The following is a 42,261-nucleotide window of genomic DNA, read 5'->3' on the forward strand; positions in this document are numbered from 1 at the left end:
TCTTAAGTGAACGGCATTACACCCAATGGGTGCCTTTTTCTTTAGCGTTCGTTAACTCGAAAAGCGGATGCTTACCAGAAGGTAATGAACAAGCCCGCTGTCACTGCCATTCCAACATAGTTGTTGTTTAGAAAGGCTTGGAAACAAAGGTCTCGATCACGGTGGCGCATCAGGTGTTGTTGATACACAAATAAGCTTCCCGCTACCAACAGTGCCCAATAGAAGGTATCTCCTAGTTGGTAATGCATGCCTAACGCAATCAGCATCGCTAGGGTGACGAGTTGCAAAGAGCCAACAATCAGTTTATCGAAGCGACCAAATAAAATAGCCGTCGATTTAATACCAATCTTCAAGTCATCATCTCGGTCAACCATCGCATATTGCGTGTCGTAAGCAATCGTCCACAACGCGTTAATCACGAAGACAAACCACACAATGCTTGGCAGTTCATTGGTTTGTGCCGCCCAAGCCATTGGTATCGCCCAACTAAACGCTAAGCCAAGAAACAACTGTGGAAGATGCGTAAAACGCTTCATGAAAGGGTAAATGAACGCCAGACCCACACCAATAAATGAGAGCTTAATGGTCAGTGGATTCATGGTGAGTACCAGCAAGAATGAAACTACGGCTAGCACTAAAAAGAGCAGAATCGCTTCCTTACTGGAAACCAAACCAGACGGCAGTGGACGCTGCTTGGTACGTTTAACATGACCATCTACTTTACGGTCCGCAAAGTCATTGATCACACAGCCAGCTGAACGCATCAACACCACGCCGAGTACAAAAACAACCAAGACATCAAAATCAGGCATACCTTGTGCGGCGATAATCAGTGACCACAAGGTCGGCCAAAGGAGTAATAGGGTACCAATCGGGCGATTCATTCGCGTTAATTGCCAATACGCCTTCGCTTTGGTGGCAAGCATTTACACACTCTCCTTAGAGTAAATGGGTGATGTTGGTAAAAACAGTTCTGCCACAAGCATCGGTTTATGGTTCATCCATAATCGAGAACGACGCGCGAGTAATCGCTCATCGCCTGCGATAACCCAACCAACTTGCAGCGCATCTCGCTCCACGTTCTCAGCACTAAAAACGGTCAATCCAAGCGGAACATTACCTTGTTGAGAAAGGTCTGAGTGCTGATGATCTTCTAATGTGACTCGGGGAATCAAGGTTCGACCTAACACCCACGGTTCGTCATCACCCTTTAAAATCACTTTACGCAGTAAGCAATCAAACGATGATAAAAGATGTTCCTCGTCTTGTTGCAACATTGAGCGTTCTACAACTTGATTATGAAGCAACTCAACAGACAGGTGCTGACAGCACTTCCCCAACTTGCGGGAAAGAGAACCTTGCTCCATCAGCCACTCTTTGGTGGTTTCATTAGGAAAATCAAATGTTTCTGTACTTTGCCAATCTACATTCATTAACGAATTAAGATACAGCGATATTGGCTGATTCATACTAGTATTCAATAGGTGACTTTACACGTACAATAAAGCTTCAACTTTCGAACAAAATTAAAGCGTTCTTCGAATTGTAAACGTATTTAGATTTAGACCGCTCATTGTAACAAGACTAATGCGTTTCGAATATCGCGAATAAACTAAAGAAAAGTCACAAATATGCACAAACGTTATGTAGCCCAAATATTTCTTGCGATTACCCTACTCTTTTCAGCATCAAGTTTCGCGGAAGAGGAGTCGGCAGCTAAACTCGCCTACTTCACGCTAGAGCCAGACCTGACCACCAATTTTTACACTAAAGGTAAAAAACTGGGCTACATTCAGGTTCGCCTCGACATCATGGTGGCAAATAGTAGCGACTTGGCCGCTATTGAGCATCACCAACCACTGATTCGCGATGCGGTGATTGAATTGCTTGGCAAACAAAACGAAGAAACCATTAAATCTCTATCTGGCCGTGAAGACTTAAGAAAATCCTTAGTTGAACACCTCAACAAGATTTTGCTTCCAGAGACAGGTAAAACCCTGATTGCTGACTTACTGTTTACCAAATACCTTTATCAGTAATGATGTAAAACGAATCCCAATAAAAAAGCGGCTCATCTGGCCGCTTTTTTTGTCTCTATCGTTTGGCTACTCATTAGAAGATATGAATTAGCTTCTTGTCGAGCTTGGTGCTTTCATCGCATCGATAAAGCCAATAATCACACCAGCGGCTAGACCAGCTAAATGCGCCGTATTGGCGATAGCCATAAATGGCTGCATGTACCCAAGCACCAACCACACCAACATAAAGCCGACAATCTGTCTTGGGATACCTAAACCAAGTTGTGGCGCCTTCGCACCAACCACCCATAAGTAACCAACCAAGGCATACACAACACCAGACAAACCACCGAAGTTCGCCCCTTCAACCCAATACTGCCCAGCACCTGAAAGCGCAGAAGAGACAGCAAAGATCTGAAGTAGCTTGAGGCTGCCAAGTTTCTTCTCAATGTCTCCACCTAGCTGCCACCACCACAAAATATTAAATGCGATGTGCATAACAGAGAAATGTAGAACGGCATGACTCAACCAACGCCACAGCTGCCATTGCTGTCCATCCACCGCTGGGAAATGTAGGGCATTGAAAATAGCTTGGCCAAAACCGATCTGTTGCAGCGCAAAAATCACCACACACACCAACATCAGGCTTAGTGTCACTGGGCCTGATTTGGCTTTGATCATGCCCATGAAGCTTGGCGTGTGGTAATGGAAGTTGCTCTTTCTGGTCTCTGCCATGTCCCAAGATGCAGCTTGATAGCGCTTATGATTGGGCTCAGCCAGAAAACGATTCAGCTCAGCTTCGGTTTCAACCTGAAATTGGCCATCAAGAAGCCAAAGAGCAAAACGCCCTTCTCCCTCTGGAGACATCTGAATAGGGATCTGACGAGAGGCCATATAATCAATAAATGCTTGAGCAAGACGTGGATTGTCTAACACCATCAATCTAATCATTGTTACTTCCTATTCATTCTATGAGGGATGCTTGAGGCGGTTCAGGTGATGAAAGTCATTAACCTGCGATCACTGGAAGTTCAGCACGATGCCAAGCTTCGAAACCACCATCAACACTATATACCTCTTCAAAGCCTTGGTTCACTAAATATTGTGCCGCACCTTGGCTACTGATGCCGTGGTAGCACATCACTAAGATAGGTTGTTCGAACTCAACCTCATCCATGAATGACACCATCGTATCGTTAGTCAGGTGGTAGGCTGTTTTTGGGTGGGCAACCGCAAAAGACTGCGGGTCACGTATATCGACAAGTCGAGCTTCGCCTTGTTCGATGAGGGCTTGAGCGCCTTTAACATCGATATGTTTAAACTGGTCCATGACTTTCTCTTTTTATACTGATTTACTTTGCTGCCATTGTAACCTATCCCAAGGCTAACATTCACATCCACTTAATAAGGTTATCCACCAGCGATCACTTTTACACCATTTGTGGATAAATCTGTGAATTGCGTGAATAAAGTGTCTTTTCAAAAATAGATCCACAACATGTAGTAATGATCCTGATCTAACTGTGGGTTAACTGAAACATATCCCCACTCGAAAAACCCCGTCAAAGCCTTACTACACACTGCTTTTAGATAGCTGACGAATAAACTTCTCACAGAGTTATCCACAAAATCATTTTGCAAATTTCGATCGCAAAAGTTGAGAAATCGATCCAAAACAAAAAGGCCGAGATCTCTCGATCTCGGCCTTTTCAAAATTCAGCTATTTGTTAGCTCTACTAGAAAGTAGAAGCTAATAGAAACTAGATGCTATTAGAAATCACCAACGGCTTGTTTCAATTTCTTCATCGCATTCTTTTCTAACTGGCGAACACGCTCAGCTGATATACTGTAGGTATCCGCTAAGTCTTGCAGGGTTGCCTTGTTGTCGTCTAACCAACGTGAGCGAACAATGTGTTGGCTACGCTCGTCTAAGCTTGCTAGTGCTAGCCCTAGGCGATTATTGGTGTGTGACTCCCAGTTAGCCGCTTCAACCGTCTCAGCAACGTCTGACGCCTTGTCTTCTAGGTAGTAAACTGGAGCAGTGTAAGCAGAACCGCCATCGTCATCGTCCATAGGCGCTTCAAACGTCGCATCTTGTGCTGCTAAGCGAGATTCCATCTCACGAACTTCTGAAGGCTCAACACCCAGTTCACGAGCAACCGTCTCAACTTCACCGTTATTGAACCAACCCAAACGCTTTTTAGACTTACGAAGGTTAAAGAACAGTTTACGCTGTGCCTTAGTGGTCGCAATTTTAACGATACGCCAGTTACGTAGAACGTATTCATGGATTTCAGCTTTGATCCAGTGAACAGCAAACGAGACGAGACGAACACCAACTTCTGGATTGAAGCGCTTAACAGCCTTCATCAAGCCGATGTTACCTTCTTGGACGAGATCAGCCATTGGTAGCCCGTAGCCAGAGTAGCCTCTTGCAACGTGCACCACAAATCTTAGGTGGGAAAGGATCAAGCCTTTCGCAGCGTCGATCTCACCTTTGTAATGTAATCGCTCTGCAAGTCCACGTTCCTCTTCAGGAGTCAGCATAGGGTAGCTGTTCGCTGAGCGGATATAGCTATCTAAACTATCTTGTGTGACTAAAGCCATTTGATACGCTTGGTTTGCCATTCGGTTCCTCATCAATCTCTGATCTGGAGTAATACATCTATTAAAACCCTACAATCTTGAACCTAAAATGAACAGGTTTCAAGGAGGGGGAAGTAATTATGCATAATCAATTCGTCTATACAAGGCAAAAACTGGTTAAGAAGTGCCTATTTTTCGTCTAAATATGACTCTATTCACCTAAACTGGTTCAATTTCTTTTAGGTGACGCTGTGCAGAAAGCTTTGCAGCCACACTACCAAGCAGAGTTCCGACGATCAAAAGCAGTAAAGATTCATCCCAACTCAGGCCAATTAAACGGAAGTGGCTGTCGTATAGCTGAGCCAAGTCATCCACCGCGCTGTTCAGCAATACGGTAATCAATGCCGTCATTACCCAAGCACTAATCGAACCTAAAACGCCAAACCACATCCCAGCATAAAGGTATGGTCGAAGAATGTAGCTGTCGGTCGCACCAATCAGCTTCATGGTTTGAATCTCTTCTTTATGCGCCAACACATTAAATCGTAGTGTATTGCCGATAATCAGAAATACCGCGCCCAGCATCAATACCGTTAAGGTAATCACGATGACAGCCGCTAATGCTTTGATCGCATCTAATCGCGCTAACCAATCTTCGTCTAGGCGAACATCGGTCACTAATTCTTGTTGTTTAACTGTGCCTGCCAGCTCTTTAATTAAGGTATCGCTGTGCACGCTTGGCGTAATCACCAGCACACCTGGCAGTGAATAATCGTCGAGAATGGTTAGGGCGTCTTCAAAACCAGAATACTGGCTGAGGTCTGCAAGCCCTTGCTGCGGAGAAATGTACTCCACGAGCTCAACTTGATCCCAACTTTCGATTTCATCCTTAAGCACCATTACTCGTGGCTCAGGAATACCATCCTCTACATAAGCACTTATTTGTGACGGGCTAGTGACATCTTGCGCCACTTCCCCTACATTTTTACCTAATAGGTACAAACAAGCTGGCATCGCCAACGCCATAGAGATCACCGCAAGGGTCAGTAAGTTGCCTACCGGGCGCTGCCACATTTGCGAGAACGATGACTTGGCTTGTTTCCAGTGAACAACAAAGAAGCCGTCGCTTGAAGCGCGGTTTGCTGCTCGATTAGATTGAGGTTTTTTGATGCGCTTATTCGCGGCCATAGTCTTCAACCTCACTCAAAAATCCTTGGTTTAATTCAAGATGGCGGTACTGAGGGCGAGTGTTCACTAACCCGATATCATGCGTCGCTAGGATGATCGTCACACCTGCGCGGTTGAATTCTTCAAATAATCGCAACACACGGTTAGATAATTCAGGGTCTAGATTACCGGTAGGCTCATCGGCTAAAAGCAGAGTTGGACGGTTAACCACGGCGCGAGCAATACCTACTCGTTGCTGTTCACCACCAGATAACTGACTTGGTAGGCAACGCGCCTTATCAAGTAATCCGGTTTTATCCAACGCAGCACTAACTCGACGTTTTATTTCGTTTTCAGAAATAGATTCAATACGCATAGGCAGAGCGACGTTATCGAAAATCGAGCGATCCATCAGCAGGCGGTGATCTTGAAAAACAATCCCAATATTACGTCGTAAAAAAGGAATGTCTTTGACTGGAATCCGAGTGATATCGTGATCATTGAACCAAACACGGCCATCAGTCGGACGCTCAATAGCACAGATCAACTTCAGCAAGGTACTTTTACCAGCTCCAGAGTGACCACCCAAAAAAGCCATCTCTCCACGTTTAAGATGAAAATCCACTTTTTGGAGCGCTTGTCGCCCACCTCGGTAGGCTTTGCTCACTTGCTGAAATTTGATCACCGAAAATTCCTCTTACGATCACTCATATCAAATTTAAAACGGTAGCAGGTTAAGGATAAACCACTTTGCTACGCGCGTTACTCTTCGCGACTAAATAGTGCTTCAATAAAGTCTTTCGACTCAAACGGACGCAAGTCGTCAATACCTTCACCCACACCGATGTAGCGGATTGGAATCTGGAACTGATCCGCGATTGAGAAAATCACACCACCTTTTGCAGTGCCATCTAACTTCGTTAGCGTAATACCCGTTACTGGTGCAACTTCACTGAACAGCTTTGCTTGGCTGATAGCATTCTGACCAGTACCGGCATCTAGTGTTAGCATGATTTCGTGTGGTGCAGAGTCATCAATCTTCTTCATTACACGAACGATCTTGCGTAGCTCTTCCATCAGGTTGCTCTTGTTCTGCAAACGACCGGCTGTATCAGCAATCACAACATCAACACCACGAGCCTTCGCTGCTTCAATCGCATCGTAGATAACAGACGCACTGTCCGCACCAGTGTGTTGAGCGATAACTGGCACATCGTTACGCTGACCCCAAACCTGAAGCTGTTCAACGGCTGCAGCACGGAAGGTATCACCCGCTGCTAGCATCACTTTCTTGCCTTCATTTTGGAATTGTTTCGCCAGCTTACCGATCGTAGTTGTCTTACCTACACCGTTCACACCGACCATTAAGATAACGTAAGGTGTTTTAGTGGTATCAACAACCAGTGGCTGTTCCACTTGGCTTAAGATGTCTGCCATCTCTTCTTTGAGCAGACCATAAAGCGCTTCACCGTCTTTTAGGTCATTGCGAGATGCTTTTTCTGTCAGGTTTTCAATGATCTTAACCGTGGTATTCATACCCACGTCAGCAATCAGAAGTTGCTCTTCTAGCTCTTCAAACAGGTCTTCATCGATTTGCTTGCCTTTGAACAGACCAAAGAAACCAGCACCGATGTTTGCTTTAGTGCGGCTTAGGCTGCGCTTAAGACGAGCAAAGAAGCTTTCTGTCGGCTTCTCTTGTACTTCTTCAACCTTAGCTTGAGGAACTGCCACTTCTTCCTGTTCTACTTCTGCTTCTGCTTCTGCTTCTGCTGCGACAGGTTGCTGCTCTTGTTGAGCTTCTTCAAGCGCTTGCTCAGATTCAGTTGGCTTAACTTGTTCAGCTTCAGGCGCGACCTGTTCAGCCTCAACTTGTGATTCAACTTCAGTTTGATCTTCAACGCTTTCTACGTTCGCTTCATTCTGAGTTTTTGGGCTTTGTTCTTCTTCACCAAAACCAAGCCACGATAATAATCCGCGCTTCTTTTTTTCCGTCATCAGAGGAGTTTCCTAGATCTACTAATTAGCTGTATTGACTTAATACACGTCGACTCTTTGCTATTGTTATACAATACAAGCTTGTACAAACGAATAGTAAAGAAAAATGACAAAGCAGTGATAAGTTTGCTTTTAGCTTGATACACTTTGTCATTGCAAATTTATTTAATACACGAACCCACTTAAATTGGGCTCGGTATAGTATCACTTTATTAGCGGTCAAAAAATCTATGGTAAGACGTCGCCAGCAAAACACATCACAAAAAAAGCCATCCGGAGGCTTTGTTCGAATTATTAGTGGCTCATGGAGAGGTAGAAAGCTGCCTGTTCATGATTTAGAAGGATTACGCCCAACCATTGACCGAGTAAAAGAAACACTCTTTAACTGGGTGGCTCAAGATATCCCACATTCAACTTGCTTGGATGTATTTGCCGGTTCTGGCGGTCTAGGTTTTGAAGCAGCTTCTCGCCAAGCCAAAATGGTGACACTGCTCGAAATGAATCAAAAGGCGGCTAAACAGCTTTCTGATAACGCGAAAGAGCTCAAGGCAGACAACATTAATGTCGTGAATACTGATGCTATCTCTTTCCTTAAGAAACCAGGCACGCCTTACGATATGGTTTTCCTTGATCCACCATTTCGCAAAGGCTTACTGGCAGAAACAGTACAACTGCTTGAGAGTAACGGTTGGCTTGCAGACAATGCCATCATTTACGTCGAGACAGAGAAAGAACTGAAACTCGAAGCTATGCCAGAGAACTGGGAATTGCATCGCGACAAGACCACCGGACAGTCAAGCTACCGACTGTTCAATCGAATCACTGAAGAATAGGAGTTATTGAATGAAGTTCTTGCTTCCACTAGCAAAAGCAGCCATCGCCTTTGTTTGGTTTATCTTAATCGTAAATATTTTCTACCCGTTTCCGGGTAATGCTGCGATTGCGCTTTATATCATGACCGCATTCTTGTTCTTCATGCACGGCCTGCAGATGCTGATTTTCATCGGTGCATTCGGCGATAAGATCGAGATGTCACGTTGGGAGAAGTGGTCAATATTGATTTTCGGTGTCTTCGCCTTACTCGATATCCGACGCAAACACATGATGTAATCGAGCTTAAGCCCAGATATAAAACGCTTAGCTACAGAAAACATCATGACAGAAACAGTAGAGACAAAAACGCCGCTCATTTAAGCGGCGTTTTTTTATTCAGCAATGATATTGATGTTAGCCCATGTAGCCTTTCACACCATCGAGGAACATTTGCGTCGACAGCATAACCAACAACAAGCCCATCAAGCGTTCGATGGCTTTAAGACCTCTCTCTCCCAGCACTCGCAGGAAGAAGCCATTAAACATCAGAATGAAGAAGGTAGCGCCCCAAGCCAGCATCACAGCCGCTGAAAGCTCTAACATATTGTCAGGGTGCTGGGTCGACAACAGAATCAATGCCGCAATCACTGAAGGGCCAGCAATCATTGGGATCGCCATCGGCACAATAAACGGTTCTTCACCCGCCGCGAGGCCAGTAATACTACCCGCACTTGGGAAAATCATCTTAATCGCGATAATAAACAGAATAATACCGCCAGAGATACTCAAGGTTTCAGGCTGCACGTGCAGGAAGTTCATGATGCTTTGACCCGCAAATAAGAACAGCAGCAAGATAACCAGTGCGAACATCAGCTCACGAATCAGAACAATACGGCGACGCTTCGGGTCAATATGCTTAAGGATAGAGAGCACGATTGGCAAGTTGCCAAGCGGGTCCATGATAAGAAACAGCATGGTTGCTGCAGATAAGATTTCCATAAGTTTGTCTCGAAAAGCGTAAGTGCGCGGAGTATAGCAGCCTCAACATTGATTTTCGAACGCAGTGATAAGCAGGTTAACTGATGCTTTTAAAAGGGGATGTTATAAGAAGGCAAATTAGCGAAAGCAGATTGAAAGGTAATGAAAAGAGTGGAGCCGAAACATGCACCCACTCTTTATTCACGAATAAAACAAGCCACTAAGAATTAGTGATTACACACACGTTCGCGGTTAGTGCAAAGCTTATCATCGACAACGACAACCTTTTCCATCTTCAAGAAAAACTTCAACAGGCTATCTAAATCCAGACCATTGAGCTTACAAGTATGGAAGCGAGCTTCTTCGCCATAGGTTTGAGCAAGCGCTAATGTTAGCTCTTCGCGAGTCAGTGGCTTTTCACTAAGCAGGTTTAAAACGTTGTGTGCGTGAATTTCAGTCGTCATAACTCAATCTCATGTTTAATGAATTACACGTAGAGTACCGAGTTTTAGCAACGCCGTTTTGATGTAGCTCAGGCTTGAGAGAGCTCTACCCTAAATAGTAATCGATGCGACGATGAATGCGTGTGCGAGAAAGTAACTGCCCGTTACCCAAAAGTAAGCGCCCTTGATTGGGCTGCGGTAACTGTTTAGCGCATAAGCTAAGGCCGAAAGGAGCAGCACGCTACAGCCAGCAAAACCGACCGCGTGTGATAACTGAGGATCCAGCAGCCAAACCTCACCAGAAGCCCATGCTAACTGAATAAGCACAATGCCCATGATGACCACGGGAAAAACGAGTTTGTCTAAGCGTGGCAGCAGTAAAAAGAAAGCAACAACGCAAGCTGCCAATAACAGCGCGAACAACCACCAAACCATTTCACCTGATAGCTGTAACCAAAAAGCTTTGCTGTAACAGAGTTGAGCCAATAAGAAGCAGACAAAATGCAGAGGGCGTTTTTGAGTGAGAGTATGAAGCACATCTGCGATCGCAGAGATAGCCAACCCCGCAACTATCCAATAGGTAAAGTCAGCCACAACCGACTGAGTTAAAGCAATTGTCGCTAATAATACAAAGGTAAATACCTTATACGATAAGGCCTGACCGATATGTCCATGTTTCGTTCCTGCTATTGCTCCGATACCAGATAAGGAAACCGCTAACCAACTCCACATACCACTTGCCCTATTGCTTTAAATCGTCGCCAGTCTAGGCACACGAGTGTTGATGTAAAGCCTCAGCCCCTCAAAATTGGATCTTGATTACGCTTCCACTAAAAAGAGTCTCTTTAGATTGAAGTCGTAACAATTACCACCATGACAATGGCCATTCGTTTAAAACTAGAACGAATCATCATAAAACCCATTCAAACTGGCATTAGAGTCGCCATACTTGAGTTTTGGCCAATTCTAACCTATCGACTTCACCAAAATCGGCTTAATTCCGTCAAATACCACACTTGAAAAATTAAAATAACCACCTTTAAATCAAACAATAACAATAACTTAAACAAAGAAACTCAAGATTAATAAGGAAATAAAAACGCCAACCAAGCCTAGACTTGTAAAGTAGCCAGTTTTCTTTTTTTAAATCCCAGTTTTGTCAGGTTATTTCAAGCCCCCGGTAAAAACCGCCACAAAAACCAAGTCGAAAACTTAAAAAACCAACCAAAACAAACCTAGCCACCACCAGCCCCTATTAATACAGTTTAACAACCTTTAACAATATAAATTACACAAAACAACCATTACAAAACAACAAGTTAAATCAAATTAGAACAAACATAAATCACAACGAACAAAATAAGAACACACCATAAAACACAGTTAAACACTGCCAAACAAGCCAAAAACTCATAGTTTTCTACTACTTTTAAAGCTTTCGAAAGTAATTCTTGATCTAAAGCCATAAGTAGTGCTATTCTTCAAAACATAGCGAGAGACAACCAAATTTAGGAGTAGTGTTATGATTTCATCTTCGCAAAGACAAGGACTTGTAATGATCGCGGTAGTTGTAGGTCTAATGACACTACCGATGATGTACTAAGCAAGTTACAGATAAAAAAAGGGACGCCATGAGCGTCCCTTTTTTTGTTCAATTTTTTCACTTCGAAAACAGATGCAGTGTTAGCACATCCCAGTTCGCATAATAGAAACCTGCGGCAGCTAAAGTCATTGCCATCATCAGTAAGATCGCAACTCGCCAGATAAAACGACCACTACGTGGAGTCAGCTCCTTCTCACAGTCGTTACACATCATGATGAACTTATGTTGGTCTTCCAACTTAGCCTCATGTTCATTGACTACCTTATTACGACACGTTGCGATATAGCGCAGCTTGCTCACCATATCGTGCGGTAGCCTTTCTTCACAGCTTGTTACAAGCTCATGCAATCCTTCGCCTTCGGCATGATATTGAAGCCTCAATAATTTCTCTATATTGCGAGTTCTTGTCACCACTTTTTCAATATCGGTCATCTTAGCCCTCCCACTCCACACTATAATTCTAGTCGAGCATTTCCCTATTCTTATACAAAATCACTGTTATTTACGAGAGAAAGAGACAATAAATAACAATGCTTTATCCCAAACTGACCATTAAATGTGATGTCTGCCGAAAAATAATCAGCTTGGCTTACAACAGTTCACGAATAACAGCTTTAAACACATATCCCTATTGCCTGAAAGACTAGAATAACCATCACGACTACATGGAGGTTATATGCCTAATTCACTCTTTTTTGCCATCTTTGCTCTCGCTGCTCTAGCGGCTTGGGTATTTATTGGTTTCTATCGAAAACACTCGCAAGGTGAAAATGCGCCAGAGAAGAAAGTGAATGTCACGGTGTTAGACAAACAATCGATCGACCTTCCTGACGCAGAACCGGGCCAAGAAGATCAAGAGTACTGGATTTACGTTCAACGTGGTGTGGTTGGTCCGAAGCGAGAATTCCAAGTCGGCATCCACTATTTCCACGCCCTTAACCCTGGCGACAAAGGAACCTTAACCTACCAAGGCGATAAGTTCTTACACTTTGCGTTGAAGCGCTAAACGTCAGCCGCTTCAACTGTCGTCCCTAAGCAATCCATCAGAAAGCCTTAGCAATCACCGCTAAGGCAATAACCAACGCGTTTTCTCTGACTTAGACACCAACCAGCTCATCCATAATGCGCCAGCTCCGCTGATCACAATCCATAATGGAATAACCCATACCGGATGTCCTTGGTACCAACCAAACTCTTTCATCGGCCACAAGAAAATCGGGTGCAGCAGGTAAATACCTAAGCTGTGCTTACTGATAAAGCCAACCACTTGGTTACTCTTCTCAGACAGGCCTTCACCATAGTAACGGCATACCATGAACACCATGCTCGCGGCTAATACGGTATTCAACGTTTTGTAAGATAGCCAGCGCCCTACCGTGTACTCTTCTGCTACCAAGCTTGCATCAACCACCATGTAAACCGTGGTTAGTAACGCTAGCCCACCCAGTAACACACTCACGCCAACGGTCATCTTGTTAAGTGGCACAATCTTATACAGCAAGTAACCCAATGGTAAGTAACCGGTGTACAACCACAATTCGTGACTCCAAGGGCCATCGATTTTCAGTAAGAACAGCAATGTTGTGAACAACCATACCGCCGTAAAGGCATAGACCGATCTATCACCGTACTTTCTAACCATGATCTGCAAGAACGGAATCACAAAATAGAGTGGGATGAAGTAATAGAAGAAACCAAGGTGGTAATAGGTGTAATGATGGTAGCTATTAAGCAACACGTCCCAACTGACGTCGGCATCAAAGCCCATTGCTGACCAGCCCGACAGATAGGTATAGAAAAGCGACCAGACAATGAAAGGTATCAGTACCTTGCCCAAACGACGCTTGAGGTAGTATTTGGCGTCAAACGGGCGCTGATCACTGAGCATCAGTGCGCCAGTAATCAAAATGAACACAGGTACTGCCCAGCGGCTGAAACCGTTTACCGTAATGGCAGTAAGCCATTCACCGAAAGGAATAGTGCCCAACTCATTGCGATAAGGCGCCAAAACATGAATCGCGATAACCGCTACGGCCGCGACACATCGTGCTAAATCAAAAAAGAGAATTCGCTGCTTCATGTAAATGCCTGATTAATATTCAATCATTCTACTATAGCAATAAAAAAGCTGACCGGAATAAATACCAAGTCAGCTTAGTGTTAAAGGAGATACTTATCGCGAATTTAGCTCATACGACTCTAGCTTCTGCGACTTGAGCTCTCACAAATGAGGCTCATGTGGCTGAAGCTTATGCCGCTGAAATTTGCGGCACTTTCGGTAAACGCAGAGAGATCACCGTCGTTATCGCCAAGAATGCGAAGGAAACCCACAGACACGCAGACAAACCTGCCATTTGGAATACCAAGCCCGACAATATCGTGCCAATCAAACGGCCCATCGCGTTTGCCATGTAGTAGAAACCGACATCAAGAGAAACGCCATCGCCTTTCGCATAACTCACAATCAAATATGAGTGAAGTGATGAGTTCACCGCAAAGATGACACCAAACACCATCAAGCCACCGATAATAACTAACTCGGGTTGCCAGCCAATCTGTACCGCATAAGCGATAGCAGCGGTCACTATAGCCAGCGCACCAGCCCATAACAGCGCGGCATGGCCATCTGGCACCTTACCTTGAGCTTTACCAGTAATCTTGGGTGCAATGCCCTGCACAAAGCCGTATGCGATGGTCCAAGCCGCTAAGAAGCCACCCACCCATGAGTGATCCCACCCAAACACGCTGCCTAGGTAAATCGGCAAAGCAATCACAAACCACACATCACGAGCGCCAAACAGGAACATACGTGCTGCGGATAGGATGTTGATGGATTCAGACTTAGAGAAGATCTGTTTGAACTTAGGCTTGGTTTTCGCTTTGCCCATGTCCGCTTCTAAGCTCAACACACTGCCAACGAAGACCAATGCCAACACGGCTGCCATCGCGAGCACGGCGTATTGGAAGCCAATCGTTGAAAGCAGTAAACCACCAATAAAGAAGCCTGCCCCTTTAAGCGCATTCTTAGATCCGGTCAGAATCGCAATCCACTTATAAAGCGCGCCTTGTTGTTCATCAGGAACCAGAGTCTTAATTGAGCTCTTGGCACTCATCTTATTGAGGTCTTTAGCGATACCAGACAAGGCTTGCGCCGCCATGACCCAAGGAATGGTCAGCATTGCCGTTGGCACCGCGAGCATACCCAAGGCGACGACTTGCATGCCTAACCCAATGTTCATGGTCTTATTGAGGCCAAGACGCGCCCCTAACCAGCCACCGATTAGGTTAGTCACCACACCAAAGAATTCATAGAAAAGGAACAGTGAGGCGATTTCTAACGAACTGTAGCCAAGGTCGTAAAAATACAGAACCACCAACATGCGAAGTGCACCATCAGTAATGGTGAAGTTCCAGTAGTTAAAAGTCACCAACATGTATTGGCGAACGCTCTTACTTAGATTTGAAAACATAACGCTATCTCTGCAATCTAAACAAAAAGAGCTTTTGGATCATGATAAGTTCAACACTCCAGATACCAAAAGCTCCCTGTCTAACACTGATGACTATTAGCTATTCGCTACGCCATTAATGTATTCAACCTGGATAGGTTTAGTGAAGGCACCTGGACGCAGTGCCTGCACCTCTTGAACTACCTTGCTCAAATCCCAGCCTTTTTCTAACAGTAGGTGAGCTGCGAACAAACCAGTGCGACCAGAGCCGCCCATACAATGCATTGCAACCTTGCCGCCGTTATCGACGATGTTATGTAGCTCAGGGCTAGCTGCTTGCCACTTCGCAGCAAAACCAGCACCCGGTGCACAGTCGTCTTCAATTTCGATCTGGAACCATTGCATACCTAACGCACGTGTTTTTTCACCAAGTGCCGCCACGTCTTTGCTTGCAAGCTCATGGTCATCAAGTGCTGTCACGATAGCTTCAACGCCTTGCTCTTTTAGCTGAGCCAGTGATGCATCAAGCGTTGCTTCTTTTGTGCCTGGGCACGGAGTAAGCACTAGCGCACCTTGCTCTAGGTCTAGTTGCCATGTTGGATGTATCATTATATCTTCTCCAGATTCTTATTAAGCAAGGCCAACGGTACGAACAAGCTCAGCGGTACGTGTTGCGTAACCCATCTCATTGTCGTACCAAGCGTAGATCTTAACCATGCGCTTACCGACCAACATCGTTGATAGTGCATCCACGATTGTTGAGCGTTGGTCGCCTTTGTAATCGATAGAAACCAGTGGACGCTCTTCAAAGCCAAGAATACCTTTTAGTTCATTCTGAGACGCTTCTTTCAGCATCGCGTTAACTTCTTCTGCCGTGGTGTCTTGCTTCACTTCGAAGATGATGTCTGTCAGAGAAGCGTTCGCTAGCGGTACACGAACTGCGTGGCCGTTGATGCGGTTTTCTAGCTCAGGGAAGATCTCAACAATCGCTTTGGCGCTGCCCGTCGTTGTTGGGATAAGACTCATGCCACATGCACGTGCGCGGCGTAAGTCTTTGTGCGGCGCATCAAGAATAGTTTGCGTGTTAGTTAAATCGTGAATAGTGGTGAAGGCTGCGTTCTCGATACCAAGCTTCTCGTTGATCACCTTAACCACTGGCGCGATACAGTTCGTTGTACAAGACGCTGCCGTTACGATTTTGTGTACCGCAGGGTCGAAGATATTGTCATTCACACCAACAACGATGTTTGCGATGCCTTCTTCTTTCACTGGCGCCGATACCACAACACGTTTCACGCCCTGCTCTAGGTATTTGTTTAGGAAAGAGGTCTTACGGTGAACACCTGTCGCTTCGATAACCACATCACAACCAGACCAGTCGATCGCATCGATGTCGCGCTCTTGTGTGGTCTTGATGCGCTGGCCATTAATGATCATCTCATCGCCTTCTGCAGTTACTTCGTGGTGAAAGCGACCTTGAACTGAATCAAATTCTAGAAGGTGGGCCAGTGTTGTTGTGTCGCCAGCAACATCGTTAATTTGAACAAATTCTAGCTCATCCCAATCGAATGCTGCGCGAAGTGCTAGACGGCCGATACGACCAAAACCATTAATACCTACTTTGACTGTCATTTTCTGTTCTCTCAGTTAATTGCCTTCATATTTGAAGCCGCAGCGTTGTTGACTACGTTCACTTACCGGAGCGCCGGCCGCCCTAATTACATAGAGCCACTATGCTCATAGGGATAAGTTCACTTGTCGCCTAGCTGCAACTACAACTATTTCGGCATTAAGTTTTAATGTATTTAAACGCAACATACTGGGCGTGAGTTCATCGACTCTAAGCGCTCAATATCTTGCTGGTATTCAGTTTTCAAACAGTTCGATGCAATAAGGTCGTCAATTAACTTTAGCATCCAACCTGGTAAATCTTGTGACAGGCGGTAAAACACCCACTGCCCCTGGCGAACATCAATCAAAACACCGTTTGAACGCAGCTGCGCAAGATGGCGTGAAACCTTTGGCTGACTTTCTTGCAATGCCTGAGTCAACTCACCAACCGATAAGCACTCATTGCGAACTATCAACATTAAGCAACGCACTCGCGTTTCATCGGACAGTAATTTAAAAAATTGGTGAGGAAGCATAAAAACATACTCATATATGGATATGCACATATCTTAGATGTAAAAAAACGCACGTCAAGGCGTGCGTTTCAATTGTCATAAAAGTTTAACGAAGAAATATCAGAGCTTGTTGGTCACGGTATGGCTCCAACGGCGCGCTTCAGTAAGCTCCGTTTTAACCTGATCCACGCTTAATCCTAAATCGGCGCAGTGCTCATCAATCTGTTGCCAATCGGCATGCTCAAAGCTCTCTTCAAGTGCGAGCAAGGTACCATATGGCCCTTCTCTACGTAATAGAGCAACCTTGATACTTTTACACAGCGGCAACTGCTCGACTAAGTTATCTAACGACAAGTCCAACAGAGCATCCAACAAGGAGAATAAGCCAATCATAAAGGCCTGTTCTCTATACCCTTCAAATGCCTGATAGCGAGACATACGCTGACAAAACTGAGCACGCTGTAGAGACAATCCATACAGCTCTTTAGGCTTTTTATCGGACACATAAGAGGCGACGGCTAACGAGACAAACATTTTCAGTTTCTCTTGACCTAGATATACCAAAGCCTGACGAAAAGAAGAGATGGTAACTTCAAGGCGCGGCGACATAGTATTCACAAAACGCAGCAGCTTATATGAGAGCGCCACATCTTTCGCGACAATGCTCTCCACCCGTTGAAAGTCCACATCGGGCTTACACACTTCTTGAAACAGCTCCATAGCAATCACTTGCTCAGGGCTAATGTATTTACTCTTGATGATTTCCGGTTTATTGAAAAAGTAACCTTGGAAAAACTTAAAGCCAGCCTCTTTGGCTTGCTGGAATTCTTGTTCGGTCTCAACGCGCTCCGCCAAAAAGCTAAACTTTTTCCCTTGATGCGCCCTAACCAAATCACACGCTTCATCCAAACCCATCTGCATAATATCGAGCTTTACGATATGCGTGTATTTAAGGAAACGTTCCCATTCTGGGGTCGAAGTAAAATCATCTAGGGCAATCATGTAACCCGCTTGGTAAAGGTCTTTAACCGCTTCCAACAATTCATCTGTTGGTTTACAGGTTTCCAGAATCTCTACCACCACCTTATCTTTCGGCAAACTTAAGGGCAGTCGACGAATCAAACTTTGATAAGGGAAGTTGATAAAGCAGCGTGAAGATGGAATAGAAGGGTTAAGACCAACAGACAAGAAGTTCTCAACAATCAGACGATACGTTGCTCGATTAGACTCAATATGCGCTGGGTACGCATTCTTTTCTCCATCGCGAAATAACAACTCATAGCCGAGTGTATTCCTCTTGCGATTTAAGATAGGTTGTCGAGCAACGTATGTAGCGGTCATTTCTTGATAACTCTGATTGGTTTAACTATAACTCAGTCGCTTAATCTAAGCTTTCGCGGCAGCTAGCAAAGCACCGCAGCCCATGAACATACCACCAAATATTTTATTTATCTTACCCATTATGCGATCAGAGCGAATAAAACGTCCCATTTGTGACGCTAATGAGGTGTAACCCAACATAACAACGCTATCAATGAATACTGTCGTCACACCTAGCACTAATAACTGAGGTGCTTGAGGTTGTGTAGGGTCAATAAACTGAGGAAACAAAGCCACCAAAAACACGATTGATTTCGGGTTAGTTAGGTTGATAAGCACAGCGTTTCTCAGCAGTTTGCCACTCGACAGAGTAGAGCTTTCTTCAGATGCTACTAGGCTCGAGCTATCACGCCACTTTTGAATACCTAACCAAAGTAAGTACACCACGCCGACCCACTTAATGATGGTGAACGCCAACGCAGACTTAGCAACGAGTGCACCGATACCCGCGCCCACCAGCATAATGTGAAACGCAAGACCAAGCTGTAAGCCAACAATTGATGCGAGTGACTTTTTAGTGCCATAGCTAAGCCCATTACTGATTGAGTTAACGGTACCCGAGCCCGGAGCCAAGCTAAACAAAATCGCTGTGACAACATAAGCAAGCCAAACATGAGTATCCATTTGCATTTCCTTACTAGTTCTTTAATCTAACAACATTAGTAGCAATAAAGCTCTCACACGCATCAGTTCAGGTAATTTCCCATGGAAAACCACAGCGAAGCCACCTTCCCTTACACTCAAGAACCTCAGTTCGATCATGCGATTAAACACCCGATCAACGCTCTTTGGCAACAAAGAAAAGAGGGGTTTTTAACATCGTCTGGTAAAAAGAAACTGTACTGGTGCAGCCTCACCTCAGAAAAGCACAGCAAAGCTATTGTGATTTCAAATGGCCGTATCGAATGCTGCCAAAAATACCAAGAAATCTTTTATGATTTTTATCAACAAGGCTATGACGTTTATTCATTTGACCACCGAGGTCAAGGCCAGTCTGAACGTATGGTAACAGACTCTGACATTGGTCACATTCATGAGTTTGATGATTATGCATCTGACATGTCTGACGTCATTGCCAGTTTTGATCTCAGTAAGTATTCCAATCGCTACCTGCTCGCACACTCAATGGGCAGCACCATAGCCACTCGCTACCTACAAACCCATCCAGACCACCCGTTTGATAAGGTGACTCTGTGCGCTCCGATGTTTGGTATCAATACCGAGTGGTACCTGAAACCTATCGCGATGATCGTTGGACAAGTGCTTACCGCTTTTTATGCCAAGCCAACTTACGCGCCGGGCCAGCAAGCATATTATTCGAAGCCTTTTGAAAACAACTTACTGAGCCACAGTAAGGTTCGCTATCAGTGGTTCCGTCGCTTATATGACGAGTCTCCATCTTTGCAGGTGGGTGGACCAAGCACGCGTTGGGTGTGGCAAGGGTTAATGGCCGCCAAGCAAGCAATTCAACAAACTCGTCAAATCAAGATCCCTCTGCTATTGATTCAAGCTGGGGATGAAAAGATTGTCAGTAACAGTGCTCAAGTAAAGTTCATCTCTAAGCTGAAGAAAACCAACTCTGATTGTCAGTTTAAGTTGATTGAGGGTTCTAGGCATGAGGTGTTGTTTGAGCAGGATGAATATCGCAATCAAACACTGGATGCGATCAATCAGTTTTTCGCCTAGAGCTAATAGGCTAAGCAACCTACCAAGAAAATAAGCGCTAAAGAGGAAGAGAAGTAAGTGAGCTTTGCCCTCTTTTCTTGCATGAATTTGGCATACAATTTCTACCTAGAGATATTGTAGTTAAAACGATTCTAGCGCTGGCTAGCGTCAATATTGGTTAAGCATTTTGCAATGAGGGTTAAATGAGTATTCCTGCACTAAAAGATTCCGTGAAAATTGTTGCTTCTGATTTAGATGGTACGCTTTTGGCTCCCAACCATCAGCTAAGCGACTTTACCAAGCTAACGCTTAAGAAATTACACGACCAAGGTTATACCTTCATCTTCGCTACGGGTCGTCACCACGTCGATGTGGCGGGTATTCGTCAGATAGCAGGTATTCCGGCGTACATGATCACTTCAAACGGTGCACGCGTGCATGACCAAAACGATCAACTGATGTATAGCCAGAACGTACCTCAGGAACTCGTTCAGCCAGTTATTGATATTGTGCGCCAAGATCCAAACCTCTTTATTCACATGTACCAGAATGAAGATTGGTTACTAGACCGTGAAGATGAAATGTTGGCTAAATTCCACAGTGAGTCTGGCTTTAGCTACAAGCGCTTTGAAGCTGAAAACGCACCAAGCGAAGGCATCGCGAAAGTCTTCTTCACACATCCAGAACAAGACCATGAATATCTCGTCACGTTTGAACAAAAGCTAAGAGATGCTTTTGGCGACAAACTGAACATCGCCTTCTCTACACCTTGGTGTCTGGAAGTGATGGCAGCTGAAGTCTCTAAAGGCCACGCTCTAGACGCTGTTGCAAAATCACTAAACCTGACTCTGGATAACTGTGTTGCCTTTGGTGATGGCATGAACGACGCTGAAATGCTGGCTATGGCGGGTAAAGGTCTAATCATGGGTACATCACATGAGAAAGTGATGAAAGCACTACCTGACAATGAAGTGATTGGCAGTAACGCAGACGATGCCGTTGCTCACTACCTAGAAAAGCATCTGCTCTAATCTCGCTCGTTGAACAGATCTGAATAAATAAAAAGGCAGCCAACTGGCTGCCTTTTTTGAACCTTACGTAAAAAGCTCTCTCTAACGCTATCGAGAACCTAACACTTCTTTGCTTAAGATTGCCTGCCACTCTTGTTCGGTAACCGGCATGATCGATAAGCGATTACCGCGTTTCACCAAGGGCATTTCGGAGAGTTCAGGCATGGCTTTAAGCGTAACCAAAGGAATCAAGCGCTCAGTCACTCGCACAAACTCGACATCCACCATGATCCAGCGTGGGTTATCGGGTGAAGACTTAGGATCGTAGTAATCACTCTCAGGGTCGAACTGAAAGTGGTCTGGGTAGGCTTCTCTGGTTACTTTAGCGATCCCCGCTACGCCAACTTTTTTACATGATGAGTGGTATATCATCACCAGATCGCCAAGCTTGACGTCATCACGCATCATGTTTCGAGCCTGATAGTTGCGTACACCCTCCCAACAAGAGGTTTTTTGTACTCTAAGAGTCTGAATAGAGAAGGTGTCGGGTTCTGTTTTAAATAACCAATATGCCATAATAAATCCAATTAACGGTTGCTCCGAGGAAGATATAACATGAAGGTAATGAAAAACCCAGTGACATGGCTAGTCGCGTTCGCTCTACAAGGCTGTGTTACGGCACCTGATACGCCGCAACAACCTGAACAGCCCCCAGCAAACTTGGATGAGCCACTGAGCATTCAACCGCAAACCTTCATCATGCGTGGTCAGGTGGTGGTTGGCCATGAAAGCCGAACCTTCACTCCTTGCGGTAGCCAACAACAATACTGGTTAGACTTATCTCCAGAGTTAGCGTTAGAAGCACAAGGGCTCTCAACGAGACCTTACCAAGCCTTATATGGCGAGCTGATTGGTCACCTAACCGTGCCGAGCCAAACGGGTTATAACGCAGATTTCACAGCGCGTTTCGTGGTTGACCAAGTGAACATCCTAACCGCAGAGAACCCTGAGCGCTGCGACCAACCACTGCGTTCAACACGAGTATTCGGTAATGAACCCTTCTGGTCAGCAACCTTCGATAAAGACCAGCTGAAATATACTAAGATGGGCGAACAGCCACAAACCCTCGATATTGAATCAAGCCGCACCACACCAAGCAGTCGTGATTACCAATTAGAAGGTAAAGCAGCGCAAGGCAAACTCAACCTTACAAAAGAGAGCTGTAGCGACGGCATGAGCGATTCTATCTATGGGTGGCATGCCAAGCTTAACCTCAATGACAGTAACTACAATGGCTGTGCGACGGTCTCTAACCAAGATCCAACGCTGGACTGGAGCGGACTCTACTTCGCTAGCTCAACGCAAAACTCAGGGTTCTCTATCAACCTTGAACTCAACAATGACCACAGTGCTATCACGACTTATTCATACAGCAATGGAGACCCTTCTATTGTTGAACAAGGCTTCTGGCAGCAACTGAACCAAAATCAGGTACAAGTGGTTATGACTCGCCACCAGCAACAATATTTGATCTCCGAGCGCATCTTCACACTCGATAATGGCAAGCTAATCGCTGAAAAAGAGAAAGTGGGCAACGTGGTGTATCCGATTGCCAATGGCGGTCTGGTGCTATTCGAAGCTAAGAGTGCGCAAGCACAAGTAAACACCACCACTAACGTTGATCTAACCGCAAAGCAGGTGAACTCCAGCGATCAACTTGATCCAAAAGTCGACCAAGCGATCCGCGAATACTTTAAGATCAACAACAGCTCACCTGACGACACTAAATACCGCTGGTTAACCTACGACCTCAACGGCGACGGTAAAGAAGAGCTGTTCGCCCAACTCGATTGGTGTGGTTCTGGTGGCTGTACACTGCTAATTTTCGAAAACCATCAAGATAACTGGCGCTTCAATAGCCGAGTGACACTGGTTAAGGGCGACATACGCTTAGGTAAATCGCAAAACCACGGCTGGCAGGATCTGATCTTCAATGTCAGTGGCGGCGGTGCAACACCGGCGAAACACACACTTTCATACTCTGGTGTCAGCTACCCGCTAAACCCAAGTGTCGCTCCAGTTGCAGATGATGCTGATATCAGCGACGTGGTTTTGTTTGCTGATGGTATCTCACCCGCACAAAGTGGAGTTAAGTTGTAAACATGAGTAACCAACAAGCTTGCCATGGTTGTAGCTTCACTCACCAATGTATTTGTCACCTGATACCTAGTGTCGCAAGCCAAATCGATCTTGTACTGCTCACTCATGAGAATGAACTGTCACGCGATACCAATACAGGGAAGCTGCTTCAGCAATCCCTTGATCAGTGTCAGTCCATTGTATGGCAAAGGAAAACACCACCAGCGGAGCTCATCGCACTGCTTGACGATGAAACACGACAACCGTTTCTTTTATTCCCAAGTGATCAAAGTGTCGAGTGCCAGCAAGCTGTAATGACCCAAGCCCAGAGCCGTAAGCCGCTATTCATCATCTTGGATGGCACATGGCAAGAAGCGAAGAAGATGCTTAACAAGAGCTCGTGGTTACAAGCCGTTCCGCAAGTTCACCTCGATATTACCAGCGAATCTTCATACACCTTGCGCCGCAACCAAGACAGTGGCCACTTGTGTACTTGTGAAGTGGGTATTGAGTTACTCAAATCTTTAGGTGAAAGTGAATCTGCCAAGCTCATTGATGACTACTACCAGCATTATCTAAAAGTGTTCCACGCCGACAAGTGTGGCCACGCCCTCAAATAGACCAAGCAGGCGCGCGGGAAGGTAAAAACACATTTCGGGACGAGACAGACACTAAAAACAAAAAGGGTGAGCCATAAGCTTACCCTTTTTACATCGTATTTTCGTTATTGAGCCAACCAGTGTTTCACGTGAAACGCTCGCTCCATCAAAACAAACGCTGAGGTTGACCAAAGTAATACCCTTGCAAGTAATCGACCCCCATGTCTTCAGCAATACGGCACACCTGCTCATTATGAACGAACTCCGCCACCGTCTTAGCATTCAGAATCTGGCATAAGCTCACCAACTGCTGAGCGATCTTGCGCTGCTTTTTATCTTTATCAATATTGCGAATCAAACTGCCATCAAGCTTGATCACCTGTGGTTCTAGCTTCAATATCTCATCAATGTTCGAATAGCCCGAACCAAAGTCATCAACAATAATATTCACACCAAGATCGCGGAAGTGATTACACACCTCAATCAAGCGACCGTAATCCTGAATTTGTTCCGTTTCTAACACCTCCAAGCCAATACGCTGTGGGTGACTGATTTTCTTGATCGCTTGTTCAAGGTGAAGAATGGTTTTCTCATTGCTGAAATCTTGTGGCGCTAAATTAATTGAGAACGAATCGGTTCGCTGACTCATAAAATCGAAGGTGCGCGTTATCATCTGACGACTGAGGCGTGTATAGAGATGGGTTCCTTCAATGATTGGCAAGAACTTACCCGGTGCAATTAACTGACCGTCCTCTTCAATTCGAACCAAACACTCGTAGCTCTCTACCTGATGACTGTGTGCTGAAACTATGGGCTGAGAGCACGCCACAATATTCTGATTAAGCACCGCGCGACTCACGCACGACAGCCAACCAAGTTGCTCTTGGCGATGCTTCTCCAATTGAATGAGTGCCTTGGCGCTCACTAGGTGCTTGTTCTGGCTGACAGCGCTGCGCCTCGCATCAATCGCCTTCAACAATAAGTCATCAATAGAGGTAGTCGGGAAATCTCGACGGCTGGCGATACCCGCACAGATAGACACCGACAAGTAATCAATATCGGGTAAACCGGTAGGCTCAAAATTCACATGCTCGGTTTGATCGGCAAATTCCGAGAATCGCTGATGAATATGTTCTTGGCTCGCCCAACTATCAAACACCACCGCCCACTCACCAATACCGATACTGTAGAGCTGACAGCCCTCATCAAAGAACTGCCACAGCGCCTTTTGAAAGTACTCACTCAAATCATGCAGAAGCTTGTCACCTACTCGATAACCATACTTCTCATTGATCTGACCAAAGGTCGTGACCTTCAAAGCTAGTAAGTGGCTATCACTGCTCATCTTCGACAGTTTCTCACGCAGCACACTTCGATTGGGTAAACCTGTACGGTGATCAATTCGATAGCTTGCCGTCAATGCAGTGGCTTGCTGCTGAATCTTACTCGCCATGCTGTTGTTCATGTCATCGACATCAAGCAGTGCATTTCGGATCAATGAAAACAGAGGGGATATGTTGGTCGCGGGTTGCGTCTCTAATGGCAATACCGCCTTACCCTCGCCTTCTCTAAGCGCAAGATAAGTGAGGCTATGGTGCAAGATTCGCTGTTGGCCATTCTCTTGATAAAGTTCTCCCATGCAGTAAACGCCATAGCTGTCGGCCAATTTTTGGAAAACCTCAACCTCTTGGTTGCCATCAATAAAGTCGATACGAGATGTACAGTTATAAATGAAGAACTGTTCTGGCCTATGAGAGGCGATCTGCTGCACGCCCAGTCGTATCTGCTCTAAGGTCAGTGATGGATGGTCATAACAAAACCGGACCTCATCGCCCACTTGGAACAGGCCGCTGAATTCTATCTCTCCACTTTCCGTTACCTTGAGCGGTAAGTGAATGTTTTGCTCTTTCGGGTCACCGACCATCAAGGGAAAGTTATGCAGTTGCTCAAAAGGCACTTCGAGGCCATCAGCGAGGTAACGATTGTAGAGTTCGCGAACAGGCATCCCATCCAGTTCCAACAACCGGTTCTCTTGAGCACCTGTCACTCGAAAAGTTCGACCAATCGGATTCCATTCAGTGTAGTAACCCTTAGCGATGGAGAGCTCAACACTGTGCAGCGCCAACATCACATAGGCATTTTCATAGCAAATGCCGTCTAACATCACCCATCGCCCATTATCTGTGATGGTCGATGCACCGCCACAGATCGGTAATGAATACATCGACTGCTCAAACGCTGAAAATAGATCTCGGTTATTTATCTGCAAGCGGTCTGCGAAACAGATGATGCTTTGAGTATTATCATTGCACTCAAGCTGTTGCCACATAGCGTGGCTATCGAGCAATGGTTGTTCGCTATATTCGACAACACCACAAGAGTAAGACGTCGCGTCAAAGCGGGTAACAATCAGATAAAGACCTTGGTGCAGGATGACACCTTGACTAATGTAGTGGTTAGCACTGCAACCAATCAATTTGGCATTGGGAAAAGTCGATTGAATCACTTGGCAGGCAGCCAAAACAGAACCTTTCTCGAAAGACGAAAACACCTGAATCAGTAGGCTTTCATGTTGATGAAAATCTATCTTTTCCAATTCACGTTGGGTTTGCTCAATGTCTTGTATCAGGAGAGAAGTCGACTGCATATTCACATTAATCGTTACGTTAATGATTTATTATTGTGCTTATTATAGATAAGGCTTGCACGGAATACTTGCGATCGCGTTATGAATAATGTGACCTTAGTTAGACATCATTCACTCCGCCAAAAAGCAGTCATTAATGGCGGCGCAGTACTTTTATAGCCAGTCGTTACACAATGCGGGAAGCTTTAACTGCTAAAACAGTCGCTTAGGCTCACCGAAGTAGTAACCCTGCAGATAATCGACACCCATTTGCTCTGCTATCTCACAAACCTGTTGGTTATGGACAAATTCAGCGACCGTTTTGGCATTGAACACTTGGCACAAACGAATCAACTGAGAGGCTATGTTTCTTTGTTTTTGATCTTTGTCGATATTACGAATCAAGCTACCGTCGAGCTTAATGATCTGTGGCTCAAGCTTAATGATTTCCTCGATGTTGGAGTAACCAGAGCCAAAGTCATCAACAATGATTCTCGCCCCGAGAGCACGGAAGTGATCACACACCTCAATCATGCGACCATAATCTTTAATCTGCTCAGACTCGAGAACCTCTAGGCCAAGTCGAGTGGGATCGTTCATAGCACTGATGGCGGTCTCGAGCACCTCAAGCGTCTTGTCGCTCAACAAATCTTGCGGGGATAGGTTGATAGAAAATGGGCTTTGCTTATCCGCCATATAACCTATGGTGTTCTTAATCATGTGTCGGCTGAGGCGAGTGTAAAGGTGCGTGTCGGCAATGATAGGTAAGAACTTACCTGGTGGCACAATGGTACCGTCTGACTCCATGATTCTGACCAAGCACTCTTGGCCAATCATTTCGTGCGTAACCGACTCCACAATTGGCTGGGAATAAGTGATGATGTTCTGATCTAAAATCGCACGACTTACACAGCTCAGCCAGCCTAGTTGCTCTTTGCGATCTTCTTCACTCACCTGAATGTCTTTAGCATTGGTGATGTGGGTATTGTTACGTACTCCATAGCGTCGAGCTTCGATCGCTTTCAATAAGATCTGGTCACCACTGTCGGTTAAGAAGTCACAACGACTAGCAAAGCCGCCACACAGAGAAACTGACAGGTAATCAATATCAGCCAAACCATATGGCTCAAAATTTATGTGTTCGATGTCATCGGCGAACTCAACGAAACCTTCTTTTATTTTCGTACTACCAACACTAGCATTGAAGATAATCGCCCACTCTCCAACACCAATACTGAATAGCTCTACCTTCACGCGAGGCTCTTTAACCACACGAAGCTGTAATCGCTCGATAAAGTGATTAGACAGATCGAGTAGCAGCTGATCCCCCACTTGATAACCATACTTCTCGTTAACCTGATGGAAGTTGGTTAGCTTTAAGGTCAGCAGATGTTCACTGAACAGAATCGTATTGAGGCGCTCTTTCAGTACGATACGGTTCGGCAAACCAGTACGCGAGTCAATGCGATAGCTTTCGGTTAAGCGACGCGCTTGTTGATGGAGTTTCTTTTCCATCTGAGTATTCATACTGTCGAGATCAGCGACTGCATTTCTGACTAGGTTAAGCAATGGCGACACGGTTGAGCCACACTGAAAGTCTTCGCAATGAAACTCTTTAATCTCGTCAGACTCGCGCATAGCGATATAAGTCAAGCTGTGGTGCAGTATCTCTTGGCGGTCTTCATTACGGTATAGCTCCCCCATGCAGTAGGCACCACATGTATTCACTATCCCTTCAAATGGCTTGAGCTCAAGTTTACTGTCGATAAATTCAAGTCGAGATACGCAGTTATAAATGATCACCGATTCAGGCTGATGCATGGCTAGCATCTCGGCACCGTGGTGCACCTTTTCTGCAGTGAGCGATGGGTGGTTATAACAAAACTGCGCCTCTTCACCGACATGCCAAGGGCTATCAAACTCAATACTGCCATCATCATTAATACGTAGCGGCGTCGAGATACCCTTCTTTCTGCCAAGTTCTCGATAAAGTGGAAAGCTCATCAGTTGACTAAAAGGAAGGTCTTTGCCATCCGCAAGGTAATGTTTGAATACTTCAATAGCCGGCTTGTCGTTCAATGCGTATAAGCGATTTCCGACTGCATGTGTGACTCGTAGCTTCATCCCAATCGGGTTCCACTCAGAGTACGCGTCCGACCAAACCTTCAACCTTGGGTTAGTCAGAGCCACCGCCACGCAAGCGTGTTGGTAGGTCTGTTCGTTATGCATAACCCAACGCCCGTATTCATTCTCATGACACAAGCCACCAGCAACAGGCAATGTATAGGGTAGGTTTTCAAAGGCGCTATAGATCGGGTAATCACGACCTTCAACCTGATCACATAGGCTGATGACCGTTTTGGCATCTTTCGAGAGATCTAGTTGAGAAGCGAGCTCTTGGCTGTCTTGGTTTGGGTTGCCAGTAAAAGGCTGAACCGCGGAGGTTAAACGGGTTTCATTAAACTCACTGATAATGATTAAGGTACAACTACTCTCAAGACAATTGTCACAGATAACATGACGAGCACTCTGGCCAATTAGGGTGGCATTGCTTAGGCGATTGAGAGCAATACTCGCGATTCGACGAGCCACATCAGAAGATTGGGCAGAGAAAAGTTGAATAAGATATTGTTTGCTGTCACACCACTCTCGCTGATCAAATTGAGATTTAAATAGCTCCTCAGTATTTGCGAGAAATGTAAATGTTTGCATGCCAACCCTTGATCGAAATAGAGTGAAGTGAAGAACCCGCAACCACTGCTATGACTGAAACGAATCGATAAAAAGTAGTCGCCAATTATCCTAGCCTAAACAGGCATTTAATTGCGACTAATGTAACAATTCAATATCATAAATGCGACACAATAAGCTTACAGAAGTCTTTAAATTAGTCGCATAAGATCGCTAAGTTGCTCTATTTCAACATCAGGCAGCACACTCGCCTTCGAAGAGAGGTATAAATTGGAACCAATGTCATTAAACCAGCACGCTTGGAAGCCATTTTGCTTGGCTCCATAGACATCCGTTTTGAGGTGATCGCCAACATGAAGAATATTCTCAGCGTCACAACCTAGGTGTTGCTGAGCTTTTTCAAACATATCTGGATAGGGTTTTGCTCTGCCATCAGGGCCGGCTTTAAGGATTAATTGAAAGTACAGCCCTAAGCCAATTTTGTGTGGATCGACATTGCCATTGGTAATCGCAACCAGAGGAATACGTTGGCTAAGTTCAGTCATCACTCGATGCGTTTCTTGAGGGACATCGACTTGATTACGCAACCACAAGGCATGCTCAATGCCCTCTCGAGCCGCTTGCTCTGCTTGCTGCAGAGAGTAACCCAATTGCAGCAAACCACTCTTAATCTGAGTTTCACGCCACACGGTGACATCATGTTTCAAAGCTGGGTTTTCAGATGCGACTTGCTGCTTAATGCCCTGCCACTCTTCAAGCGATAAAGAAGCCGACACTGGGTGCTTTTGATAAAGCCACTGTGCCATCTCTTTCTCAACCTTCATGATCACAGGCCAGTTGTCATACAGGGTGTCATCCAAGTCAAAGGTCATGGCTTTGATGGGCTTTAACCCTCGATAAATTCGCATAGTAAACCCTTTAATCTAATCTTTATTCTTCTTACGAGCTCTCGGGTGAGCCTGATCATAAGCTTGTGCTAAGTGTTGGAAATCTAAGTGGGTATACACTTGGGTCGTCGAGATGTTTTCATGGCCAAGCAACTCTTGCACAGCACGAAGATTTTGGCTCGATTCCAGCACATGCGTTGCAAAGGAGTGACGCAGTTTATGCGGGCTGATGTGGCTCGCGACAGATTGCTTCTTGCCCCACTCTTCCATGCGCTTTTGCACGCTGCGGTGAGAGATACGAGTCCCGAGCTTAGAGACAAACAGCGCGGTTTCACCCGGTGAAGCCAATTCACCACGAACTTTGAGCCATTTATCGACCCACTCTTTAGCTAAACCAGAAAAAGGCGCTTTACGTTCTTTGTCGCCTTTACCAATCACTCGGATTTCGCCTTGTCGACCCAACACATCTTTCAGATTGATGCCGACCAGTTCTGCCAGTCGTAATCCAGCACCATACATCACCTCCATCATCGCTCGATCACGAATCGACAATGGATCGTCCTCATTCACATCAAGCAGTTGACCCACTTCATCAACATCGAGGTTTTTAGGCAAAGGGCGTTGTTTGCGAGGTGCAGAGACACCTTTGGCTGGATTGGCGGTCATTTCGCCACGCAACACAAGGAAATCAAAGAAGCTGCGCAGTGACGATAAGCGCGTTGCAATGCTGCTCGCTTTCATTCCCTCACGCATGCCTTTACTGGCCAGTTGTCTGACCCACGCCGCATCGACTTGACCCCAATCCTTTAGCCCTAGAGTGACTAAATGACCGGCCATGGTTTCAAGTTGTTGTTTGTAATTACGTTGGGTGTGTAGGCTGAGTCCCTTCTCGCTTCGGAGATATTCATAGAAGCGAGAAAGTGGCTTTTGAAGGCTGTTAGGAAGAGGTATTTTGGGCTCTAGGCTCATTATTTATCTGCCAAGGTAAGGTGTCCGCCAAATGAGCGACAACAAGTGCTAAATGGCGTAAAAAGAGCGTATCCATATGGGGTTGGAAATGTCCGCCATCTTCACTAGAAAAGGCGAGCAAACCCAATGGAGACTGCTTAGCAAGCGGTAGTACTACATAAGAGCCTAGCTCTGGAACTGGATAATCACCAAACAAATCGTGTCTGTCGGCTTTTCTCAAGCGTCCAAGATAAGCATCTTTGCCATTGAAATGGTTAAGCGAAAACTTAGAGTAACCCTCAGCACTCAACTGATAAAAGCCAGATTGCGAAAGAATACGAACATGAGCCTTAAGCCCAAGATCTAACGCTTTTTGTTCAACGGCTTTTATCACCTGCATGAAGTCACTGCATTTCAGCACTTGCGCTTGCAGATCCATAAACTCATAGAAGGTTTTATCGTTATTTGCTGCCAACGACATCAAGCCAGTGATCTCTTCTTCAAGCTCTTCGATTCGATGACGTTGGCGTTTAAGCTGAACCTCAACCAGAGAAACAGCGCCCTGCTCAACGTTATTGATAGCAAGGCGATCAACCAAATCTTTTCGGTCTTGGAAAAAATCTGGGTTATCACGTAAATATTCCGCGACCACTTCTGCGGTGAGTGCGTCGGCTTCAACGTAAGACAAAACCTATCCTTTATTTTTATGAATATATTTGTTTTGGGTCGTTATTAGCAAGAAAGTTGACCATCAAACACATGCGTTGCAGGGCCGGTCATAAACAGAGGTTTACCCGGGCCTTGCCAGCTAATGTGTAAGTCACCGCCTGGTAGACGAACCTTCACATTCTCAGCCAGTAAGCCTTGAGTGATACCCACTGCAACTGCGCCACACGCTCCGCTGCCACATGCCTGAGTTTCACCCGCGCCGCGTTCGTAAACACGTAGACGAACTTCTTCACGGTTAACGACCTGCATAAAGCCAGCATTAACACGCTCAGGGAAACGTTCATGTGATTCAAGTAGTGGGCCTAAGGTGTCCACATCAGCCGTGTCGACGTCATCAACCACGGTAACCACATGTGGGTTACCCATGCTTACCGCACCACAGAATAAGGTGTGTACATCCGTTCTTAGGATATACGTCTTCTCTGGCTGCTTGGCCTTGAATGGAATCTTGCCGGGTTCGAACTCAGGAATGCCCATGTTCACCGTGATCAGGTCATTCTCTTCAATCTTGAGAACCATTTTACCTTTCTTGGTACTCACGTTGATGCTGTACTTATTCGTTAAGCCTTTCATGCGAACGAATCGTGCAAAACAACGTGCACCATTGCCACACTGCTCCACTTCACTGCCATCCGCATTGAATATGCGGTAATGGAAATCAGTTTCTGGATCATAGGGAGCCTCAACCACAAGTAGCTGATCAAAGCCCACACCAGTGTGACGATCCGCCAAACGACGGATCAAATCTGGAGAAAAGAAAATATTTTGAGTAATGCAGTCCACGACCATGAAATCATTGCCCAAACCATGCATTTTAGAAAAGTGGAAGTGCATAACGCTTAAAATTACTCCGGAAGAATGTTTTCAAGTTCCCACAGACTCGTAAGCTCTTCACGCTGACGAACCAAGTGAGTTTTATCGCCATCCACCATCACTTCAGCCGCACGCGAACGAGTGTTGTAGTTAGATGACATCGCGAAGCCATAAGCACCCGCTGAACGAACTGCTAGCAGATCACCTTCTTCAAGAACAAGGTCACGATCTTTACCTAGGAAATCGCCTGTCTCACAGATTGGGCCAACCAAATCGTAAGTCACAGTTTCACCCTGACGAGGGCTCACAGGAACAATATCCTGCCAAGCTTGGTAAAGTGCTGGGCGCATTAGATCGTTCATTGCTGCATCGATGATGGCAAAGTTCTTGTGCTCTGTTGGCTTGAGGAACTCGACTTTCGTTAATAATACACCAGCGTTAGCAGCAATCGCTCTTCCAGGCTCGAAAATCAGCTCTAGATCAGAATGATTGTCTAGGCGAGCCAATAAGGCTTTCGCGTAGTCAGAAGGCTGTGGTGGTAATTCATCACGATAAACCACACCCAAACCGCCACCGACATCAAGGTGTTTGATGTTGATACCGTTAGCACGTAGCTGGTCGATCAGCGCAAGCAGGCGATCGGTTGCATCGATGAAAGGTTCGATATCCGTTAACTGAGAACCAATGTGGCAATCAATACCATGGATAGACAAGTTATCGAGTGTTTTTGCAAACTCATAGACAGCAGGAGCACGGTCGAAAGCGATACCAAACTTGTTATCACGCAGACCAGTAGAGATATAAGGGTGAGTGTTCGCATCAACGTCTGGGTTGATACGCAGTGAAATCGGCGCTTTAACACCAAGCTCACCAGCTACTTTATTCAGTCGCTCTAGTTCTGGTTCAGACTCTACGTTGAAACACTTAATGTTCAACTCAAGCGCACGCTTCATTTCAGCGGCTGTTTTACCGACACCAGAGAATACAACTTTTGCTGGATCGCCACCGGCAGCAACCACACGCTCTAGCTCACCGCCAGAAACGATATCGAAGCCAGAACCCAAACGAGCCAAAGTATTCAACACGCCAAGGTTTGAGTTAGCTTTAACGGCATAACACACCAAGTGCGGATGCTCACCAACCGATGAATCAAACGCATTCCAGTGGCGTTCTAATGTTGCACGAGAATATACATACAGCGGTGTACCATATTGCTCTGCTAGTTGTGAAAGTGCGACGTCCTCAGCCCAAAGCTGGCCATCTTCCTGATAGTTGAAGTAATCCAAAGTTCTTATCCCTTATAAATAACGATTTCTGCGTGTTTTCACTTATTGTGATTGTTCGGTTTGCTGAACTTCATCAGGATCGTACAAAGGACCCGTTTGACCACAACCAGAAAGTCCAATAACGGACATCATAAATAGAGCAGCAATTAATTTTTTCATTTTGCATATCGTGATTATTAACTCAATGCCCCCTATAATCGCACCACACTCAGGAAAAGCAATAGGATAGAAAGGATGAACGAGACTGAATTTCATCAGCTGGTCGATATACAGATGCAAAACATCGAAGAAGCTATCGATGAATCAGAGGCAGATATTGATTACGAAGTGACTGGTAACGTGATGACGCTGGAGTTTGAGAACCGCAGCCAAATCATCATTAACCGCCAAGAACCAATGAAAGAAATCTGGTTAGCGTCTAAATCTGGTGGCTTTCACTTCAAGCTAGTTGACGACAAGTGGACATGTTCAAAGACGGGCATGGAGCTGTTTGAGATGGTTAAAGAAGAATGCGTGAAGCACGCAGGTGAAGCGATCGATTGGGTCTAATCATTTGTAAGCAAAACTAAAAAGGAGTGAATCAATCACTCCTTTTTCAATATCAATCGGGCTTAGTAAGACTAGATGTTGACTATCTTTGAGCTCCGAGAAGCTAAAGTTGCATCGTTACGATAAGGCACAACGTAAGAATTGCCTTCTTCAGGATGAACGATTTGGTAGTACTGAGGTAGGTTAAAGTTAATCAACTTAGACGACATCTTCGACTCATCTTTTACCGATGTGTAGAAAGAATTCACGCTCGCGATCATCTCATCTTTTTCACCGCTGTACTGGTGGTAGACCTCAACTTGGTTCGACTCGTCCAATACATAAATATTGAAGCCTTTGTCGGTATCTTCGAAAAAGAACTGAATCAAGCCCTCACTCGCAAAACCATCCACCACTTCTGGTAGCTGATACTCTTGCTCTTTATCGAGCATCAGTAAAGGTGAGCCTTTGAGCTTATTGGTTGAGATGCTACGGTAGAAATCGACCGAGTTTTCCAACATCTGTACCGACACACCACGACGTTCGAAGAACAGACCAAACATCTTATTAGCTAAACGAATAGCCTTAAAGCGGCGGCGCTTCTCGGGTTCAATCGGTTTCAATCGTAAATCGATACACTCAGCAAGCAGTTGATACACCATGTTACGCATCACACCACGCAGGTTTTTGCTGTAACAGAACACATCAACCGATTCTGGCGGTAAAGCATCTTGGTGCATTTTACCAAGTACCGTCTTCAGCGCATCCAGCATTGCCGTATCACCTTGGAAATGCAGCGTACGTACTTCATGCCAAGAGTTACGATAAACTAAGTCGACACTGCCGACTAAGCTCTTACCTTCCTCACCAAAGCTGAAGATATCGGCGTTCTTGAGGTCCACTTTTAATGCACGACCACTTAATTCAGACGTCGGGTCATTTTCAAAGTTGATGAACATCGCTAGCTGGCTTATCTCACACGGGCTCGCCAGTGCTTGCATACTTGGGCGACGCTTACGCAAAGAAAACGTATTACGCAGGTCGCTCACCATTTGATAGAACTTATCGATATCGATGTGAGCGTCACGTACCACAGAGTGCAAACGTGTCGACTCGGTAATCAAGCCATTAAAAAACGACCATGCTACCAACTTACTCAAGTACTCATGGTGCTCTAGAGAAGGCTGACCAAGAATGCGGTGTGCAACCAGTGGCTGCTTATACAAGTACCAACCTGCTTTATTCGACTGACCCTGACGAACTTCGATGAAGCTCAAGTCGGGTTCATGCAGATCCGGAGAGATTTGTGGGTTCAGCAGTGTCACTTTACCTGGCAATACCTCAAACGCAGCGTAAAGCTTACGTGCCAAGATGCTGATATCTTGTGGGCTGATTGCCGAAGTGATGTCGTTACGACGCGCAAATTGAATCAGATTACGGTAGCTCAGCATCAAGGCATCAAGCAGTGCATGGTGCACCACTTTAACCTGCTCAACCTTCCAGTTACGGCGGTTATCGAGCTCAGCAATGGTTTCATGTCCCCAATTCCAAGACTTAGTCATCTCAGTCAAGGCTTCACGACGCCACGCAACAGAACCAATGCCCGCATCTCGTGACAGCTTCTCGTGGGTCTTAAGATAAAAACAGCGTCTTACCAAGTCCAATCGAGTGTGGTCGTTAATGCGTTCTAGATAGCGCGTTACCTTTTCAAGCATCAGATAGTAACTATCCATGCCATACAGATCCGGTTCATCCGCGAAGAAGCGACGCTTGGTATCAATACTCAGCAGTTGGGTGTTTGGGTATTCCCATGAATAGGCTTCTAACAGGATCGCCTTCAAAACCGATTTATACGGTGAGTCGATACTCTTATAGAGCTGCCACAGGTTTGAACCAAAGTACTCTTCAGCGGGAATGCGATTCAGCTTGCCGAAATCGATCCACTGCGAGCAATCAAGATAGCCATCCTGACACAAACCTTGAACATACTCGTCGTAACACTCTTCCATTTCTGGCGGAATGATTTGCCACAACAAACGCTGACCAGCCAAACGAACCGCAGAGCGATAAAACTCATCAAGCAATAATAAGTGCTGTGAAGAACCACAGTTATCGCCGGTCATCTCTTCTGAATGGTTCGAACGGAAACGCTCTTCATCCATCAAGAAGAAGTTCGCTTCTACTCCCAAGGTTTCAGCCCAATCGGTAATCAAGAGACACTTGTTGGTTAGGCTATCGCGAGAGGCGCCATCCATATCCGGGGAAACACACACCCAGATATCAAGATCACTTGAAGTGCTTTGACCAATAGAAGAAGTACTACCCATGGTGTACAAGCCAAGGATTGCTGGTTCATCCGTCTCGGTGAGTTTGCCACCCAGCGTTAATTCGGTATCAGAGACAAATTGCTTTTGGAATTCATTAAGCGTGAAGCTACGAATTCCAAAAGGAACTTGTTGGTCATAATAACCAGGCATCATCGGGTGATTGAAGTGAAGCAGTGCGGGAATAAGGTTGAATACTCGCTGGCCTTGCACATTCATCAACGCCAACGCACGATCAATGCGCTGCTGATTTAGATTGTCTAATCGTTGAATCAAAGTTTGAGTGTAAGCCTGCAAGGTAAGTCCTTGGTTTGAGGTTAAGTGCAGTTCTGTTTAGTTACTGAACGAAAGGAGCAACAAAACGTGATCAATTTAACACTTTTACCCTTAATGGTAAAGCAAAGGAACCCGTCATACTGGTCAATTCCTTGATGACAGAAAGTTAAACTCACGGCGCCGTAGTGTCCTCTTTATTGACTATTTCTAATAATAGCCCATGTTTCAAATGAGATACTAATCACACTATTTTGGTGAACTCATGAAAATCTCTCAGCTATCAAAGTATGGAATGATCAAACAGTAAGAATTCTCGCCTCATAATGGTAGGATTAGGCTATTACAGAACCTATATCGGAAACACCATGACAAATTCAGCACCAATCCGTATCGCGACCAGAAAAAGCCCTCTTGCCCTTTGGCAGGCATACTTTGTAAGGGATGCACTGCAAGCTGCTCACCCTGGTTTAGAGGTTGAGTTGGTAACTATGGTGACCAAAGGTGACATCATCCTAGACACTCCGCTTGCTAAAGTGGGTGGTAAAGGACTGTTCGTTAAAGAACTTGAAGTAGCCATGCTAGAAGGTCGTGCTGACCTAGCGGTTCACTCAATGAAAGATGTACCTGTCGACTTCCCTGAAGGTCTAGGTCTGGTAACAATTTGTGAGCGCGAAGATCCGCGTGACGCTTTCGTATCAAACACTTACAACAACATCGACGAACTCCCACAAGGTGCTGTCGTGGGTACGTGCAGTCTGCGTCGCCAATGCCAACTGTTAGAATACCGCCCAGATCTGATCATCAAAGAGCTGCGCGGCAACGTTGGTACTCGTCTAGGTAAACTCGATGATGGTCAATACGATGCGATCGTACTGGCTGCTGCAGGTCTTAAACGTCTAGAGCTAGAAGAGCGTATTCGTAGCTTCATCGAACCAGAGCAGTCTCTCCCTGCTGTTGGCCAAGGCGCTGTTGGTATTGAGTGTCGCCTTGATGACGAGCGTCTGATTAAACTCCTTGAACCACTGAATCATAAAGACACGGCTGATCGTGTACTGTGCGAACGTGCAATGAACCTTACCCTAGAAGGTGGCTGTCAGGTTCCTATCGGCAGCTACTCATTATTAGATGGCGAAAACATCTGGCTACGTGCATTAGTTGGTGAACCGGACGGTTCTAAGATGGTTCGTGGTGAGATCTCTGGCCCTCGCAAAGATGCAGAAGCACTTGGCGTGACTCTGGCAAATCAATTGCTGGATGATGGCGCGAGAGAAATCTTAACCAAGCTCTACGTTGACCAAGAATAATCATGACAGTGTTGGTGACTCGTCCCGGTTCAGAGGGACAATCGCTTTGCCAACAACTAGCGGATGAAGGGGTTCAAGCAATCCATCATCCGCTGATTCGTATCGTGGATAATCCCAACTCTGCGGATTTAAGCACCCAGCTTAATAACAGCGATATCATTATTGCAGTCAGTCACCACGCCGTGGCGGCTGCCCAAAGCATCCTTTCAAAAACCTCATCCATTTGGCCTACTTCGCCGCTTTATCTTGGCGTTGGTCAAAAAACTGCGCACGTTTTAAGCAAAGTCTGTAAACAAAAAGTAAACTATCCTCAAGTTAGTGATAGTGAACATCTTCTTAAACTTACTGAACTTAATGGCGTAGAAAATAAGTCCATTTTGATACTACGTGGCAATGGTGGGCGTGAGCTCATTAGGGATTCTCTACTCAATCGAGGTGCACAAGTCTCTTATTGTGAGACCTACCGTAGAGAATATATTCCTATTAGCGACCACAATACCTATCAAACATGGATAAACAAAAAAACGTCCAAAGTTGTCATCACTAGTCAGGAACAATTGGAGTATCTCTGCTCAATTACCCCTGATGAGTATTTGGCTTGGCTTTCAACAAGACATCTATTTGTCCCAAGCCAGCGCATTGTAGAACGAGCACAACAACTCGGCTTCTCGAATGTGACCAATACTCACAGTGCTACGAACCAAATATTACTGGCTGCTCTCCGGCCCTAGCTAGAAACAGGAAATAAGCATGACAAGCAAAAAAAATAATGAGCATATTGAACCTGAAAAGAAACAAGATACTCAGCCAGTAGTTGTTGAAAACGAAAAAGCTGACTCTACAGAGACAAAACAACCTGAACAGAAGCTTGATGCCTCTGCTTCAAATACCGCTAAAAATGAGCAGCCTCAAGCTGAGCATAAAGAGCAAATAGAGAAAGCAGAAAAGCAAGGTAAGCGCGGTGTCAAACTAGGCGCTATTGCGATCGCTATTTCAATTATCTTCAGTGGCGGTATCGCATTTCAAATGCAGCAAAAGAGCGCTGAATACTCGGCTCAAATAGCCGCTCTTCAAGCACAACTTCAAAATACCCAATCTGCGGTAAATAAAGACCTAAAAACCATCAAGCAAGAGACTATCCAAGAAGCCTCACACGCGGTGGAGAAAACTCAGGTCGTGCAATCTCAACAGCAGAAGAGCATTCAAAGCCTGCAGTTAGCAGTGGCTGACGTGAAAGGTCGCCGCCCGAATGACTGGTTACTTGCCGAAGCCGATTACCTTGTGAAACTAGCAGGACGTAAACTGTTCCTCGAGCATGATGCCGTTAGCGCAACCAAGTTAATGGAAAGCGCCGATCAACGTATCGCAGCACTGAATGACCCGAGCTTAGTGTCACTGCGTCAATCAATGACCAATGACATTACCAAGCTTCGCACTATTCCTCTGATCGACCGTGACGGCTTAGTTCTGCGTATCACAAGCTTGCAACAGCAAGTCGATACACTGCCGCTTGCCAATGCGATTCTTCCGGAAGCTGCGGTTGTTGAGAAAAAAGCGGTATCGCAAGATATTAATGATTGGCAGAACAACCTGATGACGTCGATGAAAGACTTCTCAGAAAACTTCATTACCTTCCGTAGTCGTGATGGCGAAGTTATCCCTCTACTCTCTCCTGAACAACACTTCTACCTGCGTGAAAACATCAAAGGTAAATTAGAAACCGCGATTCGCGCCGTCTACAAAGAACAAGGTGAACTCTATAGCGCAGCTCTTAATACCGCTAGCGAGTGGTCGAAAGCGTATCTAAACCAAGATAACAACTCAGTGATTGAATTTGAGAAAGCGATTAAACAGCTAAGTGAACAGAACATCTCTGTGAAATACCCTGTAAAGCTTGAATCTCAAAATGAGTTGTCAGATGTGATACGTGAGCGCCTACGTCGTGAAGTCACCGTTATGACCACGGAGGAAAAATAATGATTCGTTGGATTTTTCTTTTTCTCGTTCTAGGTGCTGGGTTAATTGTTGGTACTCAGTTCTCTGGTCAACAAGGCTACGTTCTGATCTCAATTGCGAATAAGACTATTGAGATGAGCGTGACAACACTGGTTATCTTTGTCATTGCTCTTCTAGCGGCTCTATTCGGCTTAGAGTACCTATTTAAAAAGCTTATTTACGCAAGCTCGACAACTTGGAACTGGTTCAGTGTTCGTAAGCTGAAACGTTCTCGTCGTTATACCAATGAAGGCATTATCAAGCTACTTGAAGGTGACTGGAAAGGCGCTGAGAAGAAAGTAACTCGTTGGGCTAACCATCACGACATGCCTCTACTTTGTTATTTAGTCGCTTCTCAAGCGGCACACGAACAAGGTAATACAAGTGAGCGAGATAAGTACATCGAGCTTGCTAGCCAACAGGACGACTCTCTACTAGCGGTTGAGCTAACTAAAGCTAAACAGCAAATCAGCGAGTCAAACTACGAAGCTGCATTCGATACACTTTCGACCCTAAAAGGCACATACCCTAATAACACTGCTGTACTTGGCCTGTTAAAAGCCACTTACTTGCAACTGAAGTTATGGCAGCCATTGCTAGAGTTAACTCCTAAATTAGTTAAGAACAAACTTCTAACAGCTGATGAGCAACGTGAATTAGAACAGAAAGCACAATGTGGGCTACTTCATGATGTGGCACAACAGCAAGGTAGCGAAGGTTTAATCAGCCATTGGAACAAGCTTTCAAGAAAACAGAAACAAAGTTCGCACCTTGTATCCTGCTTTGTGAAGCAACTTATCGCTCGCAAAGCTGACTCAGAAGCGTTCACAGTGATCAAAGAGAACATTGCGAAGAGTGGTTCAAATGAGCTCTACATGTTGCTTCCAGAGTTGAATCTAGCCGATCACCACCCAGTAGTGGTCATGCTAGAACGTGCAATCAGTAAAGACAGTGGTAATGCCGAAGCACACAGCGCTCTGGCTCAGTTCTACTTAAGAGAGCAGAAGTGGGCGGAAGCACAAAGCCACTTCGAAAAAGCCCTAGCACTTCGCTCAAATGTTTCAGATTACGGATATCTATCTGACGCCCTAGAGAAGCAAAACTTAACAAAAGCAGCTCACGAGGTTTCTCGTAAAGCGCTCGCTCTAGTTCAACCCGCTTAACTCTAAGCGACTCAAACTAAGCCGATGTCTAGCATCGGCTTTTTTGTATCTGCTATTTAACCCTAGATAACTTCTACAATAGCTATAAACCAAGCTCATCAAACACTTACCTGCCCAATACCAACTAACCATGAAATTGCTCAACTGGGCTTCTCAAACACACGGAGAACGACTTTAGTTGTGTCTGTACGTAGTTTTACCATTCTTATAAACAAGTCCTTATAAGAGGTTCGAGAGGAGTCATAGAGAAAAGTGATACCTTGAAGTTCAAGAACAAATGGAGATCAGCTTGAGAGAAGGCGCTTAAAGATATTTACCCGCCGACAGATGCCCACTTAAAGTCACGTTGAATTAACAATTAAATAGCCATCAACGTTCCAACTATAAACCGTTATAACCGGGGAGTTCACGTAACTGCCTGTAGATTAATCTATTAAGTAGAGGGAGATAGCAAGAGTTACCGACCAACAAAACCTTGTTATTAGAAACGAGGCATCTTTATCAGCCAGTTCAAATTAGTAGGAGATAGAGCTCTCAAGACGCTCAGGAAAAGTTAATCAACGAACCAATAGCCACAAGTATAAACTTACGTAATCAAGCGCTGCTAGAGAGAGCAGAGCTTAATAATAAGTGTCGGAATATCAGAGCTCGTGATCAACGTAAAGCGCCTCTACAAACTCTGAGACGAATAATAAGACTCATACCAATCCGGAAAATTAA

General features: G+C 45.3%; 42 protein-coding genes. 13 read left to right on the top strand and 29 right to left on the bottom strand.

The features are described from left to right. Positions 1–71 precede the first annotated feature (71 nt). Complete coding sequence (gene ubiA / locus AB4486_RS17085) at positions 72–926, bottom strand: 4-hydroxybenzoate octaprenyltransferase (protein ID WP_017061043.1); 855 nt, start codon at positions 924–926, stop codon at positions 72–74. Beyond that, the gene (locus AB4486_RS17090) at positions 927–1,469 is read right to left on the bottom strand and encodes a chorismate lyase (RefSeq protein ID WP_164091128.1); all 543 of its coding nucleotides are present in this window, start codon (positions 1,467–1,469) and stop codon (positions 927–929) included. Positions 1,470–1,631: 162 nt separating this feature from the next. Between AB4486_RS17090 and AB4486_RS17095 the strand changes: the two genes are divergently transcribed. After that, a complete protein-coding gene (locus tag AB4486_RS17095; protein WP_017063771.1) occupies positions 1,632–2,039 on the top strand; it encodes a flagellar basal body-associated protein FliL in 408 nt (135 codons plus the stop codon). An 87-nt stretch (positions 2,040–2,126) separates the two neighbouring features. Here AB4486_RS17095 and glpG read toward each other — a convergent pair whose 3' ends face one another. The 6 genes from glpG to ftsY all read right to left on the bottom strand — a co-directional run bounded on the left by glpG (position 2,127) and on the right by ftsY (position 7,766). Further along, complete coding sequence (glpG, locus tag AB4486_RS17100) at positions 2,127–2,969, bottom strand: rhomboid family intramembrane serine protease GlpG (protein WP_372117871.1); 843 nt, start codon at positions 2,967–2,969, stop codon at positions 2,127–2,129. A 58-nt stretch (positions 2,970–3,027) separates the two neighbouring features. Further along, a complete protein-coding gene (gene glpE, locus AB4486_RS17105) occupies positions 3,028–3,348 on the bottom strand; it encodes a thiosulfate sulfurtransferase GlpE (protein WP_017061039.1) in 321 nt (106 codons plus the stop codon). Positions 3,349–3,788: 440 nt separating this feature from the next. Then, positions 3,789–4,646 (bottom strand): RNA polymerase sigma factor RpoH, encoded by an 858-nt coding sequence (gene rpoH, locus AB4486_RS17110; protein WP_017055518.1) that lies wholly within the window; start codon positions 4,644–4,646, stop codon positions 3,789–3,791. 177 nt (positions 4,647–4,823) lie between these two features. Then, positions 4,824–5,792, bottom strand: coding sequence for a permease-like cell division protein FtsX (gene ftsX / locus AB4486_RS17115; RefSeq protein ID WP_229648280.1), 969 nt, complete (start codon positions 5,790–5,792; stop codon positions 4,824–4,826). Further along, positions 5,779–6,456 (bottom strand): cell division ATP-binding protein FtsE, encoded by a 678-nt coding sequence (ftsE, locus tag AB4486_RS17120; RefSeq protein ID WP_016791845.1) that lies wholly within the window; start codon positions 6,454–6,456, stop codon positions 5,779–5,781. The genes ftsX and ftsE overlap by 14 nt, the downstream gene beginning before the upstream one ends. A gap of 77 nt (positions 6,457–6,533) precedes the next feature. Then, positions 6,534–7,766 carry a signal recognition particle-docking protein FtsY gene (ftsY, locus tag AB4486_RS17125; protein WP_372117875.1) on the bottom strand — a complete coding sequence of 411 codons (1,233 nt, stop codon included), beginning with the start codon at positions 7,764–7,766 and terminating at the stop codon, positions 6,534–6,536. Positions 7,767–7,996: 230 nt separating this feature from the next. On the opposite strand from ftsY, the gene rsmD reads away from it, so the two are divergent. Together rsmD and AB4486_RS17135 are read left to right on the top strand one after the other, a co-directional pair. Next, positions 7,997–8,599, top strand: a complete 603-nt coding sequence (gene rsmD, locus AB4486_RS17130) for a 16S rRNA (guanine(966)-N(2))-methyltransferase RsmD (RefSeq protein ID WP_017061036.1) — start codon at positions 7,997–7,999, stop codon at positions 8,597–8,599. Positions 8,600–8,609: 10 nt separating this feature from the next. Beyond that, positions 8,610–8,876: a DUF1145 domain-containing protein gene (locus tag AB4486_RS17135; protein WP_016784000.1), complete on the top strand. Its 267-nt coding sequence runs from the start codon at positions 8,610–8,612 to the stop codon at positions 8,874–8,876. A gap of 117 nt (positions 8,877–8,993) precedes the next feature. Here AB4486_RS17135 and AB4486_RS17140 read toward each other — a convergent pair whose 3' ends face one another. The 4 genes from AB4486_RS17140 to AB4486_RS17155 all read right to left on the bottom strand — a co-directional run bounded on the left by AB4486_RS17140 (position 8,994) and on the right by AB4486_RS17155 (position 12,035). Then, entirely contained in the window at positions 8,994–9,578 is a 585-nt protein-coding gene (locus AB4486_RS17140; protein WP_017061035.1) for a YhgN family NAAT transporter, read from the bottom strand. Between the two features lie 206 nt (positions 9,579–9,784). Next, a complete protein-coding gene (locus tag AB4486_RS17145; RefSeq protein ID WP_017066763.1) occupies positions 9,785–10,021 on the bottom strand; it encodes a YecH family metal-binding protein in 237 nt (78 codons plus the stop codon). 90 nt (positions 10,022–10,111) lie between these two features. Then, complete coding sequence (locus AB4486_RS17150) at positions 10,112–10,732, bottom strand: lysoplasmalogenase (RefSeq protein ID WP_017061033.1); 621 nt, start codon at positions 10,730–10,732, stop codon at positions 10,112–10,114. 928 nt (positions 10,733–11,660) lie between these two features. Continuing rightward, the gene (locus AB4486_RS17155) at positions 11,661–12,035 is read right to left on the bottom strand and encodes a hypothetical protein (protein WP_004736595.1); all 375 of its coding nucleotides are present in this window, start codon (positions 12,033–12,035) and stop codon (positions 11,661–11,663) included. Positions 12,036–12,279: 244 nt separating this feature from the next. On the opposite strand from AB4486_RS17155, the gene AB4486_RS17160 reads away from it, so the two are divergent. Continuing rightward, positions 12,280–12,609, top strand: a complete 330-nt coding sequence (locus AB4486_RS17160; RefSeq protein WP_017061032.1) for a DUF2500 domain-containing protein — start codon at positions 12,280–12,282, stop codon at positions 12,607–12,609. Positions 12,610–12,669: 60 nt separating this feature from the next. On the opposite strand, the gene AB4486_RS17165 is transcribed toward AB4486_RS17160, so the two are convergent. The 7 genes from AB4486_RS17165 to rhtB all read right to left on the bottom strand — a co-directional run bounded on the left by AB4486_RS17165 (position 12,670) and on the right by rhtB (position 19,182). Further along, positions 12,670–13,683 carry an acyltransferase gene (locus AB4486_RS17165; protein ID WP_372111208.1) on the bottom strand — a complete coding sequence of 338 codons (1,014 nt, stop codon included), beginning with the start codon at positions 13,681–13,683 and terminating at the stop codon, positions 12,670–12,672. Between the two features lie 169 nt (positions 13,684–13,852). After that, positions 13,853–15,073: an organoarsenical effux MFS transporter ArsJ gene (gene arsJ / locus AB4486_RS17170; RefSeq protein WP_029235838.1), complete on the bottom strand. Its 1,221-nt coding sequence runs from the start codon at positions 15,071–15,073 to the stop codon at positions 13,853–13,855. 96 nt (positions 15,074–15,169) lie between these two features. After that, entirely contained in the window at positions 15,170–15,661 is a 492-nt protein-coding gene (locus AB4486_RS17175) for a cyclin-dependent kinase inhibitor 3 family protein (protein WP_017061028.1), read from the bottom strand. A gap of 21 nt (positions 15,662–15,682) precedes the next feature. Further along, entirely contained in the window at positions 15,683–16,684 is a 1,002-nt protein-coding gene (locus tag AB4486_RS17180; protein WP_017061027.1) for an ArsJ-associated glyceraldehyde-3-phosphate dehydrogenase, read from the bottom strand. A 173-nt stretch (positions 16,685–16,857) separates the two neighbouring features. Continuing rightward, positions 16,858–17,199, bottom strand: coding sequence for a metalloregulator ArsR/SmtB family transcription factor (locus AB4486_RS17185; RefSeq protein ID WP_017063763.1), 342 nt, complete (start codon positions 17,197–17,199; stop codon positions 16,858–16,860). Positions 17,200–17,298: 99 nt separating this feature from the next. After that, positions 17,299–18,519 carry an EAL and HDOD domain-containing protein gene (locus AB4486_RS17190; protein ID WP_017061025.1) on the bottom strand — a complete coding sequence of 407 codons (1,221 nt, stop codon included), beginning with the start codon at positions 18,517–18,519 and terminating at the stop codon, positions 17,299–17,301. Between the two features lie 45 nt (positions 18,520–18,564). Continuing rightward, positions 18,565–19,182: a homoserine/homoserine lactone efflux protein gene (rhtB, locus tag AB4486_RS17195; protein ID WP_017061024.1), complete on the bottom strand. Its 618-nt coding sequence runs from the start codon at positions 19,180–19,182 to the stop codon at positions 18,565–18,567. A gap of 81 nt (positions 19,183–19,263) precedes the next feature. Between rhtB and AB4486_RS17200 the strand changes: the two genes are divergently transcribed. Both AB4486_RS17200 and AB4486_RS17205 read left to right on the top strand, forming a co-directional pair. Next, on the top strand, positions 19,264–20,244 hold the full coding sequence (locus AB4486_RS17200; RefSeq protein WP_372112375.1) for an alpha/beta fold hydrolase: 981 nt from the start codon (positions 19,264–19,266) through the stop codon (positions 20,242–20,244). Positions 20,245–20,426: 182 nt separating this feature from the next. Further along, positions 20,427–21,254 (top strand): Cof-type HAD-IIB family hydrolase, encoded by an 828-nt coding sequence (locus AB4486_RS17205; protein WP_017061022.1) that lies wholly within the window; start codon positions 20,427–20,429, stop codon positions 21,252–21,254. Between the two features lie 87 nt (positions 21,255–21,341). On the opposite strand, the gene AB4486_RS17210 is transcribed toward AB4486_RS17205, so the two are convergent. Next, the gene (locus AB4486_RS17210; RefSeq protein ID WP_017061021.1) at positions 21,342–21,809 is read right to left on the bottom strand and encodes an EVE domain-containing protein; all 468 of its coding nucleotides are present in this window, start codon (positions 21,807–21,809) and stop codon (positions 21,342–21,344) included. Between the two features lie 39 nt (positions 21,810–21,848). On the opposite strand from AB4486_RS17210, the gene AB4486_RS17215 reads away from it, so the two are divergent. Then, positions 21,849–23,393, top strand: a complete 1,545-nt coding sequence (locus tag AB4486_RS17215) for a COG3650 family protein (protein WP_371725448.1) — start codon at positions 21,849–21,851, stop codon at positions 23,391–23,393. A gap of 2 nt (positions 23,394–23,395) precedes the next feature. Then, positions 23,396–23,992: a tRNA-uridine aminocarboxypropyltransferase gene (locus AB4486_RS17220; protein WP_017061019.1), complete on the top strand. Its 597-nt coding sequence runs from the start codon at positions 23,396–23,398 to the stop codon at positions 23,990–23,992. Positions 23,993–24,137: 145 nt separating this feature from the next. Here the strand turns inward: AB4486_RS17220 and AB4486_RS17225 are convergent, their stop codons facing one another. The 8 genes from AB4486_RS17225 to lptM all read right to left on the bottom strand — a co-directional run bounded on the left by AB4486_RS17225 (position 24,138) and on the right by lptM (position 34,110). Next, positions 24,138–26,618: an EAL domain-containing protein gene (locus AB4486_RS17225; protein WP_017063759.1), complete on the bottom strand. Its 2,481-nt coding sequence runs from the start codon at positions 26,616–26,618 to the stop codon at positions 24,138–24,140. 192 nt (positions 26,619–26,810) lie between these two features. After that, positions 26,811–29,309 carry an EAL domain-containing protein gene (locus AB4486_RS17230; protein ID WP_372117880.1) on the bottom strand — a complete coding sequence of 833 codons (2,499 nt, stop codon included), beginning with the start codon at positions 29,307–29,309 and terminating at the stop codon, positions 26,811–26,813. 170 nt (positions 29,310–29,479) lie between these two features. Next, positions 29,480–30,196, bottom strand: coding sequence for a 5-amino-6-(5-phospho-D-ribitylamino)uracil phosphatase YigB (yigB, locus tag AB4486_RS17235; RefSeq protein WP_372117883.1), 717 nt, complete (start codon positions 30,194–30,196; stop codon positions 29,480–29,482). A 15-nt stretch (positions 30,197–30,211) separates the two neighbouring features. After that, the gene (gene xerC, locus AB4486_RS17240; protein WP_017061015.1) at positions 30,212–31,144 is read right to left on the bottom strand and encodes a tyrosine recombinase XerC; all 933 of its coding nucleotides are present in this window, start codon (positions 31,142–31,144) and stop codon (positions 30,212–30,214) included. Then, the gene (locus AB4486_RS17245) at positions 31,113–31,811 is read right to left on the bottom strand and encodes a DUF484 family protein (protein ID WP_017061014.1); all 699 of its coding nucleotides are present in this window, start codon (positions 31,809–31,811) and stop codon (positions 31,113–31,115) included. The genes xerC and AB4486_RS17245 overlap by 32 nt, the downstream gene beginning before the upstream one ends. Positions 31,812–31,855: 44 nt before the next feature. Then, the gene (gene dapF / locus AB4486_RS17250) at positions 31,856–32,686 is read right to left on the bottom strand and encodes a diaminopimelate epimerase (RefSeq protein ID WP_017061013.1); all 831 of its coding nucleotides are present in this window, start codon (positions 32,684–32,686) and stop codon (positions 31,856–31,858) included. An 11-nt stretch (positions 32,687–32,697) separates the two neighbouring features. Continuing rightward, complete coding sequence (gene lysA, locus AB4486_RS17255) at positions 32,698–33,951, bottom strand: diaminopimelate decarboxylase (RefSeq protein WP_017066756.1); 1,254 nt, start codon at positions 33,949–33,951, stop codon at positions 32,698–32,700. 42 nt (positions 33,952–33,993) lie between these two features. After that, on the bottom strand, positions 33,994–34,110 hold the full coding sequence (lptM, locus tag AB4486_RS28720; protein ID WP_017063757.1) for an LPS translocon maturation chaperone LptM: 117 nt from the start codon (positions 34,108–34,110) through the stop codon (positions 33,994–33,996). 75 nt (positions 34,111–34,185) lie between these two features. Here lptM and cyaY point away from each other — a divergent pair, with 75 nt between their 5' ends. Then, positions 34,186–34,500: an iron donor protein CyaY gene (gene cyaY, locus AB4486_RS17265; protein WP_017061010.1), complete on the top strand. Its 315-nt coding sequence runs from the start codon at positions 34,186–34,188 to the stop codon at positions 34,498–34,500. Positions 34,501–34,571: 71 nt separating this feature from the next. Here cyaY and AB4486_RS17270 read toward each other — a convergent pair whose 3' ends face one another. Further along, positions 34,572–37,100, bottom strand: coding sequence for a class I adenylate cyclase (locus AB4486_RS17270; protein ID WP_017066755.1), 2,529 nt, complete (start codon positions 37,098–37,100; stop codon positions 34,572–34,574). 344 nt (positions 37,101–37,444) lie between these two features. On the opposite strand from AB4486_RS17270, the gene hemC reads away from it, so the two are divergent. The 4 genes from hemC to AB4486_RS17290 are packed head-to-tail and all read left to right on the top strand — an operon-like array spanning position 37,445 to position 41,541. Beyond that, positions 37,445–38,383, top strand: coding sequence for a hydroxymethylbilane synthase (gene hemC / locus AB4486_RS17275; protein ID WP_017061008.1), 939 nt, complete (start codon positions 37,445–37,447; stop codon positions 38,381–38,383). 2 nt (positions 38,384–38,385) lie between these two features. Then, positions 38,386–39,114: a uroporphyrinogen-III synthase gene (locus AB4486_RS17280; protein ID WP_017061007.1), complete on the top strand. Its 729-nt coding sequence runs from the start codon at positions 38,386–38,388 to the stop codon at positions 39,112–39,114. A 19-nt stretch (positions 39,115–39,133) separates the two neighbouring features. Beyond that, positions 39,134–40,360 carry a uroporphyrinogen-III C-methyltransferase gene (locus AB4486_RS17285; RefSeq protein ID WP_372117886.1) on the top strand — a complete coding sequence of 409 codons (1,227 nt, stop codon included), beginning with the start codon at positions 39,134–39,136 and terminating at the stop codon, positions 40,358–40,360. Further along, positions 40,360–41,541 carry a heme biosynthesis protein HemY gene (locus tag AB4486_RS17290; protein ID WP_372117888.1) on the top strand — a complete coding sequence of 394 codons (1,182 nt, stop codon included), beginning with the start codon at positions 40,360–40,362 and terminating at the stop codon, positions 41,539–41,541. Before AB4486_RS17285 ends, AB4486_RS17290 begins: the two co-directional genes overlap by 1 nt. The last annotated feature ends 720 nt before the right edge of the window (positions 41,542–42,261 follow it).

Source organism: Vibrio sp. 10N.222.55.C6 (assembly GCF_041473395.1).
Classification (GTDB): domain Bacteria; phylum Pseudomonadota; class Gammaproteobacteria; order Enterobacterales; family Vibrionaceae; genus Vibrio; species Vibrio crassostreae_C.

Excerpts from the sequence above, each read along its gene's own strand:
- ubiA (WP_017061043.1), bottom strand. The coding sequence starts at position 926 with ATGCTTGCCACCAAAGCGAAGGCGTATTGGCAATTAACGCGAATGAAT.
- AB4486_RS17090 (WP_164091128.1), bottom strand. The coding sequence starts at position 1,469 with ATGAATCAGCCAATATCGCTGTATCTTAATTCGTTAATGAATGTAGAT.
- AB4486_RS17095 (WP_017063771.1), top strand. The coding sequence starts at position 1,632 with ATGCACAAACGTTATGTAGCCCAAATATTTCTTGCGATTACCCTACTC.
- glpG (WP_372117871.1), bottom strand. The coding sequence starts at position 2,969 with ATGATTAGATTGATGGTGTTAGACAATCCACGTCTTGCTCAAGCATTT.
- glpE (WP_017061039.1), bottom strand. The coding sequence starts at position 3,348 with ATGGACCAGTTTAAACATATCGATGTTAAAGGCGCTCAAGCCCTCATC.
- rpoH (WP_017055518.1), bottom strand. The coding sequence starts at position 4,646 with ATGGCAAACCAAGCGTATCAAATGGCTTTAGTCACACAAGATAGTTTA.
- ftsX (WP_229648280.1), bottom strand. The coding sequence starts at position 5,792 with ATGGCCGCGAATAAGCGCATCAAAAAACCTCAATCTAATCGAGCAGCA.
- ftsY (WP_372117875.1), bottom strand. The coding sequence starts at position 7,766 with ATGACGGAAAAAAAGAAGCGCGGATTATTATCGTGGCTTGGTTTTGGT.
- rsmD (WP_017061036.1), top strand. The coding sequence starts at position 7,997 with ATGGTAAGACGTCGCCAGCAAAACACATCACAAAAAAAGCCATCCGGA.
- AB4486_RS17135 (WP_016784000.1), top strand. The coding sequence starts at position 8,610 with ATGAAGTTCTTGCTTCCACTAGCAAAAGCAGCCATCGCCTTTGTTTGG.
- AB4486_RS17140 (WP_017061035.1), bottom strand. The coding sequence starts at position 9,578 with ATGGAAATCTTATCTGCAGCAACCATGCTGTTTCTTATCATGGACCCG.
- AB4486_RS17145 (WP_017066763.1), bottom strand. The coding sequence starts at position 10,021 with ATGACGACTGAAATTCACGCACACAACGTTTTAAACCTGCTTAGTGAA.
- AB4486_RS17150 (WP_017061033.1), bottom strand. The coding sequence starts at position 10,732 with ATGTGGAGTTGGTTAGCGGTTTCCTTATCTGGTATCGGAGCAATAGCA.
- AB4486_RS17155 (WP_004736595.1), bottom strand. The coding sequence starts at position 12,035 with ATGACCGATATTGAAAAAGTGGTGACAAGAACTCGCAATATAGAGAAA.
- AB4486_RS17160 (WP_017061032.1), top strand. The coding sequence starts at position 12,280 with ATGCCTAATTCACTCTTTTTTGCCATCTTTGCTCTCGCTGCTCTAGCG.
- AB4486_RS17165 (WP_372111208.1), bottom strand. The coding sequence starts at position 13,683 with ATGAAGCAGCGAATTCTCTTTTTTGATTTAGCACGATGTGTCGCGGCC.
- arsJ (WP_029235838.1), bottom strand. The coding sequence starts at position 15,073 with ATGTTTTCAAATCTAAGTAAGAGCGTTCGCCAATACATGTTGGTGACT.
- AB4486_RS17175 (WP_017061028.1), bottom strand. The coding sequence starts at position 15,661 with ATGATACATCCAACATGGCAACTAGACCTAGAGCAAGGTGCGCTAGTG.
- AB4486_RS17180 (WP_017061027.1), bottom strand. The coding sequence starts at position 16,684 with ATGACAGTCAAAGTAGGTATTAATGGTTTTGGTCGTATCGGCCGTCTA.
- AB4486_RS17185 (WP_017063763.1), bottom strand. The coding sequence starts at position 17,199 with ATGCTTCCTCACCAATTTTTTAAATTACTGTCCGATGAAACGCGAGTG.
- AB4486_RS17190 (WP_017061025.1), bottom strand. The coding sequence starts at position 18,519 with ATGACCGCTACATACGTTGCTCGACAACCTATCTTAAATCGCAAGAGG.
- rhtB (WP_017061024.1), bottom strand. The coding sequence starts at position 19,182 with ATGGATACTCATGTTTGGCTTGCTTATGTTGTCACAGCGATTTTGTTT.
- AB4486_RS17200 (WP_372112375.1), top strand. The coding sequence starts at position 19,264 with ATGGAAAACCACAGCGAAGCCACCTTCCCTTACACTCAAGAACCTCAG.
- AB4486_RS17205 (WP_017061022.1), top strand. The coding sequence starts at position 20,427 with ATGAGTATTCCTGCACTAAAAGATTCCGTGAAAATTGTTGCTTCTGAT.
- AB4486_RS17210 (WP_017061021.1), bottom strand. The coding sequence starts at position 21,809 with ATGGCATATTGGTTATTTAAAACAGAACCCGACACCTTCTCTATTCAG.
- AB4486_RS17215 (WP_371725448.1), top strand. The coding sequence starts at position 21,849 with ATGAAGGTAATGAAAAACCCAGTGACATGGCTAGTCGCGTTCGCTCTA.
- AB4486_RS17220 (WP_017061019.1), top strand. The coding sequence starts at position 23,396 with ATGAGTAACCAACAAGCTTGCCATGGTTGTAGCTTCACTCACCAATGT.
- AB4486_RS17225 (WP_017063759.1), bottom strand. The coding sequence starts at position 26,618 with ATGCAGTCGACTTCTCTCCTGATACAAGACATTGAGCAAACCCAACGT.
- AB4486_RS17230 (WP_372117880.1), bottom strand. The coding sequence starts at position 29,309 with ATGCAAACATTTACATTTCTCGCAAATACTGAGGAGCTATTTAAATCT.
- yigB (WP_372117883.1), bottom strand. The coding sequence starts at position 30,196 with ATGCGAATTTATCGAGGGTTAAAGCCCATCAAAGCCATGACCTTTGAC.
- xerC (WP_017061015.1), bottom strand. The coding sequence starts at position 31,144 with ATGAGCCTAGAGCCCAAAATACCTCTTCCTAACAGCCTTCAAAAGCCA.
- dapF (WP_017061013.1), bottom strand. The coding sequence starts at position 32,686 with ATGCACTTCCACTTTTCTAAAATGCATGGTTTGGGCAATGATTTCATG.
- lptM (WP_017063757.1), bottom strand. The coding sequence starts at position 34,110 with ATGAAAAAATTAATTGCTGCTCTATTTATGATGTCCGTTATTGGACTT.
- cyaY (WP_017061010.1), top strand. The coding sequence starts at position 34,186 with ATGAACGAGACTGAATTTCATCAGCTGGTCGATATACAGATGCAAAAC.
- hemC (WP_017061008.1), top strand. The coding sequence starts at position 37,445 with ATGACAAATTCAGCACCAATCCGTATCGCGACCAGAAAAAGCCCTCTT.
- AB4486_RS17280 (WP_017061007.1), top strand. The coding sequence starts at position 38,386 with ATGACAGTGTTGGTGACTCGTCCCGGTTCAGAGGGACAATCGCTTTGC.
- AB4486_RS17285 (WP_372117886.1), top strand. The coding sequence starts at position 39,134 with ATGACAAGCAAAAAAAATAATGAGCATATTGAACCTGAAAAGAAACAA.
- AB4486_RS17290 (WP_372117888.1), top strand. The coding sequence starts at position 40,360 with ATGATTCGTTGGATTTTTCTTTTTCTCGTTCTAGGTGCTGGGTTAATT.